The sequence below is a fragment of the Exiguobacterium sp. s39 genome (assembly GCF_018618925.1).
Taxonomy (GTDB): Bacteria; Bacillota; Bacilli; order Exiguobacteriales; family Exiguobacteriaceae; genus Exiguobacterium_A; species Exiguobacterium_A abrahamii.
The window spans coordinates 173,015-224,023 of the sequence record NZ_JACSNA010000004.1 but is presented as its reverse complement, the minus strand read 5'-3'; the positions used below and the strand labels follow the sequence as shown (position 1 = coordinate 224,023).

Sequence of the window (51,009 nt, the reverse complement as noted above, 5' to 3'; positions counted from 1 at the left end):
TGCGCTCGACTTGCATGTATTAGGCACGCCGCCAGCGTTCGTCCTGAGCCAGGATCAAACTCTCCATGAAGTGTTTGACTTGCTCGTTTGTGTGACCGAAGTCACGATTGACGAAGCTTGCGCTTCATTCATTTTTGTATTCCGTAGAATACGATTTTTGCCTCATCGTTCAGTTTTCAAAGTTCGTCGTGTCGTTTTCAGCGACTTTAATAAGATATCATGGAATAACTTAAGCGTCAATCCTTTTTTGAAATCTTTTTTCTTTCTTGTCACCGTCCAGAGCGTGTTGCCCTGTCGACATGTATTAATATACTATCTCGGTATAATACCGTCAATAGTTTTTCTAAAAAAACTTTTATAATCTTTTCCCTTCTATATATAGCAAAAAACAATCAAATGGATAAAATAAAGCCGATCGTCATACGACCGGCTCATACGTCACGAGTTCGACCCCTGCTCCTTTAGTTGTTTGATACGAAATCCTGATTAGACCTTTTCGCATGAAGAAATCCATCAGACTACTTAAATCCACTTTGACTTCTTGTAGTCGCTCTTCTTCCATCAATTCATACATCGTCCAAGGACTTGTCCGCTCACGCATGATTTCAAATAAATAGCGTCCTCCCGATAAGACCTTCGACTGCAGAAGATGCTCAAGTCCGATCAAGGCGAGGTGAATACGTTGATCTAATGTCTCTTCACTCATCAATAATTGTTCATATAGTTTATAGACATCCGGATCATCGAGTCGCGCTTGTTCCCAAACGACTGTCTCGGGATGTTTTCCTTTTTCAAGGACCGATAATCGCGCGAGATGATGTAATGCATGATGGACGTGTGTATAGGCATCATAATGATGTCCGCGACTGAACAAGTTCCTACCGTCTTGGAAACGACGCAAAAGTTTAGCGAATGAGATCGTCATCTGTAAACATCTTTCCTCATCAGGAAAGTTTAATAGCTGCCGTTTTAAGTCAACTAAATAATCATTCCGTTCGAACACGATCGTTCCTTCTGCAATCCAGTGAATCGCGCGTCGATTGGCATTTAATAAAATCCAGCGTGATAACACATCTTCATGTACGAGGTGTAACGACACCTTTAGTGTATTCAGTCGATAATGTTTGATCGTCCACTCGACTTCTGGGTCTCTCGTGATGACGACAAGAAGTGTATCAAATTGATCCGTCAGGGAATCCCGTGGTTGCCGTTTCTCAACAGCAATGATCCCTTGTGTTTCACGATAAGCCGCGTACTCCGAATAAATCGTTCGTGTTGCTTGTTCCATGTACTTCTCACCCTTCTATACGAACTCGTCGTTACCATTTTCGACAAAAAAACAAGCTTTCCTTCTTCAGGCAATCCCACTTCTTATGCTAGACTGACAACAGGGGGAATTCACTTGAAAAAACAACGTAAAAATAAAATAAACCGCGCGCGAAACTTAGCTATGTTTCTCGTCTTCGGTGGGATGCTCGTCATGTATGGCGGTCTATTACTCAAACAATTTGAAATCATCATGGTCTTACTCATGCTTCTCGGTTTCGTCATGGTTCTCGCCAGTACGGCACTCTATTTCTTGATTGGTCTGACATCAACGAAGGCAGCTGTCGTCACTTGTCCGAACTGCGGAAAAGAAACAAAGGTCCTTGGTCGCGTCGACTTATGTATGCATTGCGATGAACCACTGACGATGGATCCATCTCTTGAAGGTAAAGAATTCGATGAAAAATATAATAAACACAATAAACGAGCTCCCCGCTAAGGCAGCTCGTTTTTTTATTGGACATTCGATTGACAGTCCGGGCAAGTTCCGTACACTTCTAATCGGTGACGATCGACTTTAAAGCCTGTTAAGTGCGCCGCAACCGTTTCGACATCATCGAGCACAGGATAGTTGAAGTCAACGATCTTTCCGCAATTTTCACAGATCATGTGGTAATGGCGTGTCGTAACGAAGTCGAAGCGACTTGAAGCGTCTCCGTAATTCATTTCCTCAACGATTCCCTTTTCTCGAAACACGCGTAAGTTATTATATACAGTCGCCACACTCATGTTTGGAAAACGATGTTCGAGTGCACGATAAATCTCATCCGCTGTCGGATGCGTGTGTCCCGTCGTTAAATATTCCAAAATCGCGTGACGTTGTGGTGTCATTCGAACGCCTGATTCCCGAAGTGACTTCACGGCGTCATCCAGCATTTCGTTAGCCACGTCCATCCCCTCATTTCTATCTTTCATTGATTATCAGATTGTAATCTTTATAATTAGTCTACCTACAAATAGGCATTCCGTCAACGGCTCTGCACCGGATTTGACGTCCATGATACAATCATATCGTGATATTTTTCACGAATCATCGATTGGAGGAATCCTCATGTCTACCCACACTACACGTCCTACTTCAGAGGCGTTATATGAAATCGCACAAGAGTGTATCGTCGGTGGCGTCAACAGCCCATCCCGTTCATTCAAAGCCGTCGGTGGCGGCGCACCTGTCTATATGGAACGCGGAGAAGGTGCTTACTTTTACGATGTCGATGGCAATCGCTATATCGATTACTTAGCAGCCTATGGTCCGATCATCACGGGACACGGTCACCCTCACATTACGGAAGCGATCACCCATGCTGCCCAAAACGGTCTTCTTTACGGCACACCACACCGTCTAGAAATCGACTTTGCACATAAACTACAAAAAGCGATCCCATCGCTTGAAAAAGTACGCTTTACGAACTCGGGAACCGAAGCTGTCATGACGACGATTCGTGTCGCACGTGCGTATACGGGTCGTGAGCTCGTCGTGAAGTTCAGTGGGTGTTACCACGGTCACTCGGATTTGATGCTGATTGCAGCAGGAAGCGGACCAGCGACACTTGGTTCCCCAGATTCAGCCGGCGTCACGAAAGCGACGGCAAAAGAAGTCATTACGACACCGTTCAATGATATCGAATCGTATCGTCAAATCATGGAACAATGGGGCGATCAGGTCGCTTGTGTACTCGTTGAACCGATCGTCGGAAACTTCGGTATCGTCGAACCGCAACCTGGATTCCTTGCTGCAGTCAACGAAATCACGCATGCTCACGGCGCACTCGTCATCTATGATGAAGTCATCACAGCCTTCCGTTTCACGTACGGCAGTGCACAAGAGTTACTCGATATCCGCCCCGATATGACGGCACTCGGCAAAATCATCGGTGGTGGATTACCAATCGGTGCTTATGGCGGTCGTAAAGAAATCATGGAACACGTCGCACCACTCGGTCCGGCTTATCAAGCGGGAACGATGGCTGGTAACCCAGCATCCATGGCTGCCGGTATCGCTTGTCTTGAATTACTTGAGCAGCCTGGTGTCTATGAACAACTCGATCACCTTGGCGCATTACTCGAACAAGGTGTGTTAGAAGCAGCAAAACGTCATGACGTCACGATTACAATCAACCGTCTAAAAGGTGCCATGACGGTCTACTTCACGGATGAAACAGTCATCGATTACGATGGTGCAGAACGTGCAGATAGCGAGATGTTCGGACGTTTCTTCAAATTGATGCTAGAAGAAGGCGTTAACCTTGCCCCTTCGAAATACGAAGCGTGGTTCTTGACGACGGAACATACGGAAGCCGACATCACAGAGACGATCGCAGCAGTCGATCGTGCCTTTGCTCGACTCTAAGTCCTCCCACTAAAAAAGCAGCGACCCTCACGAGGATCGCTGCTTTTGTGTTATTCGACGAGTTCCAGATTTTGAATGGCATACAGTTCGAAATAAGCGCCTCGTTTTTGCATGAGGACTTCGTGTGTTCCGATTTCCGTAATTTGACCATTTTCGATGACAACGATCTTATCGGCATCGGTAATCGTTGATAAACGGTGCGCGACAGTAAACGTCGTCCGTCCTTTCGCGAGACGCGCTAACGAATCTTGAATCATCGCTTCGCTCTCTAAATCGAGCGCACTCGTCGCCTCATCCAAAATCAGAATCGGCGGGTTCTTCAAGAAGACCCGAGCGATGGCTAGACGTTGCTTTTGACCACCTGATAACTTAACGCCGCGTTCACCGACCGGCGTATGATAACCGTTTGGTAATCGTTCGATGAATTCGTGGGCATTCGCTGCTTTTGCCGCTGCGATGACTTCCTCATCCGTCGCCTCCGGATTCCCCATCTTAATGTTCATCTGAACCGACTCACTGAAGAGAATTGACTCCTGCATGACCATCCCGATCTGATCGCGAAGACCACGCAACTTCAAGTCACGAATATCAACGCCGTCAAGCGTGATCCGACCGGCAGACACATCATAGAAGCGTGGAATTAAACTGACGAGCGTCGATTTCCCACCACCTGACATCCCGACGAAAGCAATCCGTTCACCTGCCTGAACGTCAAGCGTTAAGCGATCAATTGCTAGCTCGCCGCCTTCTTCGTAAGCGAAACTGATGTTTTCGAACTGAACGTTTCCGCGGACATCTTTTGGATCGCGTGCATTCGGTTTTTCCGTGATGTCATACGGCTCATCTAAAAACTCAAACATCCGGTCCATCGAAGCGATCGACTGCGTCAACGTCGTTGAGGAGTTGACGAGACGACCGAGCGGCGCATACAGGCGATCGATGTAACCAATGAACGCAACCATCGTCCCGAGTGTCACTTGATCGTTCAAGACGAAGAACGCCGCTGTCCCGAAAATGAGGATCGGTGCGAAGTCCGTAATCGTCGAGACGACGACGTACGTCCGCGCATTCCAGTTCGTTTGACGCAGCGCCGCTTTTAAGAACCCATCATTTTGATGTTTGAACGCTTTGTTCTCGTGCGGTTCGAGTGCAAAACTACGAATGACTGCCATGCCGTTGACCCGTTCCGTCAAATGACCTTGTAGTTCCGCAAGTGCTGCCGAACGTTCCCGTGTCAATCCGCGTAAGCGACCGTAAAAGAACTTAACGGCGAGGGCGTAGAATGGTAATGGAATAATGGCGACGAGCGTCAACTTCGGATCAATCGTCCACATGATAGCGATCGCGATGAAAATCGTGATCATATCAAGCCATAGGTTCATTAATCCCGTGACGACGAAGTCTTTCGTCTGCTCGACATCATTGATGATTCGCGAGATGACTTCTCCGGTTTTCGTATTCGAATAAAAACGAAGCGATAATTTCTGAACATGATCAAACAATCGATTCCGTACGTCAAATAAAATCTTCGACGCGGACCATTGCGCGAGGTACTGACGAACGTATTCGAGCGGCGGCTTGACGATCAAGAAGATGAAGACACCCGCTCCAATCAAATACGCCAATTGTTTACTTTTTTCCGCCATCGGCATCGTGTTTCCAGTTAGGATATTGTCGATGATGTACTTATACAACAACGGAAGTCCAAGTGGGATCGAGAACTTGATGATCCCAACGAAAACCGTCAGGAGAATCTGTTTTTGATACGGTTTGACGAACGCCATATAGCGGCGGATCGAACCTTGTTTCTTACGTTTTGCTTGTGTTGCCACGTGTTTCACTTCCTTCAATTAAAAAAAGACGATGGCGAACCATCATCTCCGATATCTTGTTTCATATTCACGATACCACATATCCACGAAAGCCGGGTTAAATGGACCCTTTCGACTGCGGATCCATTGAATCAGGATTTGGACATTGTCTTTCAAAATACGATCGATCGCCTTCGGATAGTTCATCTCGCGGCGATGCTTCTCATACTCGTCCTCATCGAGGATCATGTAGGACATGTCCGGATACACTTTGATATCTAAATCGTAATCAATGTACTTGACTGCTCGATCTTTCTCATCGAACGTAGAAGGTGATCCAAGATTGCAGTAATAGTAAATGCCATCCTCCCGAATCATACAAATGACATTGAACCAGAGTTCTGTTGAAAAGTAACAGATTGCAGGCTCTCGTGTTCGCCACTGACGACCATCCGATTCACTGACCATGATGCGGTCATTGAACCCAATCAATTCTTCTTCCGTCGATTTCAGCACGAGCGTTTCTTCCCAAACTCTGTGTAAGCTCCCGTTATGTTTGAAACTTTGAATCTCAATCTTGCTACTTTCTTTTGGGAATCGACTCATGTGCTACTCCTTTCTAAAGCGTTTTTCTTCCATTCTGTTATACTCTCGTGCTTATTATACCCATTTTCAGAACGCATGAAAAACGAAAGGGTATTTTTTCAGAAAAATGACGGAATTCAGGCTTGAAAGTGATTCAAAATCGCATTTTTTCGTTGTTTGAACATCGGTTTCAAGATGAATGCTTCAATGACGAAGGCTGGCAAGAACGATGCGTACGTCACTTCATCCACGAAATAGACGCCAGATTCACGTTCTTCGACTCGGTGCACGTGGCACCATGCCCGGAATGGATACGGAACTTTTGTACCGACATCGACGAAGACATATTCTTCTACGAAAGGAATCCAAGACGTCCACGAGACAAATAGTGGAGGAACACCAACGCGCAGACGAATCGTATTTCCTGCTCGCGTCCGTGTATCACCCGACGTCTTCACTTGCGGAAATACCGTCAATCGACTTAAGGCCTTGGCGTCACTTAAAAAATCCCACGCTTGCTCCTTTGATGTATCGACACGTGTCTCAAAACGAAAAGTATGCATTAGATCTCCCCCTTTAATAGTCGATCAATCTTCATTTGCGCGACAGATACCGGATGCGTCGCATACGTTTCCTGATCAACCAGTATTGTCTGGTCCGGCTGTTCCGTCACGCGATAGACGGCAATTTCCCAAATCCGGTGTGAGAAGATATGTCGGACGTGACCGACAAGCGTCCCATTACGATCTTCTTCTGCTTCTCGAAGTGGGTATTGCCACATACCTGCGAGCAAACCCGTTTCTGCTCGTTGTTCAATTGCGATTTTTCCGTTCGTTTCATAGACGAGAGCATCATACGGAATAATTTGCGTCTTCCCTTTCTTCGTCTTCACAGGTAGTTCTTCCTGTGCATTTCGATCATATGCGAAACAAACGTCTTGAACAGGACAGAGTCCACACATCGGAGACTTTGGCGTACAGACCATCGCACCGAGTTCCATCAAGCCTTGATTGAAACTTGACGGATCAGCCGGATCAATCAATTGATGAACTGCTGCTTCAAACAATTTCCGCGTCTTCGGCGCAGCGATGTCTTCATAAATCCCAAGTACACGCGAGAGGACGCGCATCACGTTTCCGTCTACTGCCGGTTCTGCTTGCCCATAAGCAATCGATAGAACCGCTCCTGTCGTATACGGACCAACGCCCTTCAGCTGACTGAACAATTCCTTTTCGTCCGGAACGATTCCATCATATTTTTCAACAACTTCCTGAACCGCGATTTGAAGATTCTTGACACGGGAATAGTACCCTAAGCCCTCCCAGTGCTTGAGCACTTCACTTTGATCCGCTTGCGCTAAATCATGTGGTGTCGGAAAACGTTTCGTGAAGCGCTCATAATACGGAATGACCGTATCGACGCGCGTTTGTTGGAGCATGATTTCACTAATCCAGATATGATATGGGTTTTTGGTTCTTCGCCATGGGAGATCTCGCTGTTCACGAAGGAACCAGGCAATCAGTTCTGTGGTAAATTGTGTTTTATTAAAGTTTGTGAAATATTCTTGAACGACAGTCAAAAGGTTACCTCTTTTCTCTTGAATACGATATATTTATTAAAAATTACTCGGCAGAACCACGATGGATCAACCATCATGATTTTATAGAAGGAGCGAATTGGCATTGGATACTGGTACGCATATCGGCATGGGACTTTGTCTCGCCGCCATCTCGACGCTACACCCTGACGTCGCAGCGAGCACGACGATGTTTGCTGCCGTGACGACGACGGCGCTCGTCGGCTCACATGCACCGGACTTCGACACTGTCTTCAAGTTCAAAGGAAACAGCGCCTACTTGCGCCAACACCGCGGAAAATCGCACGGGTTGATTGCTTTGCTCGCCTGGCCATTATTACTTTCAATCGTCATCGGTACATTGTTTGGTGTACCTCCGACTTCATTATGGCTGATGGCGCAGATCGCTGTCGCCCTCCATGTCTTCGTCGATCTGTTTAACGCTTATGGAACACAAGCTTTACATCCGTTCAAACAATCCTGGATTGGTTGGGGCGTCATCAACACATTTGATCCGTATCTGTTCGCGATGTATTATGCCGCGTTCGGGATTTGGCTACTAACGAGAGCGACGATCGTCATCTTCCCGATTTTGATTGCCATCGTCATCATCTATTACGCTGTGCAGTTTAAGTTACGAAACGATGCACTCGCGACCGCAGCACGCTATTATCGTGGTGCGCATAAACTGTTCATCTCACCTGGCATGAAATGGGATGAGTGGCATGTCGCGGCACGGTTACGCGATGAGTATTCCGTCGTTAAGATCAATAGTGGAACGGTCGTCGAATGTGGAAACTTCCGCATCAAGGACGAACCACACGGTGACGCCTTGTACGAAATCGTCAAACAAAACGCTGACTTGCAAGCGTTTCTTGAGTTTTCGAAGATTCATACGTATACGGTCTCACGAAAGGACGGTATTGTCGAATACCGCTTTACGAACTTACGTTACTTCACGAAGGAAGTCTATCCATTCGTTGCCGTCGTCAGAATCGACGCTGCTACACAAGAAATCGTCAGCTCCTATACCGGCTGGGTCTTCAGCGAACGGACCTTGCAGAAAAAACTGTTCATCCCTGCATTATAAAGACAAAGCTCCGCGCAACGGAAATCCCGATGTGCGGAGCTTTTTTCATTCGACGTTTCGACCTGTCATCAAATGCTTGAATTTTTCGTTCGTCGTATTAAACCGGTGTAACATTGCCCCGTGCTGTTTAATCTGTTGTTCGACGAAATGAACTGCGACGGCTTCACCTTGATATTTCTCACCTGCGCGCGCGAGTGTCGCTTCGAAATCTTCCCAAAGCACTTCCACCCACGTCAGTGCTTCTTCCGGTGTCAGTACTTCATTTACTTGCAATAATTCTTCAGCCAATTGCTGAAGGGCTTGTTCTCGATTCGTCATGTCTGTTCTCCCTCTCCTGTAAATAACGCGAGCGGAATCGCGACTTCCTGAGCGGTTCCTTCAAAATGTCCCCAGCCCATGACCCCATTGACGAAATGTAACTCAAATCGTGCCTCTTCTCCTTCGATTCGGTAAAAGGCTCCCCGTTCGAATCGTGCTGGATCGATCAAATAACTTTTCGCAATGGCGATTTTTCGCGTCACGACTTCCACTTCACTCACATTCCCATGTTGCTCCGCTTTTCGTTTTTGTTCACTTAATTTCGTGATCAACATCTCAAGCTCGTATTTCGATAATTGACTCATCCGTGTCTCCATTACAAAAACTCCCCCTCTTCGTTTTTCAGTATAAACGAAAAGGAGGAGAAACTGGATGGATTAGCTTGATTTCAATTCAAGATTCCGTTTACTTTGTAACGCATACATTTTCGCATAAATACCGGATGCTGCGAGGAGCACATCATGGGATCCTCGCTCGACGATCCGACCATGATCGAGAACAAGAATCTCATCCGCATCCTTGATCGTCGACAAGCGGTGGGCGATGATGAACGTCGTCCGCCCTTTCGTCAACGTCAGCAAGGCATCCTGAATGACCGCTTCCGTTTCCGAGTCAACGCTCGCTGTCGCTTCGTCAAGAACTAGGATCGCAGGATCGAACGCTAACGCACGGGCAAAACTGATCAACTGTCGTTCACCCGCTGATAACGTGGCACCTTTTTCGATGACTGGTTCATCGAGTCCGTTCGGTAAACGATCAATGAACCGATCCGCGCCGACGGCTTCGATCGCTTGGCGAACACGTTCCTCGGAAATGTCAGGATTGCCAAGTGTGATGTTCGAGCGAATCGTTCCTGTGAAGAGGAACGGATCCTGTAGGACGATGCCCATATGCTCACGGACCGCTTGTTTCGGCAAACGCGTCACGTCCTGTCCGTCAATCAACAACTGTCCTTTTGACGGATCATAGAAACGCATCAGCAGGTTCATGATCGAACTTTTCCCACTACCCGTGTGTCCGACAAGAGCAATCGTCGCGCCAGGACGAGCATCGATTTGAATTTCACGTAACACGGGATTTCCCGCTTCATAACTAAATTCGACGTCCTTGAAGGACACCGCTCCTTTAAACCGAGCAACGCGACCTTGTTCGACCGGCTCTCCCTTTTCGTCGAGCAACTGGAACATCCGGTCCGCTGAAACGAGTGCTTGTTGTAGTGGTGACAGCTGATTCATGATTTGGGTGACGGGTTCGAATAAACGGGACACGTAATCGATATACGCATATAAGATCCCGAGCGATAAAAACGACCCATTCGTCAGACTTTTTCCGCCGACGACCCAAATCAACAAGGCGAGCGTCAAGTTTTTCAAAAAGTAGGATAAGTTATGGGACATCAGGGCATCGAGTCGTAACAACTTTGCCCGGGTCTGATAGTTCTCTTCGTTTTTTTGTTCGAATTCAGCAAGGACTTCCTTCTCGCGTGCATAAGCCTGAATGATCGGCATCGTCTGGATGTTCTCATTCAGTTGACCATTCATGTCGGCAACGAGGGAGCGGACCTTGAAGTTGTTCTTCGTCGCGAGTTTCTGGAACAGCTGAATCCAGAAATAGACGATCGGAATGATGATCAGCGAGACTAATCCTAAGCGATAATCGAGGAAGAACATCGCGACCAGAATCCCCGCCATCGTGATGATCCCCGAGAAGACCCGGGCGAGCACACCGAGATATAGATCGCGAATCGTTTCCGTATCATTCGTGACTCGACTGACGATCTTCCCGATCGGTGTCTGGTCGAAATAACGAACCGGTAACCGTTGCAGATGCGTAAAGACATCAAGACGCATCCGTTTAATGATTTTATGAGCAGATCGCTGGAGCAAGATTTGCTGAATCCAGTTCAAACCAGCTGCTACCAGCAGCAAAAGGACGTAGATCAAGGACAACCAGCCGATTGCTTTTAAGTCTTTTGAATAAAAATCATAGACCTGTCCTTGTGTCAGTTTTTGAATATTATCATACGTGTAGACGTCGTCTCCACGCGTGACCGTCATCGTATTTCCACTGATTTTCCGCTCTCCTCCACTGACGACTTGTTTCGGTACGAAAAAGTAGCCGTTGGTCGTTTGGACGATCGAGACGGATTGAACGATCTGACTTTTAGAGACGTCTTGTGCTTTGGCGAACTGACGACCGTCATACGTGACCGCACCGTCCGATTTAACTTCGACCCAGTCCTTCTCAATTGCCACGATATGTTCATCAATGATGACTTTGGCGATATACGGACCTGTCAATTCCGCTCCGACTGCCAGTACGAGTAAAAATAATCCTAAAAAGATCGCTTGTTTCTCATGCATCGCATAGCGGATCAACGAACGGATCGTCGTCTTCCGACGTGCCGGATCGAGTTGGTATAATTCTAATTCATTCATGCAGAGGCACCTCCTTACATCTCTTCACTTTGTCGCTCGAATTGTTGAGCGTACCAGCCATTTTGTGCCATCAGGCTGTCATGTGTTCCTCGTTCAGAAATCATTCCATCTTGCAAGACGATGATTTCGTCCGCATGTGCCACTGCCGACAAACGATGGGCAACAATTAATGTCGTGGATTGGTAACGATTCGATCGAATCGAATCAATGATATGTGATTCCGTTTTCGCGTCTACCGCTGATAGTGAATCATCCAGCAACAGCAACTCTGGTTTTTTTAACATCGCCCGCGCGATCGAGAGACGTTGCTTTTGTCCTCCTGATAACGTGACGCCACGTTCACCGACCATCGTCTCAAGTCCTTGTTCAAGCGTTTCGATATCTTTTTCAAACGATGCGAGACGAATCGCTTCCTGCAATTCTTCTTCTGTCGCTTCACCTGCACCAAACAGAATGTTATCCCGAACAGATTTTGAGAATAGTAAATGTTCTTGTGACACATAACCCGTCCAACCGCGAACCGTCTCTAGCGCAATATCTTCATACGGTACGCCGTTGACCGTCAGCATATCCCGTCCGATTGGATACTCACGTAAGAATTGACGCAAGAACGTCGTTTTCCCGGATCCCGTTGGTCCGACGATACCGATCGTTGTTCCTTGTTCGATCGTCATATTCAAATCTCGCAAGACCGGATGGGCTGTCTCTGGATACGTGAACGTCAAATCGTTCATCTCGATCCGCTCGGGATGTTCGACGTGTTCCCGCGGTGTCGAAGCAATCAACGGTTTGACTCGCATCGTTGCCTCTAAGCGGTCAAGACTTGCTGTCCCGCGCTGGATGACATTGATTAATTCACCAAAGGCATACATCGGCCAGATCAGCATCCCGAGATAGATGTTAAAGGCGACCAATTGTCCGAGCGTGATGTCGTTCGTAAAGACGAGATATGTCCCGAACGATAAGCCGATCAAGTAACTGAAACCGACGAGCAGCTTGATGATCGGTTCAAACAAGACATCGATTTTTGCGACGTGCATGTTTTTCTCAAAGACATCCGTCGTGACATCGTCGAAGCGTTTAACATCGACTGGTTCTTGTACGAACGAGCGGATGACACGCAGTCCGGAAATCGACTCGACGACCTGGTCATTCATCGTTCCGAATGAATCCTGGGCAGTGATGAAGCGTCCGTGAATTTGACTTCCTAGCTTATTCATCGCGTAGGCGAGAAGTGGCATCGGTAACAAGGCAGCGAGCGTCAGCTTCCAATCGATCGCCACCCCCATGACGACGAGGGTGATCGCTGTCATGTTCAACGAGTCGACGAGCGTCAAGACACCAAATCCAGCTGTCCGCTCGACCGCCTTCAAGTCGTTCGTCGCGAGCGCCATCAAGTCTCCTGTCCGATTCTTTTGGTAGAACGTCGGCGTCAGTTTCAATAAGTGCGTAAAGAAGCGACTCCGAAGTGTCCGTTCTAATAAAAATGCAGTTCCGAATAATTTCGCTAACCACAGATACGTCAAGATGAAGGAAACGATGGAAATGACTGTTAATCCGATGACGTACTGCAAGAGCGTCGCCTGGTCCATCGATCCCGACCGCAATCCGTCGATGACCTTACCGATTAGCCATGGCGGCGTTAAATCGATGAAGCCGGTGATGATCAATAAGACGACTGCTACGAGATACGATGATTTGTGTTCTTTTAGAAACCAACTCAATTGCCGAAATAAACGCATGAGGGTCCCCCCTTTACTGTGAAATGAAGTACTTTTTCCGAGCACGCAAAAAGGCATACGGATTTCCGGATGCAGTCCGAGAATCAGTATGCCTTGAAATGGGCATGATGCATTCTTGTTCGTCTGCGCGCTCGGGAGACGAATCCCCTTGCTCGCACATGAAATGAATTACTTATACGTGCTCAAGAGTCTCCGTCGTATTCAGCTGTTGGATATGAGTGAAACCAATTGGCTTTTTCATAGGACGGTTCCTCCTTTTCTTAGTCTGTGCGTAGAATAGCACAATTGTCGGATAATTGTCAATTTTTCGTCTTGCTTTTATTACTCCGCCTCTTCTTCTTCTTTGACTTGTTCGAGGACTTGAGCGGCTAGACCGTATGGAAATCCTTTTCGGACGAGTGCTTGCTTGACTTTTTGTTCGCGTTCGAACGGTTCAAGTTGTCGGTATTTCGGATAATACTTGCGCGCTTGATAAAGGGCCGCTTGTTCTTCTTCGTCACCTTCTTCAGCTCGAAACACCTCTTCAATGCCCGCTTTAATCAAATCGGACGAAAACCCACGCTGCATGAGTGTTAACTGCAACTTTTGTGTCAGTTCCCGCACGGAACGCCGTTGCAGCTCTTTTTGCTTTTGCCGCAAAAACTTCAGGACTTTTTCGTATTCCTCTTCATCCGTAAACGTCACGATCGCTTCATCAATCGCTGTCTTCGGTATCTTCAATGCCTCAAGGTCGCGGCGAATCCGTCCCGGACCTTGAGGTGTCGTCGCTTTTTTCGTTGCCGTATAAGCAAGTGCGAACTGTTGATCATCCAAATAGCGTTGCTCCGTCAATCGATCGATTGCATGTTTGATCGCATGCTCCGGTGTCTCTTTCTCTGTTAAATAGGCGACGACTTCACTCGTCGCCCGCATGCGGTACGATAAATGATTCAACGAGAGACGATACGCTTTTTGCTGTTCTTCAGCCGTTAACACTTCCTTGACGAAGTCGTCATCCAGTTCCTTATCGCGTTGTAGATTGTATTTAATTAAGATATCGACGTCTACGGCAAAGGCATATTCCTCTTTGCCATCACGCTCGACATAGATGTTGAATCGTTCGCTGTTCTTTTTCTGCGTCGAAATCCGTTTGATCTTCATTTCGTTCCCTCCTCTAACCTGATTCGGTAGTTCTACGATATCATGAACAGGCAGGTCTATGTTTGAGTGAAACCATGGAACGGGAACAAATGGAAAGAAGCTACTTTTACTTATTTCAGGGAGGATGGATTACATGAACATTGCGATTACCGGTGGAACCGGTATGATTGGTCAAGCCTTGACGAAGCGTTTACTCGAGCAAGGACATCATATCTTTATCTTAACGCGTCATCCGAAAGCAAATGACGCGCATGTCACATATATCAAGTGGATGACAGAAGACGCAAAACCGGAACAGCACTTAGAGGGCGTTGATGCATTCATTCATCTGGCTGGTGCTTCGATCAACGACGGACGTTGGACGGATGAACGCAAACGCGTCATTCTCGACAGTCGCGTCAGCACGACGAAGGAGCTCGTTCGAATCGTTGAAGCACTCGATCAAAAGCCAAATGTCGTATTGTCTGCTTCTGCGGTTGGCATTTACGGACAAGATCGGCATCAAACCTTCTCTGAAGATCACCCCCTTCCACCGACCGCTGACTTCTTAAGTCATGTCTGTGTCGCGTGGGAAGATCTTGCCCGTCCGATTGCCGACGCTGGCATTCGACTCGTCCATCCACGAATCGGTGTCGTCTTAACGAAAGCCGGTGGCGCTTATCCGTTAATGCGCCTGCCTTATGTCTTCTTTGGTGGTGGGACGATGGGCGACGGAAAACAGTGGGTCTCCTGGGTCCACATCGATGATTTAGTCGATTTATTCCTATTCGCACTTGAGACCCCGACAGTCGAAGGACCACTGAACATCACTGCGCCTCACCCGGAGATGATGCGCCGTTTTGGACAGACGATCGGAAAAGTCTTACATCGCCCACACTGGCTCCCGGCGCCACGCTTCGCGTTAGAGCTCGCACTCGGTGAAAAGAGTACGATTGTACTAGAAGGAGCTCGTGTCATCCCGAAAAAAGCGCTCGAAAACGGATACAAGTTTCGGTATGCTGAACTAAAGGATGCATTGCGAGCAATCGAGCATTCAAACTAGTACAGGGGTGGACGATACTTGGATATCTTAATTCGAAATGCACATATCTATCCGATTACTTCGGACAGTTTTTACGGGGACATCCGTATTCGTGATGGAAAAATCATTGAAATCGGTGAATTACTGGATCATTTAGACAACGATCAAGTCATTGAAGCAGAAGGTCACTTTTTATTACCCGGTTTCATCGATGCCCATACACATCTCGGATTATATGACGAAGGTACCGGAACCGTCGGAAATGATGCGAATGAGACGATTTTTGCGATGACCCCTCATCTGCGTGCCATTGATGGCGTGTACCCACTTGATGAAGGATTTAAGGAAGCCGTCGAACACGGGATCACGACCGTTCAAGTCATGCCCGGTAGCATGAACATCATCGGTGGTGTCACGAGTGTCATCAAGACGCACGGACGGTTCATCGATGATATGATTCTTCGAAAGTACGCGGGTCTGAAGGTTGCGCTCGGTGAAAACCCAAAGCGTGTCCATAGTGCTGGTCGCGCCGGTGAACTGACACGGATGGGCATCATGGGGATGTTGCGCGAAGCCTTTCTTGAAGTTCGGACACAACGAGTTTCCGAAACGTTCGCTCACCAGATGATCAAACGGGTCCTTGATCATAAAATGCCGCTTCGTGTACATGCGCACCGAGCAGATGATATCCTTTCTGCCATCCGTTTTGCGGAAGAGTTCGATCTCGATTTGCGTATCGAACATTGTACGGAAGGTCATCTCGTCGCAAAAGAGATGGAACAATTACCGATCGAAAAAGTGACGGTCGGACCAACCTTCACGCGAAAGTCTAAAATTGAACTGAAGAATAAGACATGGGAAACTTACCGGATTCTTCATGAGCATGGTCTCGAGATCTCCATTACGACCGATCATCCGTACACCCCTGTCCAGTACTTGAATCTCTGTGCCGGTCTAGCTGCACGAGAAGGTCTACCGGTCGATGTCGCCTTGCGCGCGATCACAATTCATCCAGCTCGCTCACTCGGTGTGGACGATCGCGTCGGATCGATTGAGATCGGAAAAGACGCGGATCTCGTCCTGTGGAGCCACTTTCCACTCGACTATTTAGCGAAGCCGCTCATGACGATGATTGACGGAAAAATTATTTTTGAACACGCTCAACTGAACTTGACTTAACCCTACCCCCGCCAGGTGTTTTTTGCACCTTTCGGGGGTTTTGAACGCTTACGGAAAACATCTTGTTTTTGTATCTTTTTTCACAAAAATTATTTTCTTGCAATTTTAAAAAAAGAAGGTAATATTATCTTATCCGACAACTGAAGAAGGCATACCATGCGCGGTTCAAACGAGTCAGACAGGTAGCTTTCGACAATCATTCTTGCGGTCCTAAAAGGAGGAATGGAAGTATGCTCAAGCAACGGGAGCTGAGCGACTGCGCTGATTTGTTCGAACTGATGCAGCATCAAGACGTATATCCGTACGTCCGCCAAAAAACACGGTACTTTGATGAATTTCTGTTTACTACAAAGCAGGCAATCGAAGAGGAAGAACGTGGTGAAATCGTATCACGTACCATCCTAGATGAATTCGATCAACCGATTGGTACGATTAGTTTACTCGATATCGAAGGACAATATGGGTTTCTCGGTACATGGTTAGGTAAACCGTATCATGGTAAAGGATACAATCATTTAGCGAAAGAAGCCTTCTTCTCTGAGCTGTTCTTTGAGCTTGGATATGAAAGTGTCTTCATGAAAATTCGCAAAAGCAATATTCGGTCACAAAAAGCAGCTGAAAAATTGCCGTATGCGTTCTGTGCGGATGAGTTGCGTCCTGCGCTTCTTGAGCAATTGAATGCCGGCGAGACACAGTTCACGCTATATGAAGTCTCAAAATCTAGTTTCCACATGTACATTCATGGTCGGGAGCTCGAAACACTATACGATCACCAACAACTCGAAGCATGAGAGCCTTGTCTCTCATGCTTTTTTGTGTCCACGCATGCGCTTCTAAAGTTTGAAATGGTATGATAAATAAGAAAACTCATCTTTATGGAAGAAACACTTTCTTCTACAGGAAATGGAGCGAAGACTAATGCCAGAATCGTTTAACATTCTCGTAGTAGATGATGAAGCACAAATGCGTGACCTTCTCGTCTCGAATCTTGAAAAAGAACACTACACGACGATGACAGCTTCTAACGGACAAGAAGCAATCCATCTCATTCAACAAAATACATTCCATCTCGTTCTACTCGATGTCATGATGCCGGAAATGGACGGCTTGACAGCATGTATGCGTATCCGTGAGTTCTCAAACGTTCCGATCATCATGCTGACGGCACGTTCGGACGAGCTCGATCGCATTCACGGTCTGAAAATCGGAGCTGATGACTATATCACAAAACCATTCAGCCCTCGAGAATTGCTTGCTCGCATCGAAGCGACGCTTCGTCGTTCTCACCGCTTTACAGTTGATCAATCGGCTACTTTAACGCTCGGTATGCTTGAACTCGATACGGAAAGTCGGAGTGTCCACGTCAATGGCAAGCCGGTCAGTCTGACGCGTAAGGAATTTGATTTGTTGCATCTGTTCGCTCAAAACAATGATAAGGTCTTTTCTCGTGAACAGTTACTCGATCAAATCTGGGGTGCGGATTATATCGGGAACTTACGGACGGTCGATACACACATCAAAACACTTCGCTTAAAGCTCGGGGAAGCTGGTGGCTCGATTCAAACGGTCTGGGGCATCGGTTATAAATTCGAGGAAGTATGATTAAGCGCTATACGATCCGGCGCCGGATTTGGATCACGATTTGGTTCACAAGCGTTTTTTCCGCTATTTTATTCGTCCTGCTCACTTTCTATCTCTATGACCGGTTCTATCTTCAAACGCAGGAAGATATCTTATTGAACCGAGGCGAAAAGCTGATCAATATCTATGAATCTGAAGGATTATCCGGTGCTTTTTACGATGGAATGACTTATACGAATGAATTGACGGAATCGAAAGTCTTCTTCATCGATTTCCTGAAGAAAAATCCAGCTGGACTGCGCTTTTTGACGAATGCGGATATCGAAGAACTTCGAAACGGTGAAACCGTCGTCTCCAGTCGGACCCATCCGATTGAAGGAACGGACATTTTGATGACCGGGTTTCCGATCATCGAAAACAATCGACTGGTCGGTACACTGATTTTATATCTGGAACTTGGCCAAATCAGTGAACCATTCCGCCCACTCCGTCTGATGATCTTCTTCATGATCGGACTGATCGTCTTGAATCTCGTCATCTTCGGACGACAAATCATCGATACGATCATCCGTCCGTTGATCGACATGAAGCGCGCCTCGACTGTTTATGCGCAAGGTGACTTTGATTACCGGATTCCGATTCAATCGGACGATGAGATCGGGGAACTCGCAGAAACATTAAATAAGATGGCGGAATCGCTCGGAGAAGTCGACGAGCAGCGTAAAGAGTTCCTCGCGAACGTCAGCCACGAATTACGGACACCTCTCTCCTACATCCGTGGCTATACGGAGATGATGCAGGATGATTCGCTCGAGGAAGAAAAGCGTGCGCAGTATTACCAAATCATCGAGCGGGAAACGGAACGTCTGCAACGTCTCGTCAATGATCTGCTCGATCTCGCTCAACTTGAACGCGATTCCTATCCGATGTCGAAACAACCACTTGTCTTCAGTCAAGTACTTGAAGATGTCATTTACCGGATGGAACCAATCGCCCAGTCAAAAGGAGTCACGTTCGTCATGAATCTCGACCCGGATCAAATCGTCTTAGGCGATACGGACCGACTCGAGCAAGTCTTCGGCAATTTACTCGATAACGCCTTACGGTACACACCGCCTGGAAAACAGATTTTCTTATCGACTGAAACGATCGGCGACCGGACGCATTGTCTTATCCGGGACGAAGGAGAAGGCATTCCGGAAGAGCATCTTGATCGACTGACAAAACGTTTTTACCGTGTCGATAAATCACGGACGCGTAAAGATGGCGGAACCGGTCTTGGTCTTGCCATCACGAAACACATCATCGATCGTCATGATGGGACAATCCGGTTCGACTCCGTTCTTGGAGAAGGAACGACTGTCCACATCGAGTTACCGCTTCTTCCGGATGAAGAGGATGGATTCGAATGATGGAACATCATTTCATCCAAACCTTTGAACTCTTCGGACCGTTCGCTCCGTTCGTTAGTATCTTAGTCGGCGTCGTCGTCAGTGTACTTGGTGTCCTACCGAGTACGTTCGTCACCGCTGCGAATCTCGTCTATTTCGGTCTATGGATGGGCACATTGCTCTCTTTCATCGGTGAAGTCCTAGGTGCGGTTTGTGCGTTTCTACTTTACCGAAAAGGACTGCGGTATGCCCTTCGTCGCCCACTTCCGGATCGATTCGCTCGTTTGCAACAAAAACTACAAGCACAACAAGGACGCGAAGCTTTTTTGACGATCATCTTGCTGCGGCTGTTACCGTTCGTCCCGTCTGGCATCGTCAACATCGTCAGTGCTGCTAGTGGTATTTCCATCCTACTTTTCCTGACTGCGAGTACGATCGGAAAAATTCCAGCCATGTTAATCGAAGTGTTCGCCGTCCATCAGTTCATGCAATCCTCATCCATCATCCAATGGTCGATTGCAGGCGTGGCACTCGTTGGTTATCTGGCCTATCGTATTCAACAAAAACGAGCATCATCGATATAAAACTACAGATTTTCTGAAAGGAAGTATCGTTCATGGAGTTAAGACGTTTTGGAACATCCGACCTACTCGTATCCCCGCTTGGGTTCGGAGCTGGTCACATCGGCGCAGAACAGATGACGGATCGCGAAGCAGTTTATTTACTCGAACAAGCACGTGATCTCGGCATCAATCTGATCGATACAGCACGCGGCTATGGCTTATCGGAGCAACGCGTCGGACAATTTCTAAAGAATCGTCGTCACGACGTCATTCTGTCGACGAAAGTCGGCTATGATGTTCCCGGTATGCAGGACTGGACCTTTGAAGCGGTCCATGGTGGCATCGATCAAGCCTTACAGACGATGCAAACGGATTATCTCGACATCGTACACCTCCATTCTTGTAGTCGAGAAATTCTCGCCCAGGGAGATGTCATCGAAGCGCTTGACCAAGCAAAACAAGCTGGAAAAGTCCGCGTCATCGCTTATTCCGGTGATCGGGAAGACTTAACATATGCTATCGAAACGAATCGCTTCGACAGTTTCCAAACGTCATTCAATCTATTTGATCAACGTGTCGATGAAGTCCTGCCCACCCTTCTAGATCACGGTGTCATCGCCAAGCGTCCAATCGGTAACGCCCCGTGGCGCTTCGCAGAGCGTCCGGTCGGACAGTACGTCGAACCCTACTGGGAACGTGCGCAACAACTCGCTTATCCACTCGAGGAATCCAGTTGGCTTGAAACTGCCCTTCGTTTCACAGTCTTTGAGCCAGGGATCACGACAGCCATCATCGGTACGTCTCGACCAGAACACCTCGCGCTGAATCAGCAACTGATCGAGCGCGGTCCACTTCCTGTTGATCGTGTTGCTCGGTTGAAGGAACGCTTCGCTGAGTGTGACGCGACGTTCGGTTATCTTTCGCAAACATGATAAAAAGCCCGTATGTCCACTCGTTCAAAGAGTGCATACGGGCTTGTTACTTAGAACTTTTTCTTTTTCTTTTTTTCGAGCACGACGATTGCTTCGACGTGCGCTGTTTGTGGGAACATATCGTACGGCTGAATGTACGATACCTTGTATCCCGCTTTCATCAAGTGATCGCAATCGCGCGCAAGCGTCTGCGGGTTACACGAGACATAGATGATTTTTTTCGCTTTAGACGAGATCATCGCGTTCAACAATTGTGTATCGCAACCTGAGCGTGGTGGGTCGACGATGAAGACATCTGGAATCCAGCCTTCCTTGACCCAACGCGGAATCCAGGCTTCTGCCTTACCGACGACGTAGTGGGCATGGTCGAATCCGTATTGCTTCATGTGCGCATTGGCATCTTCGACAGCTTCTTCAATAATTTCCATGCCGCGGACTTCTTTTGCTCCTTTAGCGATCCAAAGTCCGATTGAACCAACACCTGCGTAGGCATCAACGACACGTTCTTCGCCTGTCAAAGCAGCAGCACGCGCAATTTCTTCATACATCCGCTCTGCTTGTTCCGGATTCAATTGGAAGAAGGCACGCGGAGACAATTGATACGTGAATTCCCCCATCTCTTCCTCGATCCGTTCAACGCCACGCAAGACTTCTGTCTCTTCTCCGAAGACACGTGATGTCAACTTATCATTGATGTTCAGTGCAACCGAGACGACACCTGGAATGTCCATGATATCGCGCGATAAGCCCTCTAGATCACGGAAGCCGTCTTTAAAGGCAACGAGCACGACTTGAATTTCGCCCGTTTTGATTCCTGTCCGGACGACGATATGGCGCATGACACCGTCTTGTTTTGCTGCATGATAAACGGGTACTTTATAGTCATTGAGTAATTTTGTGACAGCTTGGTTGACGCGAAGTGTGTCCTTGTTTTGGACGACACAATAATCGATCGCGACCAGACGATTCGAATTGGCGGAATAGAGACCGCTAACGATTTCATTGCCTTGTTTCCCGACGACGAATTGCGACTTGTTGCGGTATTCCCATTCCTTCGAACCGATCGTCGGACGGATATCCGCTTTCTCGACATTCAACTTCGTTGATTTCAAGAAAGCGTTGCGAAGCATTTCTTCCTTATAACGCAACTGTCCGTCGTAACTCATGTGTTGTAATTGGCAGCCGCCACAGACACTATAGACCGGACAAAGTGGAGTAACACGGTCTGGTGAACGATCGTCACGCTTTAAGATTTTTGCATTCGCATAGTTCGCATGAATTTCCGTGATCTCGATTTGTGCCGTTTCCCCGACGAGTAGTCCTGGGATGAAGACGATTTGTCGCTCGAGCGTCGCGATCCCTTCACCGTTGATTCCCATCCGTAGACAAGTGACCGAACGGACCTCACCCGTCTGTAATTTGATTTTTGTTGCCATTGATTTCATCCTTTCTCTTTACGCAAATGAAAAAGCGGTCTCAATCTACCGCTTTTTTCGTTTCTTCTTGTTCTTTCATATCCTTTGCATATCGAACGACCTTCGCCTTGAGTTGATCCAGTGATACGATCAGTCGTTCCAAATCTTCGATATCTGATGATTCATCGAGTGAATCGATTGTATGACAGAGAAGCTGCATTCTTGATTTTAGCACATTCATTTGACCAAGTTTATCAGTTCTTGCTTTTCCCATTATTCAGACTTCCTTTCTTCCGCTGGATTCCGACGTTATTTTAGCATACGATACGAAGTGGAGCACTAAAAAGGAGGAGTATCTATGTCACATTCATCACCCATCACGATTGCGAACGATCCATGGGAAGCTTATCGCGACATTGAACAATACGGCACGGTCCGTTTGACGAACATTGAAGTCACGACAACAAAACTGTGTAACATGCGCTGCGAACATTGCGCCGTCGGTTACATGTTATCCAGTAGCGAGTCACCCGAGATTCCAGTCGAGCTACTTATTCAACGTCTGGATGAAATCGAACATCTGCGTGCCTTCTCAATCACCGGCGGCGAACCGATGCTTTCAATGAAGTCCATCAAGGAGTACGTTGTCCCTTTACTTAAGTATGCCCACGAACGTGGTGCTAAAACCCAAATCAACTCAAATTTAACACTTCCGTTATCTCGCTACGAATTAATCATTCCTTATTTAGATGTCTTGCACATCTCACATAACTGGGGAACAGCTGATGATTTCATCGATGGTGGCTTTGCGATGATGGAACGAAAACCGTCACGTGAAGCACGGACGAAGCTTTTCGAGACGATGAAAGAGAATGCCCGTGTTCTGAATGCACGTGGTGTCATCGTTTCTGCAGAGACGATGATCAATAAACGGACATTACCACACCTTGAAGCGATTCATAAGGAAATCGTCGACATGGGCTGTGTCCGCCACGAGGTGCATCCGATGTACCCCGCTGACTTCGCGTCGATGATCGAAGCAGCTAGCTTGCCCGAAATTCGCGACGGGATCCATCGTTTGCTTGACGTCCGGGATCCGAACGTCTGGATGTTATTCGGAACACTCCCCTTCTATGCTTGTTCGATGGAAGAGGCGGATTTAGAACTTCATCGTCGATTGCGTCAAGAGAAAAACGTCTCTGTTCGCAATGACCCTGATGGACGTTCCCGTCTCAACGTCAACATCTTTGATGGCGAGATCATCGTAACGGATTTCGGTGACGAACTTGCTTCGCTAGGTACGATTCATGAGACATCCTTCAATGATGCTTATGCCGAGTGGCAAGAGACAGAACTGAATAAAAGCTTGTCATGTCACTGCCCTGCGGTGCAATGCCTTGGACCGAACGCGCTTGTGAAAAACGCATATTACCCTGAGATTGATTTCACAAAACAGTCCAGCCGGCTTTAAAACTAAAAAAAGGTTTTGAACGATGGCATCCCGGGAAAAATGTCACAAAGTAGACACATTCTGTTTTTCTAAAAGGGGTGACCGGGATGGAATGGCTCGTAGGTATTGTCGCAATCATCGGTACGTTCAGTATGGTCTTGTTCGTCATGATGGTTGGTATTCGCGCTTCACACAGCATCGAACATGATGAAGTATTCGACCAGACAGACTGGGACGAACATCTTCTGCATATGCCGCGTCCGACACGTTTTGAACAAGAAAATAAATGAAGCACGCCCCGGTCTCCCGTTTCAGAGACCGGGGCGTGTTATGCTAAAAGAAAAAAGAAAGGTCGTCGTTACTTGTGTCACGTCGTTTTGCTCTTATCTTATCGATCGTCTTCATTTCCGGATTCACGCAAGGTCTGCTGATTCCACTGTTATCCATTTTACTTGAACGCCAAGGAACCCCCGCTTTCATCAACGGTCTCAGCGCTGCCGTTCTCTATATCGGTGTCATCGTCGCCGCCCCTCTCATGGAAGGTCCACTACGACGACGTGGTTATATTCCGGTCATCTCGTTCGGACTCGCTCTTGTTGCAGTAGCGGTTTTCTTATTTCCACTTCTTCCAAGCGTCATTGCTTGGATGATTTTACGGTTCCTCGTCGGATTTGGTGATCAGACGTTACACTATGGATCACAGGTTTGGGTGACGTCCATTACCCCAAATGAACGGTTAGGACGAACGATGTCACTATACGGGATGGCATTCGGTCTCGGTTTTGCTCTCGGTCCTCTTGCGGCACCTCTCGTCGATGTCATCAACTGGCTACCATTCGTGTTGACTGGTACATTGACTGTCATCGTCCTGATCTTGTTATCGCGTATGCCGAACGAAAAACCGTCATCCGTCATGCCGGAGGAGCTGCAAAGTGCTGCCTCACGGTATCGACTTGTCTTATCAACCGCTTGGTTTACATTACTTCCTGGCTTTACATATGGTTTTCTCGAAGCCACACTGAATGCCAGTTTTCCCGTTTTTGCGACGCGTAACGGGTACGGTCTATCTGAGACGAGTACCTTGATCACGACATTCGTCGTCAGCTCGTTGATCATGCAACTTCCACTTGGACGACTTGCTGATCACTTCGGAAAACGTCGGACGTTAGTAATCGTTCTTTCGATTGGCTCCGTTGCTTTCCTTATCGCTTGCTTCGTCTTCGAACGATACGGTTGGTTATTCGCGATTTTTGCTATTAGCGGGATGGCACTTGGCTCGACGTACTCGCTCGGTGTCGCCTATATGACGGAACAGTTACCGCGACACCTTCTTCCGACGGGCAACTTGCTTGCAGGGATTGCCTTTAGTCTTGGTTCGATCCTCGGACCGATTGCTGGCAGCATGTTCGTTCTGCTTCCAGCTATGCTTTATTTCAGTCTATTCGTTCTGGTTCTAGCGACACTTGCGTTTCTCTTACGATACGCGAAACGTCACGAATCATCCCGGATCTAAAACAAAGGATCTTGCGCTAATGATGCGCAAGATCCTTTGTTTTATTTCACGATTCCTTCTTGCCGAAAACTCCGCCAGAGCTTATCGTCAATCGCATACGGCTGTTCTTTTGCACGCTTCAGCTCTTCTGTCTCGAGCAGCACGACGACCTCTCGACCGTTGATTGACCACACTGAATCGTAACCTCTCTCCGCCTCGATGATTTCCACATCCACATCTCCATGGGTTTCCTTCAACTGCTGACTGACGCACGTTACGACGAACCGGGCAAACTCATCACGTGGACGACGAGTGGCAATGATCTTTCGAACGATCTCATTCCGTTCCATTCGTTTTCATCTCCTTCCGTTTTATAGTCGCACTAGCCTTTCAGACAAGGCCGAATCGGTCTTCACTTGACCGTACAGAAAAAAGCCGAACGGGTCGGCTTGAGCAACGAACGATTGGGAGTTACTTTGATTGAAACTATTTTTGCACGATTCTGAATCTTCGTCAACCTCGCTTTTGAAACCATACAGGAAGGTACGTCGAGACTAAAATACCACTGACGACGAAGAGTAACCCAAGCAACGCTTGCGGTGGAATCGTCTCGCCGAGAATCAAGGCCGATAAACTGACACCATAGATCGGTACGAAGAACATGAACAACGACACTTTACTGACTGGATTATATTTCATTAGTAAGTTCCAAAGCGTAAATCCAGTCGCTGATAAGAAGGCAAGATACACGAGCATCCAAGCACTTGTCGTTGAAAAGGTAAACGGTGCGACATGACCATCGAGAATGACTCCTGCGATAAAGAGACCGATTGATCCAATGACCATCGCCCATCCTGTCATCGGCGCCACCGGATAACGTGCTGAGTATTCTTTCGCGATCAAGTTACCGAACGCCCCGGAAACCATTGCCGCAATCAACAGCCCTTCCCCTATACCGAACGAGACACCTTGTCCACCTTGCGGCCAGTTGGCCAAGATGACACCTGTGAATCCAAGGAATAAGGCGAGTCCTTTAAATCGATTCAGTCGATCGTCTTCGTATCGAAAATGAGCAAGTAACATCTGGAAGAATGAGGTCGATCCAGCGATGATTGATCCTTGCACTCCCGTCGATAAGGAGAGACCAATATAGAAGAAGACATACTGCAAGAACGTCAAAAAGAAGCCGAGACGACTATAGGCGTAGGTCCGCTCCTTCAGTGTAATCGTCTGTTTGAAGACGAAGACACTGACGACAAGTAATAACACACCTGCTAAAAAGAAACGATAGCTTGCAAATAGCAATTGCTCTCCGTATTCCGAAGATGTGATCTGTAATAAGTCATAACTTTTTTTAATGAAGGGAAATGCACTGCCCCACAAAAAAGTCGTCAGTAACGCAAAGACGACGAGTCCAATCCGATGGGTTAAAATTTTTTGCATCTTTCTAGTTCCTTTCCTGTTCCTTTTCACTGAAGCATGGTATAGTAATTCTACAGATAATAATAATTATAATCTAGAGACAATGAAACTCATTATCAATCAGTTAAACTCATTGATATATCACATTCTCATTCTCTTTCTATAATGATTTCATTTCTCATTTACATTTTGAAAGGAGTTTTAATATGACGACTTCCACTACTACCGATGTTCAACAGCGTTCCGTATTCCGTCATGCTTGGGATGAGCATCACGAATTGATTCTAGCATTGTTTAGCGGAATATTGATTTTAGTTGCTTACGGACTTGAAAAATTCAATGCGGCATCTGCCGTATATGTCACATTGTACTTATCGGCTTATGTAATCGGAGGATATGCGAAAGCGAAGGAAGGATTGACGGAGACGTATCAAGAAAAAACGTTGAATGTTGAATTGTTGATGATTTTAGCAGCTATCGGTGCTGCTGCTATCGGATACTGGATGGAAGGTGCGATCCTTATCTTCATCTTCGCGTTATCCGGTGCTCTTGAGACGTATACGATGAATAAAAACGAACGCGCCCTACAAAGTTTGATGTCTTTACAGCCAGAGGAAGCGACACGCCTGAACGCAAACGGACAACTTGAAGTTGTCGGAATCGAGCAATTATCGATTGGTAACCTCGTCTATGTCCGTCCTGGGGAACGGATTCCGGTTGATGGTGTCATCATTCGTGGTCAAGCGGCGATTGAAGAAGCATCGATTACTGGTGAATCAATCCCAGTTGAAAAACAGACTGGTGATACTGTCTATAATTCGACGGTCAACATGAACGGTGTCTTGACGATTGAGATGACGAAAGCTGCTGACGAGTCGTTGTTTCAAAAGATCATTCATATGGTCCAAAACGCGCAAAGCGAACAGTCTCCATCTGCTCAGTTCATCGAACGTTTCGAAAGCCGTTATGTCAAAATCGTATTGCTTGTCGTTGCACTGATGATGGTCCTCCCTCATTACGTCGTTGGCTGGACATTTGAGACAAGTATTTATCGCGCGATGATTCTTCTCGTCGTCGCCTCACCTTGTGCCCTTGTTGCGTCGATTACACCTGCTGCTTTGTCTGCAATTGCCGCATCTGCGAAAAATGGGGTTCTCTTTAAAGGAGGCGCCCACATCGAAACGCTCGGACAAGTCGACACGATTGTCTTTGATAAAACGGGAACACTGACAACTGGTAAACCTGTCGTCACCGAAAGTTGTTATGCGGAAGGCATGGACGTCCGAATAGTCCAACAAGCGGTTGCTTCCATCGAAGCGCAGTCGAACCATCCACTCGCACAAGCAATCGTCGATCACTTAAAAACCGATGTCCGCGAACCATCAACGTTTAAAGATGTGACAGGATACGGGATTGAAGCAACTGTCGATGGTGTCACGTATCGTATCGGTAAACGGGCGTTCCATGATGGTTTAGACGATCCATTCGTCGCGATCGAACAGTCATTGAAAGAGCAAGGGCATACGATCGTTTATGTCAGCAATGGAGCACAGATCGTAGCGCTTTATGCGTTACGTGATACGATTCGTCCGGAAGCCAAAACAGCGATTGCTGCCTTAAATGATCTCGGCATCGCAACGATCATGTTAACTGGTGATAATCCGGTCACGGCAGCTGCCATCTCACGTGAGGCGGGATTGACGGACTTCGTCGCTGAGTGCCTACCGGAAGATAAAGTACGCTACATCAAACAATACCAAACAGAAGGTCGGACCGTCGCGATGGTCGGTGACGGCATTAACGATGCCCCAGCCCTTGCATTAGCACATGTCGGGATTGCGATGGGTGAAGGAACGGACGCTGCACTCGAGACCGCTGACGTCGTCTTGATGAAAAATGACTTAGGTCGTCTTGCCTATGCTGTTCATAAAGCCCGGAAGATGAACCGGATCGTCAAACAAAACATCACACTTGCGATCGGTGTCATCCTCCTATTGATCGCATCGAATTTGTCCCAGTTCCTCATCATGCCGTTCGCCGTCGTCGGACACGAAGGATCAACGATTCTCGTCATCCTGAACGGTTTACGCCTTCTTCAACAGGATGCTTTACCAAGTCTTCCACAGCGTTCATCTGAAAAACGATTAGCTGCTTAACCATCAAAAAAGCCTGACCGCCACATGGCAGTCAGGCTTTTTTGTACCTTCATCCGAACGTATTCGTCGGAATGGCATCAAGTTCAGCTTGTTCCTTCAAGCGCTTTTCTTCCATTTTCTTCGGATCCGCTTTTTTCATGAACCGTTCCCATGATGCGTTCAATTCAGAACCGAGTAAGATGATCAGCCCTGTGAAGTAGAGCCATAGTAACAAGATGACGACACTACCGAGCGAACCGTAGGTCTGATTGTAGTTCGAGAAGTTCGAGACGTAAAATCCGAATCCAACCGATAATAATTGCCAGACGATGACACCAAAAACAGCTCCTGGAATTGCTTCTTTGAATGTAATCGGGCGCTTTGGTGCGACGCGGTAAAAAATCGACAGGATACCAATCAATAGAATCGTCGACACGACATATCGTAAGACCGTCAGTAGGATTTTTTGCCCCATATCGATCGGCAACACGAAGTTGGCAAGATACGTAATGATCGGACCACCGAGCACATTCAAGACGATCAGCAACAACATCCCGACTCCGAGCACGATCGTGAGTAACAAGGCAATCCCACGCGCTGCGACAAAACCACGGGGCGAGAAGTCACCATAGGCATGGTTTGCTGTCGTGATCAAACGATCGACCCCTTTGGAAGCAGACCAGACAGCAAGAATGGCACCAATCGATAACAGACCACCCTGCGGTTCTTTGATGGCTTGGAAAATTGTATCCGTGAACGTATTGACGGCTCCGCCTGGCGCTAGGTCCCGGATTTGTGACTCGAGTGTCTGACGATCGATGTCAAAGAATGATAAGACCGAAATGACGAAAATGATTCCTGGGAAAATGGATAAAAACCAGTAATAAGCGAGTGTCCCTGCATAATCCGTGATGTTATGATCGGACATTCGCTGCTTTAAGTTCAGGGCAAGCCCTTTTGGATCGCGTGAATGCGCCATCGTCATCTCTCCTTCATGAAAAAGAGGCAGTCGAAGACCACCTCATTGTTTTAATATACTTTTCCCATTTTATTTCAACTAAAACCTCATTCGTTTTCAGAAAGGATTAATTCATAGAATGGTTCTGTCATTTCTGCCAGCTGTTTGGCAAGTGACGGTGGACGAATCGGTAACGAAGGTAGCTCCGAACGCTTGATCCAGACCGGTGTATAACCCGATCCTTCCTCTTCGAACTCTTCACCCGTACCGGTGCCAAAGCGACCCCCAATTGTTTTCGCCCAAAAATAAGGATTGTCGAATCCATTAAAACGGACGATGGCGGCAATACCGGTCAACTCCACATCGATTCCAAGTTCTTCATGTGCTTCACGAATCGCTGTTTCTTCTAACGATTCTCCGTTATCTTTCCCACCGCCTGGAAAGACATAATACGTTTCGTTCGGTTTATCCCGTCGGATCAACGCAATTTCATCCTGTTCGTTTCGTAAAATGATTGCACTTCGTTGAATCGGCATGACGCCACCTCCCCTTTTATCATTTCTACTTATCGAAGAGCATCCAGCATTTCAGGAACGAGTCCATTTTCTGTCGAAGCGATGACTTCCGCTGCAACCTTCATGCCAAGCTTCAAGGCTTCTTCTGCCGGTCTCTCTTGTGTCAATTCAGACAAGACAGCAGAGAAGAATGAGTCGCCTGCTCCCGTTGAGTCAACGACCTTCACTTTTTTCGTTCCGACGTGACCTGATGTCGCTGTACGACGGTCAACGTAGACCGCCCCGAGTTCACTCATCGTCACGACCGTGAATGGAGCACCTTTTTTCGCTAGCTCATTTGCTACATGAATCGCATCTTCGACCGTCACGATCGACAGATCAGACAGAATTTCCGCCTCTTCTCGGCTACAAATGAATCCAGTGAACCCTTGTAGCAGATGACGATTTCGTTCGATGACGCTCAAGTGACCACAAACACCAAACAATGGCAACTCCATTTTACGGCATAGATGAATCAAACGTTCTAAGACCGTAACGGATAAATCAAGATCGATCGCAACGGCATCGACCCCATCGAGTGCATAGATTGATTGACGTAAAATCGCCTCTTCGAGCAACTTCGCATCTGGTTGTTTCGAGATCGATGTTTGCAAGTCACCTTCGTTATCCATGACAGCTAGCCACATGCCCATTCCATGATCTTCTAACATTTCGACGTGATCCACATTTGCACCGTAAGATTTCAGCTCATCGAGCACTCCCACGCCAATCTGATCATTCGTAACCGTCGAGATAAAGCGAACTTCATTCCCGAGGACGGCTAGATTTTGTGCTACATTGCGTCCTGTTCCTCCATTTGAAAACGTGATGTCTCCTACGTTTTTCGCATCCTTATGCAAAGGAGCGAACGAAGTTCCTTTTATGTCGACGAATACTTTTCCGATTACCGCGATTTTATTCATTTCAGTTCCACCTCTAACCATATTTCCTGATTTCCGACCTTGTTTGATCTTTCAGGCACATTGCTTCAATTATAGTAAAATTTTAAATCAGTGACAACCGAAGTACTTTTTTTCTAACTGTTCGCTATCTTCACGTAAAAAAAACAGCAAGCGAATCGCCTGCTGCTCCAAAGAATCAGATATTCGCAATCACGAGACTGATTGCGAGTAAGAGTCCGAAAATCGTGTTCACTTTACCGGTCTGTGCCATGCCAGGCATCAGCTTTTCCGGTGGTAAGTCTTCCCAGAAGAGACGGACCGCTTTGATCATGAGCGGAATACTCAATAACGCGAGTAACGCAAACCATGAGACTTCAAATGCGAGTACGGCAATAATGAGAGACAGGACAGCCGCCGCAAAAAATCCGATCAAGACGTACACGGCACGGCGATGTCCGACGAGACAGGCAATCGTTTTTCGTCCGTTGACCTTATCATTATCCAAGTCACGAATGTTATTCGCAAGTAGGATCGAACCAATCAAGATGGCGACTGGTACCGAAATCGCAACGGCTTCTGTCGGAACATAACCAATTTGTAAGTACGCAGAAATCGCGATGATGATATATCCCATGAAAAAGCCTGCAACGACCTCTCCAAATGGTGTATAGGCGATCGGAAGCGGTCCTCCTGTATAGATATATCCGACGAACATTGAAATGAGTCCTACGACAAGTAACCACCACGATGTCTCGATGCACAGATACACACCGAGTAATGCCGAAATGCCGTACAATGTAAGTGCGAACGCTAGAATCGTCCCCGGCTTGAATCCGTCACGAACGATCGATCCACCGATTCCGACCGACTCCTCCGTATCTAAACCACGTTTGTAATCGTAGTATTCATTGAACAGATTCGTTGCGATTTGAATCAGCATCGATGCGATCAACATCGCCACGAACAAATCCAAGCGTATCGATTCCACGCGTGGTGCGACAACTGCCGTACCGACGACGACCGGAACAAAACTTGCTGTTAATGTATGCGGTCGTGTCATTCGCCAATAGACAGCGATTGATTTATTCATATAATAACCCCTTTCCTGTCTAAGTGTATCGGGTTTCGTTTTTTGCTGTCAATGTTCAATCCGAGATAGCTTATTCCTTCTTTTTTGTCCGCAAAAAGTTTACACTTAGATTAAGTGAAACATATCACAGTATCTATAGACTAGGGGGCAATGAGCGGTATGGCTTACGCTCAACAAGAGCTAAAACAGTGTATCGAACAGGCCGTCAGTCAGGCGAACGCCTCACAACGACCTATACTCGCTTCGTATTCATGGGAAATCGAAGCAACTGACATGCGTTCCCTCGAACAGGGTATCGAGGAACGATTTTATTTCGCGACACCTGATCGCTCGATGCGGGCCATCGGGTTTGGCATCGTACAACAACTTCAGGCTTCAGGAACGGATCGTTTTTTACGAATTCAATCGCAATGGGCAAACTTGAATCGCGATCATGTCGGTCATGATTTATTTGCGTTCAGCGGATTTTCGTTTACCGAACTTAAACAACCGGATTATCGTTGGTCTTCCTTCGGAGACGCTTCGATGACGATTCCGAAGTTTTTATTTCTAGAACAAGATGGCAAGACACGTGTGACGATTTTTGCTCGCGTCGAGCCAATGGATCAAGTCGATTCTATCTTAAATGAACTCTCACTCGATTTCGCCAAAGTCAATCAACCGCAACCATCGACTGCGGCAGGCGCCACGCGCTTACGACTATCGCGAGATGGGAATGAAGCCTTTGAAGCTTCGTTTCATCAAGCTATGCACTACTTGGAGACGACACTTGAAAAAATCGTCCTGGCGCGCGAAGTCGTCTATGAGCTGGATCGTCCACTCGACGTAGCCGCTGTCGTCGCTGAACTCGAAGATACGCAGCCCGGCAGCTACGTCTTCTGTTTCCAACCAAACCCGGAAGAAGCCTTTATCGGTGCTACACCGGAACGACTCGTCTTAAAACGTGGACGTCGTCTTGAAACGGCAGCCGTCGCTGGTTCTGCACCACGCCACGCAACGGATGAGATGGACGAAGCACTCGGTCAATCGTTATTACAAGATCAAAAGAATCGGGTGGAGCACGGAATCGTCGCGGATTCGATCGAACGGACATTATCTGTATTTTCAGAGGAACTGGATTGTCCGGATACGCCGATTCTCTTGAAGAATCGCCATATCCAACATCTTTATACACCGATCACAGCTCATTTAAAAGAAGATGTAACGCTATTCCAATTGATCGAAAAACTGCATCCGACACCTGCGCTTGGGGGCGAACCCAAGCAGTTAGCAGTCGATGCCATCCAAGAAATCGAGACGTTTGAACGAGGATGGTACGGTTCACCTGTTGGTTGGATGAACGGACAGGATGACGGGGAATTCATCGTTGCCATTCGATCTGGATTGTTTACAGAACGGGCGGTCATTCTTTATGCCGGTTGCGGTCTCGTCGAAGGCTCTCATCTCGATAGTGAACTGGCAGAGACGGAAACTAAACTATCACCGATGTTACAAGCACTTGGACACGTCGGTTCGATTGAAAAGGATGATATTTATGTTGACTAAGTGGATGCACATGTTAATCGATACGCTCGTCGCTTCTGGTGTCCGGGACTTCGTCATCAGTCCCGGTTCCCGTTCGACACCACTTGCTATTGCTGCTTTTCTGCATCCTTCTAGCCGTACCCACGTCCTTGTTGACGAACGGTCGGCTAGTTTTTTTGCTTTAGGTCTAACACGGACGGAAGAACGTGTTCGTCCCGTTGCGTTGATTTGTACAAGCGGTACCGCTGCGACGAACTATTATTCAGCAGTGACCGAAGCGAATATTTTTGAACTTCCGTTGATCGTCTTGACCGCCGATCGACCACATGAATTACGGAATGTCGGTGCGCCACAAGCCATTGATCAGATCGGTCTGTACGGGAAGCAGGTTCGGCATGCGTTTGATCTTCCGTTAGCAGAAGAAGCGAGCCTTCCTTACGTCGCTCATGTCGCACAACGTGCAACCCTACTCTCTCTGACGGAACCAGCAGGCCCGGTTCAAATCAATGTTCCGTTACGTGAACCCCTCGTGCCGGAACTCGATCTCTTACGGACAGGACGTCCGGTCGGTGTTTTACCTGAACCGACACCGGGAGTAAACAACGCTTTAGCGACCGCACTGCAAGAAGAGCGTCTTCTTTTTGTACTTGGACCACAACTCACTGCGGTGGACAGTCAGGTTGTCATCTCGTATGCGAAACAAGCAGGGATTCCGGTGTTAGCGGATCCACTCAGTCAAGGACGACAATCGCATGATGCTCACGTTTTTGCCTATTACGATACATGGCTCAAACATCCAGCTACCGCACAGCACGTCCGACCAGATCGAATCATTCGTTTCGGTGCCATGCCGACGTCAAAACCTTATCTGCTTTGGTCTCGGGATATTCCGACGACGGTCGTCGGTCATCCAGGAAACTGGCGCGATCCACAGCTTCATTCGGATTTCGTGATTGGTCACGCGCGACAACTCGCGCATCATGAATCTGTTCCGCACGACCCTAAGTACCTCGAACTGTTGCAACAGGCGGAGCGACGCGTCGCCGATGCTTTTGCGACAATCGATCAAGAGGAGATGACGGAATATAACGTCGTCCGTGCATTGACGACGTTACAGGACGGAAGTCTCTTTGTTTCGAACAGTATGCCAATCCGGGACGTCGATACGTTCCTGCCGACAGGAACACCCCTTCGTCTACTCGCGAACCGAGGAGCGAACGGGATCGACGGGATTCTTTCCAGTGCGCTCGGAGCAACGTTTGATGCCACACATCGCTACTTACTCGTCGGCGACTTGGCGTTCATTCACGATATCAATGGGCTGATGACAGCACGCACACTTCCGTTAACGATCATTCTCGTCAACAATGCGGGTGGCGGCATCTTTAGCTTTTTACCACAGCAACAACTCGATCAAGATGTTTTCGAACCACTCTTCGGTACACCGCAGCATCTCGACTTCGCTTCCCTCGCTTCCGGATACGGCGTAACCTATCAGGCGATTGATTCAATCGCCGCGTTACGTCAAGCACTTGCGGAAGAGACGAACGTCACTCGGATTCTTGAAGTCAAGACGACACGAACAGAAAACGTACAGATGCACCGTTCGATCTGGGACGTGACAAATCAAGCGTTAGCCGAGGTATTCCAATGATTTTGCGTGGGCATACGTATCATGTGAAAATCGAGGGATCTGGTCCACCGCTCCTATTGCTTCATGGTTTTACAGGCTCCCTCTCAACGTGGGACATGCTAAGTGAGCATCTATCGCCTCACTTCACCGTCTATCGCCTCGATTTGATGGGACATGGAAAAACGACACCGGCGTCTGAGCAACGAATGCGTTTGACGCAACAGGTCAAGGATCTCGAGGCACTGCTCGCTATGCGATCCGAGCCATGGATCGTCCTCGGATATTCGATGGGTGGACGAATCGCTTTAATGCTGAGCGTCGTCTCTGAGCAAATCGCTCGGACAATCGCTGTTAGTACGACACCGGGTATCCAGACGGCAATCGAGCGAAAAGTACGTCGTACATCGGATCGATTGCTTGCGGAGCGACTCGAAAAAGGCGGACTCGAAGCTTTCATCGATTACTGGGAGACACTTGGACTATTTAAACCCCAAGCCCTTCTCCCGGAATCGCAACGTACGCGACTGCGTCAGGAGCGCCTGTCCCAAACGGTGGAAGGTCTGAGTGCTTCGTTACGTGCACAAGGTACAGGAAGCATGCCATCCCTATGGTCATGCCTTCCGAAAGAGATTGATTGGATCGTCGGGGCAGAGGATGAAAAATTCCGTGCCATCGCTTCACGAGCGGCATCACCTGAAAAAATTCACGTGATTTTGCACGCTTCGCACGCCCCACATATCGACCAACCGCAAAAGTTTGTTACAATGGTAGAGAATCTACTTATTCATCACTAACATATTGGGGGAATTCACATGAAATATGCTCCGGAATGGGTATCAGCCCGCAGCTATGAAGACATCAAATATGAACAATGGAACGGGATCGCGAAAATCACGATCAACCGTCCTGAAGTTCGCAATGCGTTCCGACCACACACGGTCCACGAACTCATCGACGCATTTTCACGTGCACGTGACGATCAAAATGTCGGCGTCATCATCTTAACAGGTGAAGGCGATCTCGCATTCTGTTCTGGCGGAGATCAAAAGGTACGTGGACATGGTGGATATGTCGGTGACGATGAAATTCCACGCTTGAACGTTCTTGATCTTCAACGTTTGATTCGTGTCATTCCAAAACCAGTCATCGCTATGGTCGCAGGTTATGCGATTGGCGGCGGACACGTCCTTCACCTCGTGTGTGACTTGACGATCGCTGCAGACAACGCCCGCTTCGGACAAACTGGTCCAAAAGTTGGTTCATTCGATGCTGGATATGGCTCTGGTTACCTCGCACGCGTTGTTGGACACAAGAAAGCGCGTGAAATCTGGTACCTCTGCCGTCAATATGACGCACAGCAAGCACTTGATATGGGACTCGTCAACACGGTCGTCCCACTCGCAGATCTCGAGCAAGAAACGATTCAATGGTGTGCTGAAATCCTTCAACATTCACCAACGGCTCTTCGTTTCCTTAAAGCGGCATTCAATGCTGATTCAGATGGTCTTGCAGGGATTCAGCAACTCGCAGGAGATGCAACATTGTTGTACTACACAACGGACGAAGCAAAAGAAGGACGCGATGCGTTCAAAGAAAAACGCAACCCGGACTTCGGACAGTTCCCGCGTTTCCCATAATGAAAAAAAGGTTCAATCGTCTTACGACATTGAACCTTTTTCGTATATTCATCTCAAAAGGAAGTGACTATTTTGTATCCTTGGATCTATACACGGGCAAAAGAACAGCCGGATGACATCGCACTCATTACGGAAACAGAGCGTTGGTCGTGGTCCGAACTATATGCACGCGCGCATCGCTTAGCGAGTACTTGGGCGACGATCGTGACACGTGGAGACCGGATCGCCCTGTACGGTCCATCGAGTGCGCGCTACATCGTCGCACTTCACGCAGCTCAATTGCTCGAACTGACCGTCGTCCCGATCAACACACGTTTGACGCAAACGGAAGTATTACGTCAATTCAAGCAGGCAGATGTACGGCTCATCGTGACGGACCGGACACTTGATACAAGGATTCCGTGCCGTGCTTTCTCTTATGAAAAAGAAGCGCCTGACCTGTTAATACGCCATATGCCAAAGCAATACGTCCAATCGATGCTCTTTACGAGTGGTACGACCGGACATCCGAAAGCCGTCGAACAAACGATGTTGAATCATTTCTCGAGTGCAACGAACGCCGCGCGTCATATTGGATCACTGCCAGAGGATCGTTTTTTGATCGTCACGCCGCTGTTCCACATGAGTGGGTTAGCTGTCGTCTACCGGGCGGTCATCTATGGAGTACCGATCATTCTCGAGCCACATTTTTCACCAGAACGCGCCCTGCACTGGATTACGACAGAAAAGATCACCCATGTCTCACTCGTCTCGGTCATGCTTGATCGGTTACTCGAAGCCGGACTACGTCGCCACGCGCTTCGCGTCGTACTGACAGGAGGCGGTCCTGTTCCATTACCGATTCTGACGCGTGCCCTTGATCGTAATATCCCGGTCATGCAGACATACGGGATGACGGAAACAGCTTCTCAAATCGCGACTCTTTTGCCAGAGGATGCCTTACGAAAGATCGGATCGGCCGGACAAGCGATTCATCCGACGCAAATCCGCATTACGCGTCACCAAGAGATCGAAGTCAAAGGCCCGACGATCATGAAAGGCTATTTTCATGAGGAAGAGAAAACGGCAGAAGCGTTTACGGCAGACGGTTTTTTCAAGACTGGTGACTTAGGACGTCTGGACGCCGATGGATACCTCTATGTCCTCGATCGTCGAAGCGACCTCATCATCTCAGGTGGGGAAAACATTTATCCAGCTGAAGTCGAATCAGCACTTCTCTCGATTGATGGAATTCAAGAAGCAGGTGTCGTCGGACGATTTGATGCTAAATGGGGACAGGTTCCGGTCGCCTTCATCGTCAGCACACTCGATGAAGTCATCGTCCGAACGGAAATCAGTCAATTGCTCGCTAAATATAAGTGTCCGGTTGATTATATCTATCATAGCGCGCTGCCACGCAATGCGAACGGTAAACTATTGCGGAAGCAACTGAAGGAGTCATTATGAGTATCACTCTCCGGTCTGCCGAACTGTTCGATGTTCCGCTCGTTTTTCGTCGTCCGATGCAAACCGCCCTCTCGACGCTGACAGTACGTCGGACGACGATTTTGCGTCTGACTGATTCGGAAGGACGAATCGGTTACGGGGAAGGTGTCGCGTTTGATACACCGTGGTATACATCGGAAACGCAGCACTCTCTTCAAGGAATCGCTCCGCTGCTGTATCGATTACTTGAACAACCGCTCCATCATCCAGCAGACGTTACGGATCGCTTCCACATCGTGCAAGGTAATCCGATGGCAAAGGCGATGTTCGAAGGAGCGATCTATGAATTATTCGCAGCAGCTACCGGTCAATCGCTCGCCACGTATCTCGGAGGTGATGAATCATCTCTCGTACCTTGCGGGAAAGCACTCGGACGGGCTTCTGCAGCACAGACCGTCGAAGCCGTCGGACAAGCGATCGCTTCCGGATATGGACGGATCAAGCTGAAGCTCGCTCCGACGGATACCGTCGTTCTTGAGCAAGTACGTGCCGCTTTCCCTGATGCGCCCTTGATGTTTGACGCTAACGGCAGCTTCACTGAAGCAGACTTCCCTCTATTACAACAGTGGGATTCATTCGGTCTCGTTATGATGGAACAGCCGCTCGCAGCGTCGGATTGGTCCGGACATCAACGTCTCGCTAGACTCTTACAGACACCGATTTGTCTGGATGAATCCATCGTCGCTCCAGTGGATGCCGAGTTGATGCAGACGCTCCACGCTGGTCAGATTCTGAACATCAAGCCGGCACGCGTCGGTGGACTGACGAACGCTTTGTCCCTTCGAACAAAAGCACCCTACTGGCTCGGTGGGATGTTCGAGAGCGGTATCGGGCGTCGTCAGACCCTTGCTTTTGCAACACTGCCTGGACTCGCTTATCCGATCGATATGGCAAGTACTGCCGATTATTTCGAAGAAGATTTGCTTGAGACCCCGTATCATGTCGAACACGGATACATTCGTTATTCCGCTCCAGCCGTATCCGAGTCACAGTTAAACAAATTGGCAACGTCCCGGATATCCTTATAATAGGAGCACTACGACGAAAAAGAAGGCTGACTCAAAAAAGAATGACGGGTCTTTTCACGCCCTTTCCTCAGTCGAGACACAAAGCCCCTCTTTCCTGCCTTATTCAAGCAGGAAAGCGGGTCTTGTTTGTCTCTGACAGCGCAAAGATGCGCTTTTTCCTGTAGGAGTTGCGTGAAACGCGTCATTCTTTTTGTTATGAAATAAGGGTGGCAGATTATCATTCTGCCACCCTTACCTTTGTGGAAACTGACTTTTGAGTCAGCCCCCTTCTCGTGTTTTACTATATGAGCTTTTCTTAGAACGATTCTTTGCCTTCGACTTTCGTCAAAATCTCATACCCGTCCTTCAAGACGACGACCGTGTGCTCGAATTGTGAGACGAGGCTCCGGTTCGGTGTGTATAACGTCCAACCGTCCCGCTCATCTTCGATACAGAACTCATCTCCTGTTGAAATGAACGTCTCGACAGCGATGACTTGGCCTTCCTTCAACAAATCATTCTCTTCACGATTGAAGTAGTTCGAGATGGATTCTGGCTCACCATGAAGTGTCTTACCGAGACCATGTCCCGCTAAGTTACGGATGACCGTGAAACCGCTCTTACGTGTTTCGGCATAGATTGCTTTTCCGATCTGGTTGACCTTCGTTCCGGCTTTGACTTTTTCAAGTCCTTTCTCAAGCGCCGTCAATGACACTTCAACGAGTCGGACATCTTCCGGACGTTTTGCTTCTCCTGCGATGACCGTCTTCCCTGTGTCCGAGTAGTAACCGTTCTTCACAGCCGAGACATCGACATTGACGATATCACCTTCTTGAATGACATACTTCCCTGGGATACCGTGTGCTGCAATATCGTTGACACTGATACATGTCGCTCCTGGGAAATCGTACATGACGATTGGAGCAGACTCTGCTCCCTGTTCCTTCAGGATGCGTGCTCCGATGTCATCGAGTTCCTTCGTCGTGATTCCCGGTTTGACGGCATCCGCCATCTCATCGCGTGCCATGGCGACGATTCGTCCAATTTCTCGTAATGCCTCGTAATCATAATCTAACACTTTCATTTCCTCCTCATTCACTCAATCGTTCTTGATATAGATAATCTGCAGAGATATCCGCAAATAAGAACATCCCATTACTGAGCGGCATACTAAATGTCCGCGTTTGTTCACTCGAGCTGAAGTCGACGTACCGTTCGGACAAATATCCACTATGTCGTCGTTCCATCGCTACCGTCGTCCGGATGAAGTAAGGACGGAAACTCCAGTTGTACCCTTTGTAGAAGGAATACAGTTTCCACTCCCCACTCTTTTTACTGACGTTTGAAGATTGTTGGAATCCATTCGCATCCGTGATATAAAACCGGATGAATTCCGGCTCCATCTTCCGGGCAAGCGTCAGCAACCATTGATCGAGATCTTGCTCCGGCTTCAAGGACTGACAATCTTCATTAAATCGAACCGTCCAGTCTTGCTCTAGCTGAAACAAGCGATTCATCTGCTCGCGATCATATTTATAAAACATCGGAACTTCATGGATCAACACTTCCATACCAGGACAGGTCATGACCCATTCAGGTGATGCTTCTCCAAGTAGATTCCCCATGTAGTAACGTCCTCCGTGTTGCCACGCATACCGAAGTTGACCGAGATGACTGATATTCTTATACAAAAGTGGCGCTCCAAGCTGGTCGCAAAGATGCTCCATCGTCTGTAAGAGATGTGGATACGACGCTGAGACGGTCTTTTTTTCAATCATGGAGGATAAATCGACGATCAACATATCCGGCGACATCGAAAAGACACGTTCAAGACTCGTTGCTTCCGCACGGTCCAGCGCTACCTTCAGTCCAGAGTTCTGGTAATACGCAACGATTCGACCCAGACGGTCAAAATCATCGACTTGGACATCCGTCAAAGTAACGTACATCCGCTCTTTTGGAAACGACGAGTCGACCGTCCGTAAGACATGCAAGAAGTCCTCCCCACCGTTTTCAAACAGCCAAGCTGGACGACAACGGATCAGAATAAACGCTTGTGCATCGGAGGGTACTTTTTGGAATGCTTGACGGACGACATGCCCCATGACTTCGAGTTGATACTCGATTGGAACATCGTCTTCCTGAAAAAATGGTTTTAACGGTTCTCCACGAAAATGGGACTGGATTTCATACCCTTCCACCTTAAAAGGGGCAGCGCCTACGATCGGTTGAAACCATGCCTCTATCTCTTCGGGATGAACGATGACATCTAATGCATCCATTCTATTCCCCCCTTGTACTCTTGTTCTATCTTAACAAAAAAAGAGCCTCTCTGTAACGAGAGAGCCCCTGTTTTACGATAACGTCGTATCTTTCCGCAATGCGATATACAAGTACACACCGAATGTCGCCGTCAAGTAGATGATACTCAGGACACCGTATTGGATTCCGACGGCTCCTCCCTTACCGATGGCTAGCACAAGAAAGATGATGCCGCCAAATAATAAGGTCGCCAACGGAATATAACGAAAATGTCCTTTTGTCGTCCGCTCACAAATCTTTTTCGTCGCGACGATCAGTGCAACGAGACAGACGGATGCTGCTACATAAATGGTATACACGAATGATTCAGCCCTCTCCCTATCGTTCATGGCTCATTTTATCATGACCGCTCAGATAAATCATAAAAAAGAACCGACTTGTCTGTGACAAATCGGTTCGAATCGTTTACTTTTCAAAACGTGGTTTACGTCCACCACGGTTACGATCGCTTTCGCTACGGTTGCTACGTCCAGCATAACCGCCTTCACGACGATCTGATGAAGAAGATGAACGACCACCTTCACGACGCTCGCCACCGCGAGGGTTGTTTCCACGGTATCCGCCACTGCGGTTGCCGCTTCCACTTCCACCTTTGTTTCCGTAAGGACGACGGTTTCCACCACCGTTGCTACCGAAACGTTTCACGCGGATTGGTTCGATTGAAGAGATTTGGACTGGTGTTGCATCCGGCTCTTTCGTCAATCCTTTAAGTGCTGCTGAAAGAAGTTCCACTGCTTCGTACTCTTCTAAGAGTTCTTGTGCAAGTGTCGTATATTCTTTTGAGTCTTTTGCTTCAACGCGTTTGATGAGTTCTTGTGCAGCAAGCTTCAAGTTGCCTTCTAAGATTTCATCAAGTGTTGGTGCATGACGACGTGACATTTTTTTGTTCGTGACACGTTCGATTGTTTTGATTTGACCGAATTCACGTGGTGTAACGAATGTGACAGCCGATCCTGTTTTACCAGCACGACCCGTACGACCGATCCGGTGAACATAGCTCTCTGGATCTTGTGGGACGTCGAAGTTGTAGACGTGTGTGACACCAGAGATGTCAAGACCACGTGCTGCAACGTCTGTCGCGACGAGGATATCAATCGTTCCTTTTTTGAAACGACGGATGACTTGGTCACGTTTTGCTTGTGTTAAGTCACCGTGTAAACCGTCAGCTGTGTATCCACGTTGGATCAAACCTTCAGTCATTTCGTCAACACGTTTTTTCGTACGACCGAAGATGATTGAGAGTTCCGGAGAATCCGTGTCGATCAAACGGCAAAGAACGTCGAATTTTTGGCTTTCTTTCAATTCGATGAATGACTGGTCGATGTTTTCAACTGTCATTTCTTTTGCTTTGACTTTGATGTGTGTCGGAGTCGTCATGAAACGATCTGCGATTTTACGAATTTGTGGTGGCATCGTTGCTGAGAATAAGAGTGTTTGACGTGTTTCAGGAAGTGCACCGAGGATTTTCTCGATGTCTTCGACGAATCCCATGTTCAACATCTCATCTGCTTCGTCAAGGATGACCGTTTGAACGTGATCGAGGTTCAACGTCTTACGGTTCATGTGGTCCATCAAACGTCCTGGTGTCGCAACGACGATTTGTGGATTTTTGCGAAGTGCGCGGATTTGACGATCGATTTGCTGACCGCCGTAAACAGGAAGTGCATGAACGCGTTTTACTTCACCGATCCGGTTCAATTCTTCTGCTACTTGGATTGCGAGCTCACGTGTTGGAGCAAGAATCAACGCTTGGATGTTGCGTGATTTTGCGTCAAGACGCTCGATTGTTGGGATACCGAATGCTGCAGTTTTACCAGTACCTGTTTGTGCTTGACCAATTAAGTCAACGCCGCTGAGTCCGACTGGAATTGTTTCTGCTTGGATTGGTGTTGCTTCTTCGAAGCCCATTTTTAGGACACCTTTGATAAGTGCCTCACTAAGATTTAATTCACGAAATGTTGTCAATGCTAAATACTCTCCTTTGTCATATGAAAAGCGTCTGCCACTAAACAGACGCTACCGTAACGAATACAATCGACTACCTATTATAACAGAATCTATCACATAAAGATAGAGCGGTTTCTCTTATAATAATGTTTAGGGAAGTCACCATCATAATCGTTGCCATAAGGGCGAGGGAAAGGCGAAGTGCCCGGACCGTGCGATGTACGTCATCGCGTGCCCCCACTAGTGATGGGGTATATTCAGTAAATGGTCGCCGGTAATCAAACCAGCCGCAACCACCAAAATGATGAATTCCTTACTATCTATTCGAAACGCAGGCTTACTCGGTCCGATTATTTCGTCAACCGAATACCCGTTTCATTTTTTTCTATTTTTTTATCTTTCAACAGGCGACCGAGCGCTCGTTTGAATGCTGCCTTGCTGAGACCGAATACTTCATCGATCGTCTCGGGAGCTGTCTTATCACCATACGGCATCTGACCATCATGTTCAAGTAGATGGTTCAGAATCAACTCCGCGTCTGTATCAATGGCTTCAAAGGCACGTGGTCGTGCTGAAAGTAATACTGTACCATCTGGTTTTACATTTGTCACTCGTAATTTCAAGACTTCTCCAAGACGCGGCCAACGTTCCATCTCACGTTCATGCAAGAATCCGATCGATTGATCGTTGACCCAGACGTTAACGCCTGGTTCACGTTGTGAGAAGACGAGACCTTCGACGTCCATATTGTTCCACTCCTCTGGAGCTGGCTTCGCACGTAAGTTGAAGTATGCATAAGGTGCAGGGTCTCCGAGTAACCGAAGCTTCTGATCATGTTTCAGACGAATGAAGAGTTGATCGCCTTCTTCTGGCCAGAACATCCGGCGCTGCGGCAAATCGTCGAGTGAGACGAGAACGTCTTTTTGAATACCGATGTTCGCGAACACTCCTGTGTTATAGCGTGTTCCATTAATCGTCGTCTTGACATAGTCTTCAAATGAAGCTTCTGGAATCGTCATCGATGATGCTAGACGCCCTTCATTATCTTGATACAAGAAGACTTCTACCTCTTCATCGAGGGCTACTTTCCGTGTTTGTTCATTGTTATGCAACAACACGTCTTCATTTCCATCTGTCAGAAACACTCCGAACTCTGCTTCGCGTTCTACTTTTAATGTGACAACCTGTCCTGCGCGTAATCCCATTTCGGGTCATCTCCTCTCTGTATTTGAATCGATTCCAGTCCTTGTGAATCGTTCTGCTGTTCTTTCCCTACCATACTATACTCTTTTTCCATTCATCTCTGATATCGACACAATGGTGACAGTTGTGACATATTTGTGAACGGAACACATTTGCGTGATTTTTTTGAAAAAAAGATATATGATTAAATAACAGGAAAAAGAAGGTTTAGTTTAGGTAAATATGGGGGATAAAAATGTTTCATAACATTCAATCGCGTTCGTTCGCACGACGCTTCACGAAAACATTGGTTTTTGCATTTTTTGCGTTCCTTGCTACGATTGGAATCGTCTTCGCAGAAGGATCGAACAGTACGGATATGACACCGAAGACACCAGCGCTTCAGCAAATCGATCGCCCTTAAAATCTACACCTTCCGTGTGGATTTTTTATTTTTTCCGGACATTTACAGGACGATAAAGGAAAATCACGACTTACCTCGAATTGTAATGGACATACCATTATTTTAATTTCGAGGAGGAAACGGACGTGCTCTTCTACTTATTCACGACGATTGCGGGTCTCATCACTACATATTTAAGTTTTGTTACCGGTTATTATACGAGTTCGATCGGTGTGTTCGTCTTTACGCTAGCGATTTGTCTGTCACTATCATCAATCCGCCAGCTGATACGTACGTCCTATCTGACTTACATTGAATACATCCAACACCGTCGTGTCAAAAAACAATACGAACGGATGAAAAAGCGTGAACTTTCTTATCAAGTCTCCTATCCTCAACAAGATTCCAGCACACCACTTGCATTCTCCGCGACAGACCAGCATGATAAGTAAAGAACACGATTTCATCATCTAGGAGGAACAGATTCATTATGAACGAAATCCCTTTATCAAACGGTTGGACACTTCGCTACTCCCCTGTCATCGATTTATGGTTGAAGGAAGATGGCGTACTGCTCGTAGATCACGAAGATAAGGTCCGCTTGACTCTCATTTTGGATGAGGAAACGATGGAAATCAAACAGATCGACAATACGAACGCTACGTTCTCTGTTGATCCAACGACACGTCGCCTCACCTTTGAACTAGGAGAAAGCGAAGAGGAATCTGAACCTCGTTACTGGGAATAATCACGCAGACCGGGTGCGACGCCCGGTCTTTTTTTGTACAATAACATCAGTAATGAAAAAAGGAGCTGTCACTTCACCATGATACGTACTGTCATATGGTTCATTTATTTTGGACTTGTCTTACCCTGTACCTTACCGTTTTTACCTAGTGCAAAACGTCGAACGCACCTCGCGCGCTATGCATTCGTCCAGCGTGTAGCAAGTGCCTGGGCAAACTCTCTTCTCCGACTCGCTGGTGTTCGTGTCAACGTGACGGGTCGTGAACACATCCCAGCAAACGAACCCGTCGTTTTCATCTCGAATCACCAAGGGAACTTCGATGTTCCGATTCTACTTGGAACAATCGATAAACCGAAAGCATTCATCTCAAAAATCGAAGTGAATAAAATTCCAATCGTCAATGTTTGGATGAATCTGATGGGATGTGTCATGATCGATCGAAAAGATCGACGCCAATCGCTGAAAGCGATTCGTTCTGGTGTCGAGACGATCAAGGACGGACAATCGATGATCATCTTCCCGGAAGGAACACGCTCCAAAGGCGGTCCAATGGCGGAGTTCAAAGCGGGTAGCTTCACACTCGCGACCTCAAGTGGCGCTCGTGTCGTACCCGTCGCAATTTCAGGAAGTTATCGTGTCATGGAGGAGACGGGTAAGATTCGTCCTGCCACGGTCGACGTCACGATCTTACCGTCGATTGATCCGAGTACGATGACACAGAAAGAACTCGTCCAGACAGTCGAACAGCAAATCAAACAGATTGTAGAAGGTGTCTAATATGTTAATGAAAGCAGAAAATCTCAAAAAAGAATTCGCCGATAAAATCGTCTTCGAAGATGTGACATTCTCTGTCTCACCTGGCGACCGGATTGGTATCATCGGCGTCAATGGTACCGGTAAGTCGACACTCCTGCATATCTTGGCAGGTAAAGAGACGGCAGACGCTGGTACGATGCATCACCCGAATGATTATCGGATCCGCTTGCTATCGCAAACGACCGATTATCCGGAAGACCAAACGGTCATGGAAGTATTGTTGTCTGGTGATACACCAACAATTAACGCGTTACGTCACTATGAAACAGCGCGTCTAGCACTCGAACAAGATCCGACGAGTGAAACACTACTCAATCGCTTCATCACAGCTCAGACAGAAGTCGATGCTGCGCAAGCTTGGGACACGGAATCACGCTTAAAGATGATTTTAAACAAACTCGGCATCCTCGACTTGAACGCGTTGATCGGCTCTCTTTCCGGAGGACAACGCAAGCGTGTCGGACTCGCTGAAGCTTTACTTGATGAAGCCGATCTTCTCCTGCTCGATGAGCCGACGAACGAACTCGATGCTGAGACGATCAGTTGGCTTGAGACTCAAATCAAGGAATACCGTGGTGCGATTCTACTGATTACCCACGATCGCTATTTCTTGAATCGTGTGACGAATCATATGATGGAAATCGCGAACGGTACGGCTTATTTCTATGTCGGAAACTATGAATCGTTTCTTGAGAAACGTGCCGAACGTCGTGAACGGACGGCTTCTATGGAAGAAAAACGTCAAAACATCCTCCGTCGTGAACTCGCCTGGTTGCGCCGCGGAGCAAAGGCACGGACGACGAAACAAAAAGCGCGGATCCAGCGCGTGGATGCTTTACAAGACCTCTCGTACGAGGAAGAAGAATCAACACTCGAAGTACAGGTCGGTTCGACCCGTCTTGGTAAAAAAGTCATCGAAGCGCATGATGTCTCGCATCGATTTGGTGAACGGACCCTTTTTGAATCGTTTAACGCTCTGATTGGACGGAAAGAACGGTATGGCATCGTAGGGCGAAACGGGAGTGGAAAATCAACACTTCTTTCAATCCTTGCGAAACGCTTAGAACCAACAACCGGTGAAATCATTCACGGCGAAACGGTGAAGATCGGCTTTTATGGGCAATTTGCCGAATTCACGCATCCCGAACGTCGTGTCATCGATGAGGTCGAACGAATCGCAAAAGTCATCACGACACTCGCTGGCGAGGAGATCACGGCAAGTCAGATGCTCGAACAGTTTCTCTTTAAACCGGAAGCCCAATATAAACAAATCGGTAAGCTTTCCGGCGGCGAAAAACGACGTCTGAAATTGTTGACGATTTTGATGGAAGAACCGAACGTCCTCTTCCTTGATGAGCCGACGAACGACTTGGATACTGAGACGTTATCCGTACTCGAAGATTATTTAGAATCATTCCCAGGCACCGTCATCACGGTCAGCCACGATCGCTACTTCCTCGACCGGGTCGTCAATCGCTTGATTGCATTTGAAGACGGGAATGTCGTCTTTTATTATGGACAATATACAGACTATCTTGAGCAAATGACAGCACCCGTTCCATCAATCGTTGTTGAAAAGACGGTTGAGGTTGCTACAGCACCAAAGATAGAGACGCCAAAGAAACTAAGTTATCAGGAACAACAAGATTGGGCAATCATTGAACAACAAATCGAAGAAAGTGAGGCAGAACTGGAGCAATTAGAAGCCGAACTTGCTTCGGCAGGAAGCGATCTCGGTAAAGTCAATGAACTGTATCAAGCCATTGAAAAAACGAAAGCGATGCTTGATGAACGGATGGAGTATTGGACGTACCTTTCTGAAAAAATCGAGGCATTTGAAAACTATCGTCAATCTAATCAATAATTTCGATAAGCGGAGTTCTTCCTTAAAGAAGAACCCCGCTTTTTTCATGAAATGGGAATTGCCTCTTATTTTCATTTTAAATCTGAAAATAAATGTGAATTCAAACTAGATATCGGGTAATGTTATAGCATATTTCATTTTCATGGAAGGCTTGCGAAAGGAGGAGTTCCGGTGAAACGGATCGTTCAAAACATCTACCCTACCGTCGCATTCTACTTAGTTGTCACGTACACCCTGCTCTGGCTATTGCCACAAGATCGCTCGTTACAACTTTCAGCGATCGTTAGTCTAGTCGGTTCTTTCGTCATTTTCCTACTTAGTCAATCGAAGGCTTTCAAACAATCTTCCATTCCATATAAATGGTTATCGATCGCCTTTTTCTCGTATTTTCTAGGCGATCTCCTCAATATGATTGGTCGTCTTTTTCAATGGAACGCTGTTAACCTGAACGTCTTACTGGATCTGCCTTATACGGTTCATTTAACGATGATGGTCATCTTCTTATTTCGGCAGTTGGATTTGACTTTGTTTCAAAAACAAAAATTATTGATTCTTGATTCTTTAACATTGTTCACTGTATCGATGATTGCTGGATACATCGCTATTTTCCGCTTTGTCCCCTCTTATACGCGAACGGTGCTCGAGCAAATCAGTTGGACCTTCTATGCCTTCTTGACGATTCTGTTAACGCTGTTCTTTTTCTTACTTTATGCTTCTGGACTAAAGCGAAACGTATCGAGATTAGGGTTCCTCTTCCTAGTACTCGGAACGTTCGTGCTCGGTATGACGAACTTTATTTTTTATACGTTGTTATTGAACGGTGAACCGCGAATAGCTGGTTTATTGCTTCCGCTATACCCACTCAGCGGACTCTTCATCCTTGCCTTCATGAATACTCGCGCTCTTCCCATCAGTCATGAACAACAAGCAACTCTTATTCGGGTCGAAACACTTACGCGTTCCTTGATGTCGTACATCTTATTATCTGTACTGATTCTCTACATTACATTCTTCCCTGTCTCCCAAACCTTCTTCTCACTTTCCGTCGGCATTACGTTTTTATTATTTTTAACACGACAGCTTTTTTCATATCAGGAAAATCTGCGGTTGTTACAGGAAACAACAGCACTGCAAACGAATCTAGAAGACATCGTCCATCAAAAGACAGCACTCTTACAGTTACGCGAAAAAGAACTAACGTCGCTTTTTCTATCTTATCCAGAAGTTGTTCTTGAAATCGATGCTACGTATCAGATTCGATCTGTCAATCCAGCTGCTGTCGAAGCTGGATGGAGCGATTTACCGCTCGGACCGAGCCAACGGCTACAACTCGATCGACTCATTCCATTACTTCAACAAGCGCAGCTGATTTATCCCTCTCACTTGCTACATGTACCGGCCACGGAGGAACATCCGGAAATCTTTTTGAATACGACAATCATCGATATCCCGGATCAACAACGCTATTTCGTCATCTTGGCGGATATCACGGAAGATTATCAACAGGAAGTATGGCTAGAACGTATGGGGTACCATGATTCGCTCACGCATTTGCCAAACCGGCGTTACTTCGAGGAACAACTTTATCTGACTCTGCCGACGTTAGAATACGGCTCCTTACTATTCATTGATTTAGACGGTTTCAAACAAATCAATGACACTTATGGGCATGATGTTGGTGACCTCGTTTTACAAGAGACGGCGAGCCGCCTTCAATCGATGACGACGTCAACTGATCTCGTTGCACGTCTTGGAGGAGATGAGTTCTTGATCTTCATTCAGGCATCTGCTTCGGAAACACGCCAGTTTGCCGAACACGTTCTCGAAGTTCTAAATCATCCGTTCTACATCCAGACACATACGCTTCAAGTCACACCATCAATCGGAATTTCCTTATACCCTGAAGATGGTAAAAGCTCTGAACAATTATTGATTCGAGCAGATGAAGCCATGTACCATATTAAGAAGACCGAAAAAAAC

At 47.3% G+C, this 51,009-nt stretch carries 49 protein-coding genes, 1 rRNA gene and 1 pseudogene (1 of these 51 running past the window's edge); 26 read left to right on the top strand and 25 right to left on the bottom strand.

The window, feature by feature from the left end:
- Nucleotides 1-70, bottom strand: a 16S ribosomal RNA gene (locus KNQ11_RS15595); the annotation flags it as partial.
- 348 nt (nt 71-418) lie between these two features.
- Nucleotides 419-1,288, bottom strand: a complete 870-nt coding sequence (locus KNQ11_RS15590; RefSeq protein ID WP_214725252.1) for a nucleotidyltransferase-like protein — start codon at nt 1,286-1,288, stop codon at nt 419-421.
- A 114-nt stretch (nt 1,289-1,402) separates the two neighbouring features.
- Between KNQ11_RS15590 and KNQ11_RS15585 the strand changes: the two genes are divergently transcribed.
- Nucleotides 1,403-1,765, top strand: a complete 363-nt coding sequence (locus KNQ11_RS15585; RefSeq protein WP_029340912.1) for a DUF2614 family zinc ribbon-containing protein — start codon at nt 1,403-1,405, stop codon at nt 1,763-1,765.
- 14 nt (nt 1,766-1,779) lie between these two features.
- On the opposite strand, the gene perR is transcribed toward KNQ11_RS15585, so the two are convergent.
- Complete coding sequence (gene perR / locus KNQ11_RS15580; protein ID WP_369792039.1) at nt 1,780-2,202, bottom strand: peroxide-responsive transcriptional repressor PerR; 423 nt, start codon at nt 2,200-2,202, stop codon at nt 1,780-1,782.
- Nucleotides 2,203-2,377: 175 nt separating this feature from the next.
- On the opposite strand from perR, the gene KNQ11_RS15575 reads away from it, so the two are divergent.
- Nucleotides 2,378-3,676, top strand: a complete 1,299-nt coding sequence (locus tag KNQ11_RS15575) for a glutamate-1-semialdehyde 2,1-aminomutase (RefSeq protein WP_023467313.1) — start codon at nt 2,378-2,380, stop codon at nt 3,674-3,676.
- A gap of 50 nt (nt 3,677-3,726) precedes the next feature.
- Here the strand turns inward: KNQ11_RS15575 and KNQ11_RS15570 are convergent, their stop codons facing one another.
- From KNQ11_RS15570 to mutY, 4 genes are all read right to left on the bottom strand, one after another.
- Nucleotides 3,727-5,460, bottom strand: coding sequence for an ABC transporter ATP-binding protein (locus KNQ11_RS15570; RefSeq protein WP_149428103.1), 1,734 nt, complete (start codon nt 5,458-5,460; stop codon nt 3,727-3,729).
- Between the two features lie 90 nt (nt 5,461-5,550).
- The gene (ntdP, locus tag KNQ11_RS15565) at nt 5,551-6,093 is read right to left on the bottom strand and encodes a nucleoside tri-diphosphate phosphatase (RefSeq protein WP_023467311.1); all 543 of its coding nucleotides are present in this window, start codon (nt 6,091-6,093) and stop codon (nt 5,551-5,553) included.
- A gap of 116 nt (nt 6,094-6,209) precedes the next feature.
- Complete coding sequence (locus KNQ11_RS15560; protein ID WP_023467310.1) at nt 6,210-6,635, bottom strand: SRPBCC family protein; 426 nt, start codon at nt 6,633-6,635, stop codon at nt 6,210-6,212.
- Nucleotides 6,635-7,651 (bottom strand): A/G-specific adenine glycosylase, encoded by a 1,017-nt coding sequence (mutY, locus tag KNQ11_RS15555; RefSeq protein ID WP_149426889.1) that lies wholly within the window; start codon nt 7,649-7,651, stop codon nt 6,635-6,637. Before mutY ends, KNQ11_RS15560 begins: the two co-directional genes overlap by 1 nt.
- 103 nt (nt 7,652-7,754) lie before the next feature.
- Here mutY and KNQ11_RS15550 point away from each other — a divergent pair, with 103 nt between their 5' ends.
- On the top strand, nt 7,755-8,738 hold the full coding sequence (locus KNQ11_RS15550; RefSeq protein WP_050677381.1) for a metal-dependent hydrolase: 984 nt from the start codon (nt 7,755-7,757) through the stop codon (nt 8,736-8,738).
- Between the two features lie 45 nt (nt 8,739-8,783).
- Here the strand turns inward: KNQ11_RS15550 and KNQ11_RS15545 are convergent, their stop codons facing one another.
- The 5 genes from KNQ11_RS15545 to KNQ11_RS15525 form a co-directional block, all read right to left on the bottom strand.
- On the bottom strand, nt 8,784-9,056 hold the full coding sequence (locus tag KNQ11_RS15545) for a YfhJ family protein (protein ID WP_023467307.1): 273 nt from the start codon (nt 9,054-9,056) through the stop codon (nt 8,784-8,786).
- On the bottom strand, nt 9,053-9,373 hold the full coding sequence (locus tag KNQ11_RS15540; RefSeq protein WP_023467306.1) for a DUF1811 family protein: 321 nt from the start codon (nt 9,371-9,373) through the stop codon (nt 9,053-9,055). The genes KNQ11_RS15545 and KNQ11_RS15540 overlap by 4 nt, the downstream gene beginning before the upstream one ends.
- 60 nt (nt 9,374-9,433) lie before the next feature.
- The gene (locus KNQ11_RS15535; protein ID WP_214772572.1) at nt 9,434-11,494 is read right to left on the bottom strand and encodes an ABC transporter ATP-binding protein; all 2,061 of its coding nucleotides are present in this window, start codon (nt 11,492-11,494) and stop codon (nt 9,434-9,436) included.
- A gap of 14 nt (nt 11,495-11,508) precedes the next feature.
- A complete protein-coding gene (locus KNQ11_RS15530; RefSeq protein WP_214772570.1) occupies nt 11,509-13,236 on the bottom strand; it encodes an ABC transporter ATP-binding protein in 1,728 nt (575 codons plus the stop codon).
- A 321-nt stretch (nt 13,237-13,557) separates the two neighbouring features.
- Nucleotides 13,558-14,376: a RecX family transcriptional regulator gene (locus KNQ11_RS15525; RefSeq protein ID WP_149426886.1), complete on the bottom strand. Its 819-nt coding sequence runs from the start codon at nt 14,374-14,376 to the stop codon at nt 13,558-13,560.
- 133 nt (nt 14,377-14,509) lie between these two features.
- Here KNQ11_RS15525 and KNQ11_RS15520 point away from each other — a divergent pair, with 133 nt between their 5' ends.
- The 7 genes from KNQ11_RS15520 (at nt 14,510) to KNQ11_RS15490 (ending at nt 21,043) form a co-directional block, all read left to right on the top strand.
- Nucleotides 14,510-15,418: a TIGR01777 family oxidoreductase gene (locus KNQ11_RS15520; RefSeq protein WP_214772561.1), complete on the top strand. Its 909-nt coding sequence runs from the start codon at nt 14,510-14,512 to the stop codon at nt 15,416-15,418.
- Nucleotides 15,419-15,436: 18 nt separating this feature from the next.
- Nucleotides 15,437-16,576, top strand: a complete 1,140-nt coding sequence (locus KNQ11_RS15515; RefSeq protein WP_050677387.1) for an amidohydrolase — start codon at nt 15,437-15,439, stop codon at nt 16,574-16,576.
- 230 nt (nt 16,577-16,806) lie between these two features.
- Nucleotides 16,807-17,367 carry a GNAT family N-acetyltransferase gene (locus tag KNQ11_RS15510; RefSeq protein ID WP_023467300.1) on the top strand — a complete coding sequence of 187 codons (561 nt, stop codon included), beginning with the start codon at nt 16,807-16,809 and terminating at the stop codon, nt 17,365-17,367.
- Nucleotides 17,368-17,494: 127 nt separating this feature from the next.
- Entirely contained in the window at nt 17,495-18,178 is a 684-nt protein-coding gene (locus tag KNQ11_RS15505) for a response regulator transcription factor (protein WP_023467299.1), read from the top strand.
- Nucleotides 18,175-19,569: a sensor histidine kinase gene (locus KNQ11_RS15500; RefSeq protein WP_023467298.1), complete on the top strand. Its 1,395-nt coding sequence runs from the start codon at nt 18,175-18,177 to the stop codon at nt 19,567-19,569. The genes KNQ11_RS15505 and KNQ11_RS15500 overlap by 4 nt, the downstream gene beginning before the upstream one ends.
- A complete protein-coding gene (locus KNQ11_RS15495) occupies nt 19,566-20,132 on the top strand; it encodes a TVP38/TMEM64 family protein (RefSeq protein ID WP_214772560.1) in 567 nt (188 codons plus the stop codon). The genes KNQ11_RS15500 and KNQ11_RS15495 overlap by 4 nt, the downstream gene beginning before the upstream one ends.
- A 32-nt stretch (nt 20,133-20,164) precedes the next feature.
- The gene (locus tag KNQ11_RS15490; protein WP_214772558.1) at nt 20,165-21,043 is read left to right on the top strand and encodes an aldo/keto reductase; all 879 of its coding nucleotides are present in this window, start codon (nt 20,165-20,167) and stop codon (nt 21,041-21,043) included.
- Nucleotides 21,044-21,093: 50 nt separating this feature from the next.
- Here KNQ11_RS15490 and rlmD read toward each other — a convergent pair whose 3' ends face one another.
- Both rlmD and KNQ11_RS15480 read right to left on the bottom strand, forming a co-directional pair.
- Entirely contained in the window at nt 21,094-22,479 is a 1,386-nt protein-coding gene (rlmD, locus tag KNQ11_RS15485) for a 23S rRNA (uracil(1939)-C(5))-methyltransferase RlmD (protein ID WP_214772556.1), read from the bottom strand.
- A 40-nt stretch (nt 22,480-22,519) separates the two neighbouring features.
- Entirely contained in the window at nt 22,520-22,732 is a 213-nt protein-coding gene (locus tag KNQ11_RS15480; RefSeq protein ID WP_023467294.1) for an SE1561 family protein, read from the bottom strand.
- Nucleotides 22,733-22,816: 84 nt separating this feature from the next.
- Between KNQ11_RS15480 and yfkAB the strand changes: the two genes are divergently transcribed.
- From yfkAB to KNQ11_RS15465, 3 genes and pseudogenes are all read left to right on the top strand, one after another.
- Nucleotides 22,817-23,929 (top strand): radical SAM/CxCxxxxC motif protein YfkAB, encoded by a 1,113-nt coding sequence (yfkAB, locus tag KNQ11_RS15475; RefSeq protein WP_023467293.1) that lies wholly within the window; start codon nt 22,817-22,819, stop codon nt 23,927-23,929.
- A gap of 86 nt (nt 23,930-24,015) precedes the next feature.
- Nucleotides 24,016-24,198: a hypothetical protein gene (locus tag KNQ11_RS15470; protein WP_023467292.1), complete on the top strand. Its 183-nt coding sequence runs from the start codon at nt 24,016-24,018 to the stop codon at nt 24,196-24,198.
- Between the two features lie 68 nt (nt 24,199-24,266).
- A pseudogene (locus tag KNQ11_RS15465) lies at nt 24,267-25,421 on the top strand (MFS transporter); the annotation flags it as partial.
- 41 nt (nt 25,422-25,462) lie between these two features.
- Here the strand turns inward: KNQ11_RS15465 and KNQ11_RS15460 are convergent.
- A complete protein-coding gene (locus KNQ11_RS15460) occupies nt 25,463-25,750 on the bottom strand; it encodes a hypothetical protein (RefSeq protein ID WP_023467290.1) in 288 nt (95 codons plus the stop codon).
- A gap of 163 nt (nt 25,751-25,913) precedes the next feature.
- Nucleotides 25,914-26,843, bottom strand: coding sequence for a DMT family transporter (locus KNQ11_RS15455; protein ID WP_050677392.1), 930 nt, complete (start codon nt 26,841-26,843; stop codon nt 25,914-25,916).
- Nucleotides 26,844-27,028: 185 nt separating this feature from the next.
- Between KNQ11_RS15455 and KNQ11_RS15450 the strand changes: the two genes are divergently transcribed.
- Nucleotides 27,029-28,978 carry a heavy metal translocating P-type ATPase gene (locus KNQ11_RS15450; protein ID WP_214772552.1) on the top strand — a complete coding sequence of 650 codons (1,950 nt, stop codon included), beginning with the start codon at nt 27,029-27,031 and terminating at the stop codon, nt 28,976-28,978.
- Nucleotides 28,979-29,027: 49 nt separating this feature from the next.
- Here the strand turns inward: KNQ11_RS15450 and KNQ11_RS15445 are convergent, their stop codons facing one another.
- The 4 genes from KNQ11_RS15445 to KNQ11_RS15430 form a co-directional block, all read right to left on the bottom strand.
- Nucleotides 29,028-29,936, bottom strand: coding sequence for a YihY/virulence factor BrkB family protein (locus tag KNQ11_RS15445; RefSeq protein WP_029340889.1), 909 nt, complete (start codon nt 29,934-29,936; stop codon nt 29,028-29,030).
- Between the two features lie 86 nt (nt 29,937-30,022).
- The gene (locus KNQ11_RS15440; RefSeq protein WP_058704970.1) at nt 30,023-30,451 is read right to left on the bottom strand and encodes an NUDIX hydrolase; all 429 of its coding nucleotides are present in this window, start codon (nt 30,449-30,451) and stop codon (nt 30,023-30,025) included.
- A 29-nt stretch (nt 30,452-30,480) separates the two neighbouring features.
- On the bottom strand, nt 30,481-31,392 hold the full coding sequence (locus KNQ11_RS15435) for a guanosine-inosine kinase (protein WP_149426878.1): 912 nt from the start codon (nt 31,390-31,392) through the stop codon (nt 30,481-30,483).
- Nucleotides 31,393-31,567: 175 nt separating this feature from the next.
- Nucleotides 31,568-32,461 carry a 1,4-dihydroxy-2-naphthoate polyprenyltransferase gene (locus KNQ11_RS15430; RefSeq protein WP_029340886.1) on the bottom strand — a complete coding sequence of 298 codons (894 nt, stop codon included), beginning with the start codon at nt 32,459-32,461 and terminating at the stop codon, nt 31,568-31,570.
- Between the two features lie 159 nt (nt 32,462-32,620).
- Between KNQ11_RS15430 and KNQ11_RS15425 the strand changes: the two genes are divergently transcribed.
- The 6 genes from KNQ11_RS15425 (at nt 32,621) to menC (ending at nt 39,768) form a co-directional block, all read left to right on the top strand.
- Complete coding sequence (locus tag KNQ11_RS15425) at nt 32,621-34,006, top strand: isochorismate synthase (RefSeq protein WP_214772550.1); 1,386 nt, start codon at nt 32,621-32,623, stop codon at nt 34,004-34,006.
- Nucleotides 33,996-35,639 (top strand): 2-succinyl-5-enolpyruvyl-6-hydroxy-3-cyclohexene-1-carboxylic-acid synthase, encoded by a 1,644-nt coding sequence (menD, locus tag KNQ11_RS15420; RefSeq protein WP_214725274.1) that lies wholly within the window; start codon nt 33,996-33,998, stop codon nt 35,637-35,639. The genes KNQ11_RS15425 and menD overlap by 11 nt, the downstream gene beginning before the upstream one ends.
- Nucleotides 35,636-36,412 (top strand): 2-succinyl-6-hydroxy-2,4-cyclohexadiene-1-carboxylate synthase, encoded by a 777-nt coding sequence (gene menH, locus KNQ11_RS15415; protein ID WP_214772547.1) that lies wholly within the window; start codon nt 35,636-35,638, stop codon nt 36,410-36,412. Before menD ends, menH begins: the two co-directional genes overlap by 4 nt.
- An 18-nt stretch (nt 36,413-36,430) precedes the next feature.
- On the top strand, nt 36,431-37,255 hold the full coding sequence (menB, locus tag KNQ11_RS15410) for a 1,4-dihydroxy-2-naphthoyl-CoA synthase (RefSeq protein WP_023469886.1): 825 nt from the start codon (nt 36,431-36,433) through the stop codon (nt 37,253-37,255).
- A gap of 72 nt (nt 37,256-37,327) precedes the next feature.
- Nucleotides 37,328-38,701 carry an o-succinylbenzoate--CoA ligase gene (menE, locus tag KNQ11_RS15405; protein ID WP_214725278.1) on the top strand — a complete coding sequence of 458 codons (1,374 nt, stop codon included), beginning with the start codon at nt 37,328-37,330 and terminating at the stop codon, nt 38,699-38,701.
- On the top strand, nt 38,698-39,768 hold the full coding sequence (menC, locus tag KNQ11_RS15400; RefSeq protein WP_214772545.1) for an o-succinylbenzoate synthase: 1,071 nt from the start codon (nt 38,698-38,700) through the stop codon (nt 39,766-39,768). The genes menE and menC overlap by 4 nt, the downstream gene beginning before the upstream one ends.
- Nucleotides 39,769-40,063: 295 nt before the next feature.
- Here the strand turns inward: menC and map are convergent, their stop codons facing one another.
- The 5 genes from map to KNQ11_RS15375 all read right to left on the bottom strand — a co-directional run bounded on the left by map (nt 40,064) and on the right by KNQ11_RS15375 (nt 45,221).
- Nucleotides 40,064-40,825 carry a type I methionyl aminopeptidase gene (gene map, locus KNQ11_RS15395; protein ID WP_023467279.1) on the bottom strand — a complete coding sequence of 254 codons (762 nt, stop codon included), beginning with the start codon at nt 40,823-40,825 and terminating at the stop codon, nt 40,064-40,066.
- 13 nt (nt 40,826-40,838) lie between these two features.
- Entirely contained in the window at nt 40,839-42,029 is a 1,191-nt protein-coding gene (locus KNQ11_RS15390; protein WP_023467278.1) for an EAL-associated domain-containing protein, read from the bottom strand.
- A 72-nt stretch (nt 42,030-42,101) separates the two neighbouring features.
- Entirely contained in the window at nt 42,102-42,368 is a 267-nt protein-coding gene (locus tag KNQ11_RS15385; RefSeq protein WP_023467277.1) for a hypothetical protein, read from the bottom strand.
- 106 nt (nt 42,369-42,474) lie between these two features.
- A complete protein-coding gene (gene cshA, locus KNQ11_RS15380; protein WP_035398788.1) occupies nt 42,475-44,034 on the bottom strand; it encodes a degradosome RNA helicase CshA in 1,560 nt (519 codons plus the stop codon).
- A 332-nt stretch (nt 44,035-44,366) separates the two neighbouring features.
- Nucleotides 44,367-45,221: a CvfB family protein gene (locus tag KNQ11_RS15375; protein WP_023467275.1), complete on the bottom strand. Its 855-nt coding sequence runs from the start codon at nt 45,219-45,221 to the stop codon at nt 44,367-44,369.
- A gap of 233 nt (nt 45,222-45,454) precedes the next feature.
- On the opposite strand from KNQ11_RS15375, the gene KNQ11_RS15370 reads away from it, so the two are divergent.
- From KNQ11_RS15370 to KNQ11_RS17000, 6 genes are all read left to right on the top strand, one after another.
- Complete coding sequence (locus KNQ11_RS15370) at nt 45,455-45,622, top strand: hypothetical protein (RefSeq protein ID WP_023467274.1); 168 nt, start codon at nt 45,455-45,457, stop codon at nt 45,620-45,622.
- Between the two features lie 125 nt (nt 45,623-45,747).
- Nucleotides 45,748-46,053, top strand: coding sequence for a hypothetical protein (locus tag KNQ11_RS15365; RefSeq protein WP_050678231.1), 306 nt, complete (start codon nt 45,748-45,750; stop codon nt 46,051-46,053).
- A gap of 38 nt (nt 46,054-46,091) precedes the next feature.
- Entirely contained in the window at nt 46,092-46,349 is a 258-nt protein-coding gene (locus KNQ11_RS15360; protein WP_023467272.1) for a hypothetical protein, read from the top strand.
- Nucleotides 46,350-46,427: 78 nt separating this feature from the next.
- On the top strand, nt 46,428-47,126 hold the full coding sequence (locus KNQ11_RS15355; protein WP_029340873.1) for a lysophospholipid acyltransferase family protein: 699 nt from the start codon (nt 46,428-46,430) through the stop codon (nt 47,124-47,126).
- Nucleotide 47,127: 1 nt separating this feature from the next.
- Entirely contained in the window at nt 47,128-49,029 is a 1,902-nt protein-coding gene (locus KNQ11_RS15350) for an ABC-F family ATP-binding cassette domain-containing protein (protein ID WP_214772543.1), read from the top strand.
- 171 nt (nt 49,030-49,200) lie between these two features.
- Nucleotides 49,201-51,009, top strand: partial view of a diguanylate cyclase domain-containing protein gene (locus tag KNQ11_RS17000; RefSeq protein WP_214772541.1) — the 5' portion only. The gene runs 33 nt beyond the window's last position; 1,809 of the gene's 1,842 nt are visible here — the first part of the coding sequence; the start codon lies at nt 49,201-49,203; the stop codon falls past the right edge of the window.

Excerpts from the sequence above, each read along its gene's own strand:
- KNQ11_RS15370 (WP_023467274.1), top strand. The coding sequence starts at position 45,455 with ATGTTTCATAACATTCAATCGCGTTCGTTCGCACGACGCTTCACGAAA.
- menD (WP_214725274.1), top strand. The coding sequence starts at position 33,996 with ATGTTGACTAAGTGGATGCACATGTTAATCGATACGCTCGTCGCTTCT.
- menC (WP_214772545.1), top strand. The coding sequence starts at position 38,698 with ATGAGTATCACTCTCCGGTCTGCCGAACTGTTCGATGTTCCGCTCGTT.
- KNQ11_RS15560 (WP_023467310.1), bottom strand. The coding sequence starts at position 6,635 with ATGCATACTTTTCGTTTTGAGACACGTGTCGATACATCAAAGGAGCAA.
- KNQ11_RS15470 (WP_023467292.1), top strand. The coding sequence starts at position 24,016 with ATGGAATGGCTCGTAGGTATTGTCGCAATCATCGGTACGTTCAGTATG.
- ntdP (WP_023467311.1), bottom strand. The coding sequence starts at position 6,093 with ATGAGTCGATTCCCAAAAGAAAGTAGCAAGATTGAGATTCAAAGTTTC.
- KNQ11_RS15425 (WP_214772550.1), top strand. The coding sequence starts at position 32,621 with ATGGCTTACGCTCAACAAGAGCTAAAACAGTGTATCGAACAGGCCGTC.
- KNQ11_RS15520 (WP_214772561.1), top strand. The coding sequence starts at position 14,510 with ATGAACATTGCGATTACCGGTGGAACCGGTATGATTGGTCAAGCCTTG.
- KNQ11_RS15500 (WP_023467298.1), top strand. The coding sequence starts at position 18,175 with ATGATTAAGCGCTATACGATCCGGCGCCGGATTTGGATCACGATTTGG.
- KNQ11_RS15575 (WP_023467313.1), top strand. The coding sequence starts at position 2,378 with ATGTCTACCCACACTACACGTCCTACTTCAGAGGCGTTATATGAAATC.
- menB (WP_023469886.1), top strand. The coding sequence starts at position 36,431 with ATGAAATATGCTCCGGAATGGGTATCAGCCCGCAGCTATGAAGACATC.
- KNQ11_RS15350 (WP_214772543.1), top strand. The coding sequence starts at position 47,128 with ATGTTAATGAAAGCAGAAAATCTCAAAAAAGAATTCGCCGATAAAATC.
- KNQ11_RS15460 (WP_023467290.1), bottom strand. The coding sequence starts at position 25,750 with ATGGAACGGAATGAGATCGTTCGAAAGATCATTGCCACTCGTCGTCCA.
- KNQ11_RS15535 (WP_214772572.1), bottom strand. The coding sequence starts at position 11,494 with ATGAATGAATTAGAATTATACCAACTCGATCCGGCACGTCGGAAGACG.
- KNQ11_RS15570 (WP_149428103.1), bottom strand. The coding sequence starts at position 5,460 with ATGGCGTTCGTCAAACCGTATCAAAAACAGATTCTCCTGACGGTTTTC.
- KNQ11_RS15545 (WP_023467307.1), bottom strand. The coding sequence starts at position 9,056 with ATGACGAATCGAGAACAAGCCCTTCAGCAATTGGCTGAAGAATTATTG.
- rlmD (WP_214772556.1), bottom strand. The coding sequence starts at position 22,479 with ATGGCAACAAAAATCAAATTACAGACGGGTGAGGTCCGTTCGGTCACT.
- KNQ11_RS15495 (WP_214772560.1), top strand. The coding sequence starts at position 19,566 with ATGATGGAACATCATTTCATCCAAACCTTTGAACTCTTCGGACCGTTC.
- KNQ11_RS15440 (WP_058704970.1), bottom strand. The coding sequence starts at position 30,451 with ATGCCGATTCAACGAAGTGCAATCATTTTACGAAACGAACAGGATGAA.
- KNQ11_RS15540 (WP_023467306.1), bottom strand. The coding sequence starts at position 9,373 with ATGGAGACACGGATGAGTCAATTATCGAAATACGAGCTTGAGATGTTG.
- KNQ11_RS15480 (WP_023467294.1), bottom strand. The coding sequence starts at position 22,732 with ATGGGAAAAGCAAGAACTGATAAACTTGGTCAAATGAATGTGCTAAAA.
- KNQ11_RS15430 (WP_029340886.1), bottom strand. The coding sequence starts at position 32,461 with ATGAATAAATCAATCGCTGTCTATTGGCGAATGACACGACCGCATACA.
- KNQ11_RS15390 (WP_023467278.1), bottom strand. The coding sequence starts at position 42,029 with ATGGATGCATTAGATGTCATCGTTCATCCCGAAGAGATAGAGGCATGG.
- perR (WP_369792039.1), bottom strand. The coding sequence starts at position 2,202 with ATGCTGGATGACGCCGTGAAGTCACTTCGGGAATCAGGCGTTCGAATG.
- KNQ11_RS15525 (WP_149426886.1), bottom strand. The coding sequence starts at position 14,376 with ATGAAGATCAAACGGATTTCGACGCAGAAAAAGAACAGCGAACGATTC.
- KNQ11_RS15505 (WP_023467299.1), top strand. The coding sequence starts at position 17,495 with ATGCCAGAATCGTTTAACATTCTCGTAGTAGATGATGAAGCACAAATG.
- KNQ11_RS15530 (WP_214772570.1), bottom strand. The coding sequence starts at position 13,236 with ATGCGTTTATTTCGGCAATTGAGTTGGTTTCTAAAAGAACACAAATCA.
- KNQ11_RS15455 (WP_050677392.1), bottom strand. The coding sequence starts at position 26,843 with ATGCAAAAAATTTTAACCCATCGGATTGGACTCGTCGTCTTTGCGTTA.
- KNQ11_RS15435 (WP_149426878.1), bottom strand. The coding sequence starts at position 31,392 with ATGAATAAAATCGCGGTAATCGGAAAAGTATTCGTCGACATAAAAGGA.
- KNQ11_RS15445 (WP_029340889.1), bottom strand. The coding sequence starts at position 29,936 with ATGGCGCATTCACGCGATCCAAAAGGGCTTGCCCTGAACTTAAAGCAG.
- KNQ11_RS15450 (WP_214772552.1), top strand. The coding sequence starts at position 27,029 with ATGACGACTTCCACTACTACCGATGTTCAACAGCGTTCCGTATTCCGT.
- KNQ11_RS15375 (WP_023467275.1), bottom strand. The coding sequence starts at position 45,221 with ATGGGATTACGCGCAGGACAGGTTGTCACATTAAAAGTAGAACGCGAA.
- KNQ11_RS15490 (WP_214772558.1), top strand. The coding sequence starts at position 20,165 with ATGGAGTTAAGACGTTTTGGAACATCCGACCTACTCGTATCCCCGCTT.
- menH (WP_214772547.1), top strand. The coding sequence starts at position 35,636 with ATGATTTTGCGTGGGCATACGTATCATGTGAAAATCGAGGGATCTGGT.
- KNQ11_RS15510 (WP_023467300.1), top strand. The coding sequence starts at position 16,807 with ATGCTCAAGCAACGGGAGCTGAGCGACTGCGCTGATTTGTTCGAACTG.
- KNQ11_RS15355 (WP_029340873.1), top strand. The coding sequence starts at position 46,428 with ATGATACGTACTGTCATATGGTTCATTTATTTTGGACTTGTCTTACCC.
- yfkAB (WP_023467293.1), top strand. The coding sequence starts at position 22,817 with ATGTCACATTCATCACCCATCACGATTGCGAACGATCCATGGGAAGCT.
- KNQ11_RS15360 (WP_023467272.1), top strand. The coding sequence starts at position 46,092 with ATGAACGAAATCCCTTTATCAAACGGTTGGACACTTCGCTACTCCCCT.
- KNQ11_RS15590 (WP_214725252.1), bottom strand. The coding sequence starts at position 1,288 with ATGGAACAAGCAACACGAACGATTTATTCGGAGTACGCGGCTTATCGT.